This window comes from Acrocarpospora sp. B8E8 (assembly GCF_039871605.1).
Taxonomy (GTDB): Bacteria; Actinomycetota; Actinomycetes; order Streptosporangiales; family Streptosporangiaceae; genus Acrocarpospora; species Acrocarpospora macrocephala.
Window position 1 is genome coordinate 1 of sequence record NZ_JBDPLV010000016.1, and the last position, 57,096, is coordinate 57,096.

At 67.7% G+C, this 57,096-nt stretch carries 50 protein-coding genes and 1 tRNA gene (1 of these 51 only partly in view); 31 read left to right on the forward strand and 20 right to left on the reverse strand.

Going from position 1 to position 57,096, the window contains the following annotated elements; genetic code table 11:
- Positions 1–986 precede the first annotated feature (986 nt).
- Positions 987–1,691, reverse strand: coding sequence for a GntR family transcriptional regulator (locus tag ABGB08_RS17440; RefSeq protein ID WP_347591486.1), 705 nt, complete (start codon positions 1,689–1,691; stop codon positions 987–989).
- A gap of 94 nt (positions 1,692–1,785) precedes the next feature.
- Entirely contained in the window at positions 1,786–2,259 is a 474-nt protein-coding gene (locus ABGB08_RS17445) for a hypothetical protein (RefSeq protein WP_347591488.1), read from the reverse strand.
- 1,326 nt (positions 2,260–3,585) lie between these two features.
- Here ABGB08_RS17445 and ABGB08_RS17450 point away from each other — a divergent pair.
- Positions 3,586–5,040 (forward strand): transposase, encoded by a 1,455-nt coding sequence (locus ABGB08_RS17450; RefSeq protein WP_347591490.1) that lies wholly within the window; start codon positions 3,586–3,588, stop codon positions 5,038–5,040.
- Between the two features lie 254 nt (positions 5,041–5,294).
- On the opposite strand, the gene ABGB08_RS17455 is transcribed toward ABGB08_RS17450, so the two are convergent.
- Entirely contained in the window at positions 5,295–6,434 is a 1,140-nt protein-coding gene (locus ABGB08_RS17455; protein ID WP_347591492.1) for a VCBS repeat-containing protein, read from the reverse strand.
- A 453-nt stretch (positions 6,435–6,887) separates the two neighbouring features.
- Between ABGB08_RS17455 and ABGB08_RS17460 the strand changes: the two genes are divergently transcribed.
- Positions 6,888–7,208: a hypothetical protein gene (locus ABGB08_RS17460; RefSeq protein ID WP_347591494.1), complete on the forward strand. Its 321-nt coding sequence runs from the start codon at positions 6,888–6,890 to the stop codon at positions 7,206–7,208.
- 151 nt (positions 7,209–7,359) lie between these two features.
- On the forward strand, positions 7,360–7,551 hold the full coding sequence (locus ABGB08_RS17465; protein WP_347591496.1) for a multicopper oxidase domain-containing protein: 192 nt from the start codon (positions 7,360–7,362) through the stop codon (positions 7,549–7,551).
- Positions 7,552–7,562: 11 nt separating this feature from the next.
- On the opposite strand, the gene ABGB08_RS17470 is transcribed toward ABGB08_RS17465, so the two are convergent.
- Positions 7,563–9,128 (reverse strand): hypothetical protein, encoded by a 1,566-nt coding sequence (locus tag ABGB08_RS17470; protein WP_347591498.1) that lies wholly within the window; start codon positions 9,126–9,128, stop codon positions 7,563–7,565.
- Positions 9,129–9,459: 331 nt separating this feature from the next.
- Between ABGB08_RS17470 and ABGB08_RS17475 the strand changes: the two genes are divergently transcribed.
- The 4 genes from ABGB08_RS17475 to ABGB08_RS17490 all read left to right on the forward strand — a co-directional run bounded on the left by ABGB08_RS17475 (position 9,460) and on the right by ABGB08_RS17490 (position 11,257).
- Entirely contained in the window at positions 9,460–9,855 is a 396-nt protein-coding gene (locus tag ABGB08_RS17475; protein ID WP_347591500.1) for a metalloregulator ArsR/SmtB family transcription factor, read from the forward strand.
- Positions 9,788–10,270, forward strand: a complete 483-nt coding sequence (locus ABGB08_RS17480) for an SRPBCC family protein (RefSeq protein ID WP_347591502.1) — start codon at positions 9,788–9,790, stop codon at positions 10,268–10,270. Before ABGB08_RS17475 ends, ABGB08_RS17480 begins: the two co-directional genes overlap by 68 nt.
- Entirely contained in the window at positions 10,257–10,838 is a 582-nt protein-coding gene (locus ABGB08_RS17485) for a TIGR03086 family metal-binding protein (protein WP_347591504.1), read from the forward strand. Before ABGB08_RS17480 ends, ABGB08_RS17485 begins: the two co-directional genes overlap by 14 nt.
- 86 nt (positions 10,839–10,924) lie before the next feature.
- Positions 10,925–11,257, forward strand: a complete 333-nt coding sequence (locus tag ABGB08_RS17490) for a hypothetical protein (protein ID WP_347591506.1) — start codon at positions 10,925–10,927, stop codon at positions 11,255–11,257.
- 66 nt (positions 11,258–11,323) lie between these two features.
- On the opposite strand, the gene ABGB08_RS17495 is transcribed toward ABGB08_RS17490, so the two are convergent.
- The 4 genes from ABGB08_RS17495 to ABGB08_RS17510 form a co-directional block, all read right to left on the reverse strand.
- The gene (locus tag ABGB08_RS17495; protein WP_347591507.1) at positions 11,324–11,689 is read right to left on the reverse strand and encodes a hypothetical protein; all 366 of its coding nucleotides are present in this window, start codon (positions 11,687–11,689) and stop codon (positions 11,324–11,326) included.
- A 166-nt stretch (positions 11,690–11,855) separates the two neighbouring features.
- Entirely contained in the window at positions 11,856–13,802 is a 1,947-nt protein-coding gene (locus ABGB08_RS17500; RefSeq protein WP_347591509.1) for an ABC transporter permease, read from the reverse strand.
- On the reverse strand, positions 13,799–14,473 hold the full coding sequence (locus ABGB08_RS17505; RefSeq protein ID WP_347591511.1) for an ABC transporter ATP-binding protein: 675 nt from the start codon (positions 14,471–14,473) through the stop codon (positions 13,799–13,801). The genes ABGB08_RS17500 and ABGB08_RS17505 overlap by 4 nt, the downstream gene beginning before the upstream one ends.
- A gap of 84 nt (positions 14,474–14,557) precedes the next feature.
- Positions 14,558–15,403, reverse strand: coding sequence for a helix-turn-helix transcriptional regulator (locus ABGB08_RS17510; protein WP_347591513.1), 846 nt, complete (start codon positions 15,401–15,403; stop codon positions 14,558–14,560).
- 111 nt (positions 15,404–15,514) lie between these two features.
- On the opposite strand from ABGB08_RS17510, the gene ABGB08_RS17515 reads away from it, so the two are divergent.
- Positions 15,515–16,282: an SDR family NAD(P)-dependent oxidoreductase gene (locus ABGB08_RS17515; RefSeq protein ID WP_347591515.1), complete on the forward strand. Its 768-nt coding sequence runs from the start codon at positions 15,515–15,517 to the stop codon at positions 16,280–16,282.
- Between the two features lies 1 nt (position 16,283).
- On the opposite strand, the gene ABGB08_RS17520 is transcribed toward ABGB08_RS17515, so the two are convergent.
- The 4 genes from ABGB08_RS17520 to ABGB08_RS17535 all read right to left on the reverse strand — a co-directional run bounded on the left by ABGB08_RS17520 (position 16,284) and on the right by ABGB08_RS17535 (position 24,086).
- Positions 16,284–17,630 (reverse strand): FAD-binding oxidoreductase, encoded by a 1,347-nt coding sequence (locus tag ABGB08_RS17520; protein WP_347591517.1) that lies wholly within the window; start codon positions 17,628–17,630, stop codon positions 16,284–16,286.
- 117 nt (positions 17,631–17,747) lie between these two features.
- A complete protein-coding gene (locus tag ABGB08_RS17525; RefSeq protein WP_347591519.1) occupies positions 17,748–20,546 on the reverse strand; it encodes an AAA family ATPase in 2,799 nt (932 codons plus the stop codon).
- Positions 20,547–20,574: 28 nt separating this feature from the next.
- Positions 20,575–21,849 carry a glycosyltransferase gene (locus ABGB08_RS17530; protein WP_347591521.1) on the reverse strand — a complete coding sequence of 425 codons (1,275 nt, stop codon included), beginning with the start codon at positions 21,847–21,849 and terminating at the stop codon, positions 20,575–20,577.
- Positions 21,846–24,086 (reverse strand): glycoside hydrolase domain-containing protein, encoded by a 2,241-nt coding sequence (locus ABGB08_RS17535; RefSeq protein WP_347591751.1) that lies wholly within the window; start codon positions 24,084–24,086, stop codon positions 21,846–21,848. Before ABGB08_RS17535 ends, ABGB08_RS17530 begins: the two co-directional genes overlap by 4 nt.
- Before the next feature lie 257 nt (positions 24,087–24,343).
- Between ABGB08_RS17535 and ABGB08_RS17540 the strand changes: the two genes are divergently transcribed.
- Positions 24,344–25,582: an endonuclease/exonuclease/phosphatase family protein gene (locus ABGB08_RS17540; protein ID WP_347591523.1), complete on the forward strand. Its 1,239-nt coding sequence runs from the start codon at positions 24,344–24,346 to the stop codon at positions 25,580–25,582.
- A gap of 37 nt (positions 25,583–25,619) precedes the next feature.
- Here ABGB08_RS17540 and ABGB08_RS17545 read toward each other — a convergent pair whose 3' ends face one another.
- Entirely contained in the window at positions 25,620–26,255 is a 636-nt protein-coding gene (locus ABGB08_RS17545) for a DUF2238 domain-containing protein (protein WP_347591525.1), read from the reverse strand.
- A gap of 394 nt (positions 26,256–26,649) precedes the next feature.
- Between ABGB08_RS17545 and ABGB08_RS17550 the strand changes: the two genes are divergently transcribed.
- The 4 genes from ABGB08_RS17550 to ABGB08_RS17565 all read left to right on the forward strand — a co-directional run bounded on the left by ABGB08_RS17550 (position 26,650) and on the right by ABGB08_RS17565 (position 30,655).
- On the forward strand, positions 26,650–27,297 hold the full coding sequence (locus tag ABGB08_RS17550) for an SIMPL domain-containing protein (protein ID WP_347591527.1): 648 nt from the start codon (positions 26,650–26,652) through the stop codon (positions 27,295–27,297).
- Between the two features lie 416 nt (positions 27,298–27,713).
- Positions 27,714–27,782 (forward strand) — tRNA-Ser (locus tag ABGB08_RS17555).
- Positions 27,783–27,897: 115 nt separating this feature from the next.
- Positions 27,898–29,478 (forward strand): TROVE domain-containing protein, encoded by a 1,581-nt coding sequence (locus ABGB08_RS17560; protein ID WP_347591529.1) that lies wholly within the window; start codon positions 27,898–27,900, stop codon positions 29,476–29,478.
- 580 nt (positions 29,479–30,058) lie between these two features.
- The gene (locus ABGB08_RS17565) at positions 30,059–30,655 is read left to right on the forward strand and encodes a hypothetical protein (RefSeq protein ID WP_347591531.1); all 597 of its coding nucleotides are present in this window, start codon (positions 30,059–30,061) and stop codon (positions 30,653–30,655) included.
- Between the two features lie 156 nt (positions 30,656–30,811).
- Here ABGB08_RS17565 and ABGB08_RS17570 read toward each other — a convergent pair whose 3' ends face one another.
- On the reverse strand, positions 30,812–31,174 hold the full coding sequence (locus tag ABGB08_RS17570) for a YciI family protein (protein ID WP_155343374.1): 363 nt from the start codon (positions 31,172–31,174) through the stop codon (positions 30,812–30,814).
- A gap of 139 nt (positions 31,175–31,313) precedes the next feature.
- Here ABGB08_RS17570 and ABGB08_RS17575 point away from each other — a divergent pair, with 139 nt between their 5' ends.
- The 10 genes from ABGB08_RS17575 (at position 31,314) to ABGB08_RS17620 (ending at position 39,530) form a co-directional block, all read left to right on the forward strand.
- Positions 31,314–31,814 (forward strand): DinB family protein, encoded by a 501-nt coding sequence (locus ABGB08_RS17575; protein ID WP_347591533.1) that lies wholly within the window; start codon positions 31,314–31,316, stop codon positions 31,812–31,814.
- A gap of 94 nt (positions 31,815–31,908) precedes the next feature.
- Positions 31,909–33,708: a glycosyltransferase gene (locus ABGB08_RS17580; protein WP_347591535.1), complete on the forward strand. Its 1,800-nt coding sequence runs from the start codon at positions 31,909–31,911 to the stop codon at positions 33,706–33,708.
- Positions 33,709–33,795: 87 nt separating this feature from the next.
- Entirely contained in the window at positions 33,796–34,803 is a 1,008-nt protein-coding gene (locus tag ABGB08_RS17585; protein ID WP_347591537.1) for an energy-coupling factor ABC transporter permease, read from the forward strand.
- Positions 34,804–35,556, forward strand: a complete 753-nt coding sequence (gene cbiQ, locus ABGB08_RS17590) for a cobalt ECF transporter T component CbiQ (protein WP_347591539.1) — start codon at positions 34,804–34,806, stop codon at positions 35,554–35,556.
- Entirely contained in the window at positions 35,553–36,290 is a 738-nt protein-coding gene (locus ABGB08_RS17595) for an ATP-binding cassette domain-containing protein (RefSeq protein ID WP_347591541.1), read from the forward strand. Before cbiQ ends, ABGB08_RS17595 begins: the two co-directional genes overlap by 4 nt.
- 46 nt (positions 36,291–36,336) lie before the next feature.
- The gene (locus ABGB08_RS17600) at positions 36,337–36,681 is read left to right on the forward strand and encodes an STAS domain-containing protein (protein ID WP_155343378.1); all 345 of its coding nucleotides are present in this window, start codon (positions 36,337–36,339) and stop codon (positions 36,679–36,681) included.
- Positions 36,682–36,714: 33 nt separating this feature from the next.
- Positions 36,715–37,488: an SDR family NAD(P)-dependent oxidoreductase gene (locus ABGB08_RS17605; RefSeq protein WP_347591543.1), complete on the forward strand. Its 774-nt coding sequence runs from the start codon at positions 36,715–36,717 to the stop codon at positions 37,486–37,488.
- A gap of 21 nt (positions 37,489–37,509) precedes the next feature.
- Positions 37,510–38,274 (forward strand): crotonase/enoyl-CoA hydratase family protein, encoded by a 765-nt coding sequence (locus tag ABGB08_RS17610; RefSeq protein WP_347591545.1) that lies wholly within the window; start codon positions 37,510–37,512, stop codon positions 38,272–38,274.
- A 220-nt stretch (positions 38,275–38,494) separates the two neighbouring features.
- Positions 38,495–39,103, forward strand: a complete 609-nt coding sequence (locus tag ABGB08_RS17615) for a rhomboid family intramembrane serine protease (RefSeq protein WP_347591547.1) — start codon at positions 38,495–38,497, stop codon at positions 39,101–39,103.
- A gap of 13 nt (positions 39,104–39,116) precedes the next feature.
- A complete protein-coding gene (locus tag ABGB08_RS17620) occupies positions 39,117–39,530 on the forward strand; it encodes a BlaI/MecI/CopY family transcriptional regulator (protein WP_155359833.1) in 414 nt (137 codons plus the stop codon).
- Here ABGB08_RS17620 and serC read toward each other — a convergent pair.
- A complete protein-coding gene (serC, locus tag ABGB08_RS17625) occupies positions 39,527–40,639 on the reverse strand; it encodes a phosphoserine transaminase (RefSeq protein ID WP_347591549.1) in 1,113 nt (370 codons plus the stop codon). The genes ABGB08_RS17620 and serC overlap by 4 nt on opposite strands.
- Positions 40,640–40,789: 150 nt before the next feature.
- Here serC and ABGB08_RS17630 point away from each other — a divergent pair, with 150 nt between their 5' ends.
- Positions 40,790–41,593 carry a LuxR C-terminal-related transcriptional regulator gene (locus ABGB08_RS17630; RefSeq protein ID WP_347591551.1) on the forward strand — a complete coding sequence of 268 codons (804 nt, stop codon included), beginning with the start codon at positions 40,790–40,792 and terminating at the stop codon, positions 41,591–41,593.
- A 1-nt stretch (position 41,594) separates the two neighbouring features.
- Here the strand turns inward: ABGB08_RS17630 and ABGB08_RS17635 are convergent, their stop codons facing one another.
- Positions 41,595–43,154, reverse strand: coding sequence for a heme peroxidase family protein (locus ABGB08_RS17635; RefSeq protein ID WP_347591553.1), 1,560 nt, complete (start codon positions 43,152–43,154; stop codon positions 41,595–41,597).
- 167 nt (positions 43,155–43,321) lie between these two features.
- Between ABGB08_RS17635 and ABGB08_RS17640 the strand changes: the two genes are divergently transcribed.
- Positions 43,322–45,907, forward strand: coding sequence for an ABC transporter substrate-binding protein (locus ABGB08_RS17640; RefSeq protein WP_347591555.1), 2,586 nt, complete (start codon positions 43,322–43,324; stop codon positions 45,905–45,907).
- An 18-nt stretch (positions 45,908–45,925) separates the two neighbouring features.
- Here ABGB08_RS17640 and ABGB08_RS17645 read toward each other — a convergent pair whose 3' ends face one another.
- Positions 45,926–47,008, reverse strand: a complete 1,083-nt coding sequence (locus ABGB08_RS17645) for a citrate synthase 2 (protein WP_155359838.1) — start codon at positions 47,006–47,008, stop codon at positions 45,926–45,928.
- Between the two features lie 190 nt (positions 47,009–47,198).
- Here ABGB08_RS17645 and pdxH point away from each other — a divergent pair, with 190 nt between their 5' ends.
- The 4 genes from pdxH (at position 47,199) to ABGB08_RS17665 (ending at position 52,262) form a co-directional block, all read left to right on the forward strand.
- Entirely contained in the window at positions 47,199–47,819 is a 621-nt protein-coding gene (gene pdxH / locus ABGB08_RS17650) for a pyridoxamine 5'-phosphate oxidase (protein ID WP_347591753.1), read from the forward strand.
- A 53-nt stretch (positions 47,820–47,872) separates the two neighbouring features.
- Positions 47,873–49,111: an MFS transporter gene (locus tag ABGB08_RS17655; protein ID WP_347591557.1), complete on the forward strand. Its 1,239-nt coding sequence runs from the start codon at positions 47,873–47,875 to the stop codon at positions 49,109–49,111.
- Between the two features lie 127 nt (positions 49,112–49,238).
- Positions 49,239–49,937, forward strand: coding sequence for a metal-dependent transcriptional regulator (locus ABGB08_RS17660; protein WP_155359840.1), 699 nt, complete (start codon positions 49,239–49,241; stop codon positions 49,935–49,937).
- Between the two features lie 102 nt (positions 49,938–50,039).
- The gene (locus ABGB08_RS17665) at positions 50,040–52,262 is read left to right on the forward strand and encodes a SpoIIE family protein phosphatase (protein WP_155359841.1); all 2,223 of its coding nucleotides are present in this window, start codon (positions 50,040–50,042) and stop codon (positions 52,260–52,262) included.
- 171 nt (positions 52,263–52,433) lie between these two features.
- Here the strand turns inward: ABGB08_RS17665 and ABGB08_RS17670 are convergent, their stop codons facing one another.
- Entirely contained in the window at positions 52,434–53,129 is a 696-nt protein-coding gene (locus tag ABGB08_RS17670; protein WP_347591560.1) for an aldo/keto reductase, read from the reverse strand.
- Between the two features lie 6 nt (positions 53,130–53,135).
- Entirely contained in the window at positions 53,136–54,185 is a 1,050-nt protein-coding gene (locus ABGB08_RS17675; RefSeq protein WP_347591562.1) for a virulence RhuM family protein, read from the reverse strand.
- A gap of 188 nt (positions 54,186–54,373) precedes the next feature.
- Here ABGB08_RS17675 and ABGB08_RS17680 point away from each other — a divergent pair, with 188 nt between their 5' ends.
- Together ABGB08_RS17680 and ABGB08_RS17685 are read left to right on the forward strand one after the other, a co-directional pair.
- Positions 54,374–55,540, forward strand: coding sequence for a Fic family protein (locus tag ABGB08_RS17680; RefSeq protein WP_347591564.1), 1,167 nt, complete (start codon positions 54,374–54,376; stop codon positions 55,538–55,540).
- 306 nt (positions 55,541–55,846) lie between these two features.
- Complete coding sequence (locus tag ABGB08_RS17685; RefSeq protein ID WP_347591566.1) at positions 55,847–56,629, forward strand: alpha/beta hydrolase; 783 nt, start codon at positions 55,847–55,849, stop codon at positions 56,627–56,629.
- Between the two features lie 39 nt (positions 56,630–56,668).
- Here the strand turns inward: ABGB08_RS17685 and ABGB08_RS17690 are convergent, their stop codons facing one another.
- Positions 56,669–57,096: the 3' portion of a hypothetical protein gene (locus tag ABGB08_RS17690; protein WP_347591568.1), read on the reverse strand. 409 nt of this gene lie beyond the right edge of the window; only the last 428 of its 837 coding nucleotides appear in the window; the start codon falls outside the window, past its right edge; its stop codon occupies positions 56,669–56,671.

Below are 57,096 nucleotides of genomic sequence, written 5' to 3' on the forward strand. Positions count from 1 at the left end.
AGCGAGCTGTCGACCGACTTCAGGCAACACCCGAGCTTGTTCGCAGCTTCTTCCGGGATCGCGACCTGCTGTACATCACGATGCCTGTAACTGAGCTACGGTCCAGTAGCCCAGTTTCTGCTTAGTAGCTTTCGCATGCCGCCGGTGCGGGTCCGCGCTGCATCGGCTTGACCTGATGGTTCCGCGCTCCAAGCCTGGGCGCGACTGGGGTGACTATGATGCCGATCCAATGCGCGTTGGGTATTCAGGAGATGATCACTCCTACCTGGCGCTTGTTTCGGGTTTCTTGCGGGTCAGAACTTATGCTGCGACGAAGTTCGGAGCGGTCTTAATCGCTATGCAGGAGGCGGGTGGCCAGGGCCGTCACGATCGCCCGCTTTGGTACTCTTCATACGAGGTTAAGGCGATGGGAGCGTTGGGCTTCGCTCCTCCGCCGTTGACACAGCACAACGGATTCCCCGAGTTAGGCACTCGGATTCTCGGGCCTATCTCCCCAGTCCGGCCAGCCGACTGGCATTAGCCGGGATGCTCTTCTGCGTAGAGGTGCGGGGAGCGCAAGAGCCGGAAGCGTGCACCATCACGCCTATCCTCGGGCAGGACCTATATTCCGCGCGGGATTTCGCTATCACCTGCGTCGAACAGCTTCATAGACTGGGAGACGAAAGGTGCAGGGGAACCACTGGGCATACCCAGAAGCAGACGCGTCACGGGTTAGTGGTGCGTCCCCGCCGCTGCCGGCCTCAGGACGTGCTGCTGTCCGCGTTGGATTACAACCGAAGAACTTGGTTACGTCTGATCCTCCTCCGAGCCAAGTGTCCGGCCAGAGCAGCGGACATCAAGGCCAAACCGCTTCGCGGTCGGCAAGCCGAGCCTTGGACCCCCACCACTCTGACCTTGGATTTGGCAGCTACGAGGAGGACGGGGGAAGAACGAGTAGGCGCGGAATATGCGCGAAATGATCAGGTTGGATAACCCCAAGAGTAAGACTAACTGCGCAGGTCAAGGGCATAGTTCAACCCGGCTGACACACGGTTTCCTAAAACCTGGTGTCGTGGGTTGGTTCCTACCGAGGCGCCTCTTGAGAAATCCGGTGCATCCGGTGGCTGCTGCCTGGTCGCATCTTCAGCCCAGCCAGCCCCACACGCGACCACGATCACTTTGCGCCATACCTCCGGATCAGGCCACTGATCAGGTGATGCCACGAAAGTCCCGCGCGCTCCACGGGAGAACGCCCAGCCCGCTTCCCGTACCACCTTCACCGCACGCTGGGCCGTATCCACACAGACTTCGTACTGCTTGCTCAGTGCGCGGTGCGTGGGGATCGCGCGGTCGGACGGGTACACCCCGGCCTGGATCAGCCTGGCCAGGTCACGAGCGATCACCACATACGCCGGCATCACATACGGCGAGGGCGTGACGCCCCGCCGCCCGACGAACGTTCCCGCACTCGGCACCGTGTACGCCAGACCGCGCTCCCGCAACTCCCGATGCACCCGCCGCGCGGTCATCCGCGCAATCCCATAAGCTCCCGAAAGCTCGGCCTCGGTGGGAACCAACTCTCCCACCGCCAGCTCCCCCCGCTCGATCATGTCCTTCACGAACCCGGCAATCTGCACGTACACCGGAACCGGACCCTCCCGGTCCACCACATCCGGCTTTCCCGGCCGCCAGTCCGTATCGTTCACGTCCACGCCTCCGCATCCATCTCTCTGCCCGTGCCCGCACTGCCACCGGCCCTCAGCAGCCACCAGCCGGGAATGCGGGCCTGATCACAAGCCCCGTTCCCTACCCCACACAGCAGCTTCCCGGGCTCACTCCGAACCAGAGCGCCTCATCCACCGCCAGCTCCCGCGCTCGCATCGCCGCGACGGTACGAACCACACCCCCGGCTCCGATTCCCAACCCAGGTCCCGACCCGAGGCCGGTGTCGTCGGGATCCTGGGTGGCATGGTGCAGGAAGCGACCCGCCAACCCCTCACAGAACGTCGTGTACTCACGGGTGTGGAGAATGAAGACGTGCCACCCGACGCCGACACGAGGTGAGAGTGCATAACCCTCGCCGGGCTTTGTGGCAAGCAGCCGCAGAAAGCCCAGCGCCTCGTTCATGACACGTTCGGCCGCGGGCAGGTAAAGACCCGGATGCTCGTGAACGATCCGCCGCGTCAGCCTGCCCCACAACACGTCACCGACCAACTCCCGGACATGATCCCGATGCGGCAACTCGGCTCTGAGCGGGGATTCGGGGAACAGCTCAGTCATTCCTCAGCCAGCCTTGCTATCCGCGTCGCCGCTCTCGTGTCGAACACCTCGATACGCTGATCTCGGCTGCGGCCCCAGGTGAAAACCCAAGCCCCATCCGTAAACCACGCCATCACCCGTACTGGGCCGCGCGCCCGCGAGATCCGCACCGCGGGCACCCGATCAGGCCCAAGCTCAACAGCCGGACTCACCCCCAGCGTGTGCAGATCCCACGCCAGCCGCACCAAGTGCACGTACTGCTGCTGTCCCATCTCCAATGTCGAGCCTTGCTCAGCTGATGCTGAGCTCATCTGGGTTTCCGGGATCTGTGCTATCGCCGCAGGGAGCTCCATCACGCACCCTCGTTTCCCGTCGCCATGTCAACGGCCGGCGCCGCCGCCGCGTTTGCGACCAGTCCCGTGTTGACCAGTTGCGGACACGTGATCGGAGGGTTACACAGGGGTTGCATATCGACTCCCGACGTCTTTGGCGATACGTCGTTGAGCCTCGTACACCTCTATAGCCCCTCTACACCGCGACTAGGGACGTCTTAGGACATCTTGAAGAAGGTGCTATCCGTCCCTTCTTTTCCGGTCTCAGGGGTAACCGCCAGCCAGCTGACTTCCGCTCGAAGGTATCGGGTGGCCAGGGCCGCAACGATCGCTCACTTCGGTGCTCGTTCTATGGGGTCGGGGCGATCGACGCCGCGTCCCTCCTTCGTCGGGCCACGGCACCGTGTTGCCTGGTTGGCGTGGCGATCTTGCTAACGGATTTGCTAACGGTGGCCGTAGATGAGCGTGGACGATGGTGGACTCGGATGGCAGCGGTGGTCCGTGTAATGCCTGGATATGGGCAATGGCGGACGGTCCTGGACGTGTCTGAGTCGGCTTGTAAACAGAAGGTCTGGGGTTCGATTCCCCAAGGCGGCTCCCAGTTCAGAGCCCCTTCCCATGATCGCGAAGGGGCCTTTCGGTGTCCGTACAGCAGCGAAGTACAGCAACGCCCTCAGTCACCACCGTCGAGGCTCTGACTCAGCCGGTCGAGGGCCTCGGCTCGAAGGCAGGCCGCCGGGCGTCCATGCCCGCCCGATAGGTGTGCGACCCGATGCCTACGCTTCACCTGCTGCAGGCCTCTACGGAATTTCTATCGCTGCCCTAAACTTGCGATTTAAGCAGGTCCGGGCGTCGGTGTAGATGAGGGCGGGTTTCGCCCAATGCTGGCATTTCACCGTTTTGCGGATGTATCGGACTGTGACGGTTGCGGTACGGCGTGTCGCTGCCAAGTCGAGCGGCCACCACCTTCATCTTCGGAGTTGAGAGACGCCGGAGACCAAAGGGGTGACCGCAGATGTTCACTATCGCAGCTGTGCGCGGGGTTGCCGAGGACATTGGGACGTCCGGGCCGTCACACCTTCGTCCCCTGATCGACTTCCGCGCCGGGCTCCACCGGCTGTTGTGGCGACGGGCGGATGCGTTGTTCGGACTGGCCGATGCGATGCTGTGCGCGCAGGGGCCGGTGCGTTGGCCGGCGGAGTTGTCGATGGAGCCGGAGTTTCGCCGTGGACACGGCTCGGTGTATGACGCCCTGGACGCGGGCCGGGTCGATGAGGCCGGGCTGCGGCGGCTGCTGCTGGGGGTCTCGGCGCCGGCCCGTCCGGGCGAGCCGTTGATGTTCGCCCTGGATGTCACCCCCGATGCCCGGCCCGACGCCGAGTACGCCGACGGGCGGGTGATGGTCCAGGTGCGCGGCAAGGGCGGGGACTGCTTCCTGCCCGGCTGGCCCTACAGCCTGCTGGTGGGCGTGCAGTGGGGATCATCGTCCTGGGTGGATCCGCTCCAGGCCCGGCGGATCGGCCCGGGCGAGGAACACACCGATGTCACCATCGAGCAGATCACCGCCTTGCTGGCCGACCTGCGCGCGGCGGGGAAGTTGGCCGAGGGTGATGCCGCGCCGCTGGTGATGCTGGATGCCGGGAACTACGCCACCGACCTGTCCCACGCGCTGGCCGATCAGCACGTGCAGGTCCTGGTCCGGCTGCGGGCCACCCGTGTCTTCTACGCCGTCCCCGAACCCCGCCGGCCCGGCGTCCGGGGACGGGGACGGCGCCATGGTCGCGAGTTCTCCTGCTCCGACCCGGCCAAGCGGCACGCCCCCGACATCGAACTGAGCGCCGGTTCGGCCCGGTATGGCACTGTGCACGTCCGCGCTTGGACGGGCCTGCACCAAAAGCTCACCCGTATCGGCCGCTGGGCCGGTTACCCCGACGGTGAGCAGTTGCCCATCGTTGCCGGTACTGTCATCCAGATCGTCGTGGACCGGTTGCCCGACGGCCGCAAACCGGCCAAAGATCTCTGGCTGTGGCACGCCGGACCAGTCCAGGCCGACGCGGCACTGGTGGATCTGCTGTGGAAGGCCTGCCTGCGGCGCTTCGACCAAGAACATTTCCACCGGTTCGCCAAGGTCTACCTGGGCATGGCGTGCGCCCACCTGTCCTCGGCGCAGGCCACCGACCGCTGGATGCACCTGATCATGGCCGCCTACGCCCAGTTACGGCTGGCCAGCCCGCATGTTGACGACCTTCGCCGCCCCTGGCATCGGCGACCCGAACCCGGCATACCGCTCACCCCTTACCGCGTCCGCCTCGGGTTTCGTCGACTCCATGCGAAACTTGGCACTCCCGCCGCCTCGCCGAAACCCACCCGCCCCGGACCTGGACGCCCCAAAGGATCAAGGAATCGGCCGAAAGCCAAGCGTCCGCCCTACCGCAAGACGGCGACAAGCAACAGCGAACACCGAGAGTGACCGTTCAGAGGTTAAATCGCAAGCTAAAAGCTCCTAACAAAATGAGCTGAGCCGGCTCCATCGCCAGCCCGCCTTCGGTCGGGCTCTGGAATCGCAGCCTTTCCGTCCGGACAACGTGCATGCCCTGGTGGCAGGCGTCCGACTCCCGCCGCTGAGTATGTCGCCGCATGACATGCGATCATGCCTGACGCACGCGAACAGTCCCATCCTCAGGAGGAGGATGGGACTGCTCGTGCTGACCTCAGAGCCGTGTATCAGTTGTTACGGAAGGTCGCCCCGAACGATGTGCCCAGGGACACCCGGCAGGCGATCGCGGCATCGGTGATGAACTGGCAGAAGTCGGCTTTGCCATCGGCGTTGAAGTCGGCCCACCTGGTCTGGCTGCCTGGGCCGGTCCCGGAGAAGGTGGTGCCGAAGCTGGAGCCGTTCGACAGGGTGCAGGTGCCCTGGTTGCCGCCGGTGTCGCGGCAGTAGTCGTCCTTGCCATCGCCGTTGACGTCGGCCCACGCACCCGTTCCGCCGTATCCGGTGTCCATCGCGGCCGAGGTGAAGCTGTTGCCGAACCCGTTCCCCGTGGACAGGGTGCAGCGCACGCTCAGGGAGAAGTTGCCGACGATGCGGCAGTAGTCGGCCTTGCCGTCGCCGTTGACGTCGCCCCAGCGCCGGCTGTCGTCGTAGCCCGGATCCAGGGCGGCGGATGTCACGGTGCGCCCGAACCCGGTGCCGGTGGAGAAGGTGCACTGCACGTTCTTGTCCCAGAGCCCGACGATCCTGCAGAAGTCGGCTTTGCCGTCGCCGTTGGCGTCGACCCAGGAGCGGCCGGCGTCGTAGCCGGGGTCCAGCGAGGCGGACTGGAATGTGTCGTCCCAGCCGTCGCCCCCCGAGACGGTGCACTGCGCTGACTTGCTGCTGAACCCCACGACCCGGCAGTAGTCGGCTTTGCCGTCGCCGTTGAAGTCCACCCAGGCCCGGCCAGCGTCGTAGCCCGGATCGACCGCGCCCGATGTGAAGGTCTGCCCGAAGTTGTTGAACACCGAGACCGTGCACTGCAGGTTCTGGTACCCGGCGCCGACGACCCGGCAGTAGTCCGCCGCGCGATCGCCGTTGAAGTCGGCCCAGGCACGTCCGGCGCCGTATCCGAGGTCTCCGGTCGCCGCGAACGTGTTCCCGAAGCCGGTACCGGTGGAGAGCGTGCACATGATGACCGTGCTGGCGAAGACCCGGCAGCCGTCGGCGCGGTTGTCGCCGTTGACGTCGATCCAGGCGTTTCCGTTTTGCACGTTCTGGAACCCGGGGACGGTGGCGTTGGCGGGTGCGGTGACGCCGGTTAACAGCATCAGCACCGCGGCGAGGACGATCGCCGCCGCCCGCCCGGCACCTGCGCGTATCCGCACTCGGTGACGCGTGCCCCTGGATTCGGTGAGTTTCGCGGTCGGGTCCCCGCGATGTAGCCGTCCGGCGTGTACACGCATGATGGTCCCCCTTCTGTCGAGGTGAATTTGTCGATGGTGGAACGCGGCCCCCCAGACGCGTATTGCGAATCCGGCAACAGATGCACCATCGGCGAATGGCCTTGTAACGATCTTGTGACAATCTTGCGGTGGGCTGCAGAATTGCTTGGATTCCGCCGGACGTGTGCTTGGAATTCGGTGCCATGCGAGTTGGAGTCGAATAATCGATGCTATACTGGGACATCCCAATTGGTTGGCGATAGGTGCACATATATTGCGTAACATATCGCTATTCGAAGTGACGTCCGGGTCGTATGGTTCGGAACGCGCGCCACCCGGCAGTACGCGGACCAATTCTGCGAGCTCTTCCGCCGGCTCATACCCGGGAATCAGCAGATGCCGCCGACGATCATCCTCGGCCACGCCGCCGAGCGGCGGCTTGGACGATTCCCGCGGGCGCCCACGATCGGCTTCTCTCTCTATCTCGCGGTGCGTGACGACCATGTGGTCGGCTTCTTGAACCTGCTCATCAGCGTCGAACACAACTACGCTCTCATCGCCTGCCTGGGCGCGCTGCCGTCCGCCGGAAGCGTCACCTGGAAGATGTTGGAAACCGCCGTCCTCAACCGTCAACTGGTACGACGCGATCATCACCAAGGCACTGCCGTCGCACGACGAACCTGTAATCTTGCCCCGACAGGCGGCCAATCTAGATAACCCGGTCCATGACCCGGATACAAAGCAGTCCTGTCTTTTCAAGATAAGCCTTGAAAAGACAGGACTCCCGACGCTGAGATAATGCCGCTTTAAAGCCAGGGAAACGGGCCCGGGTACGGATCGTCCACACCGCTAACGGTCCGATGTCGGCATGGGTCGGCGGCGCCTCGTACCGGACGGGGAGTCGTACGAGATCGCCTTCGTCGCCGACAATCCCGGCATCTGGATGGACCACTGCCACAACCTGCCGCATGCGGCTGAAGGGCTGGTCGCTCACCTGATGTACGAGGGAGTGACCACGCCGTTCATGATCGGTGGGACGGCGGGAAACGAGCCGGAGTGAAAGGGAACGTACTAATCATCTCGGCACGCCGGGGGAGTCCGACGGCGGCGTGCCAGAGTCGGGAAGAGTCGAAGGTCGAGAGCCGGGACGCGCGCCGCCGGGGCCTTTTCGAAGACCCAGACCGTCGCGGCGAGGAGGGCGATGGCCAGCGCCCACCCGACGGTGAGCATTGCCTCGTTCGTGGGGATCGGATTGTCCTTGGCCAGGCTCAGGCCCGGTAGGTACTCCGCTATCGGAATGTCGAGCAGTCGGCCCAGGTTCGACATCGCCTGGCTCGGTGGTGAAGGCGAGCTGTGAAATCGGTCTCCGGGAAATATGTCGGTGGAGAAGGCGAAGGCGAAGGCGACGAGCCCGGTGAGCACCGCGAGGAGGACTGCCAGCCAATGGTGGATTCGTTGCAGTGTCACTGCGACGTAGAACGCAAGGAGCGGCACCACCACCGCGAGGTACCGGCCGGGCGGGGAGTAGCCGGCCCACCACTCCGAGTATGTCGCGCTCGCCAGTACGTAGGGGATTACGACGACGCCCAGTGCGACATCGAGCTGCCAGCGGACCCAGGGGACCCCCAGCCCGATACCGATCACGACGAAGACCAGTATCGGAAAATTCGGGAACAGGCCGAACTCGCGGTCGAACCATAATCCTGCGAGTCCGCGGATCGCCGATATCTCCAGTGGGCCGACACCTTTCACGCCGTTTCCTGGCGATGGGTGAAGGGTGTCGAAAACGAAGTAATTGACTGCTTCGAGCGCACCGAGCAGTAGCAACATCGGTCCGAATGCCCACAGGTAGGCCCAGCTCCTGTTGTCCGAACGGCGGACGCGTAAGAGCAGGAGCAAGGCGGCGGGAAGTGACAGTGCGAGAAAGCGGCCGTTTATCCAGGGCAGGTAACCCAACGAGAGCGATGCCAGGCAGAGGCTCGCCGATGAATTTACCCGTCGGCATATCACTCGCATCGCATAGAGCAGGAGCAGAGCGCCCAATGATTCGGTGAACAGCGAATTGGAGTAGACGTAGATCGTCGTGCCGAAGGCGAACAACCCGGCGGTGAGCGTGGCGTACGGGCGGACGATGCCCAGTTCCCTGAGGAACCAGAACACATTGAGAACCGTCAACACCGCGACTACCACCATGAATCCGGTGGCACCGGCTCGCCCCCACAGCAAGAAGAACGGCACCCAGAGCAGCGGCGCTCCGAAGTTGTGCCAGGGCAGCATCTGGCCGTTCTCGTCCGGGGAGAGATGCCGGTCGATGTCCATCGGAAAGAAAGACAAGTAGTCGCGGTTGTCGTAGACCACGCTGATATCGAAAGTATGATACTGCGCAAGGGCGATAGTAGAGATGAGATAGTGGGGTTCATCGCCCTGTGGGATGCCGTTCACCAGCCGAAGCCGGGCGGCTAACGTGTAGACCATCAGCGATACCAGAGCCAGCAGCGCGGCAATCGAACGATCCGAAAGTCGAAGGTGGTCCAGGCTCGTAGGGTCTGACTTATTCGGCACTGCTGAAATCACTGTCTCCGGTGCCGGGTCGCTGACCCGCCTGCCGGAATTTTCGGATAAAGACTGACGCGTCACGGGCTCGGATGTTATAGCGCCCAATGCTGAACAATCGATACTCATTGGCTGAACAATCACTGCTTCAGGCACCCCGGCCACCGCCAGTGTTCGGCGGGAACGGCGCGGTCCCCCGACCTTCCGGGTTCCTGGGCGTTCCGGACGGTCATAGGGGTGCCGAGCCGATGGAGGAGCAAACTGATCGGCCGTGCTGGTCTCCGCCCCACCGCCGACGACCTGCCAGAGCTCGGCTGACGCACAGCAGGAAGCAGCACTTTCAACCACTAGGTTGACGGATGGGTGACCGGCGGTCTACGGTCCTTTCAACCATTGAGTTGAAACTGGGGGACGGATGACCACGGACACGCTGTCCCGAGTCTTCGCCGCCCTCGCGGATCCAACCCGGCGCGACATGGTGGCCCGGCTCTCGGAGGGCGACGCGACCGTGAGCCAGCTGGCCGAGCCGTACCGGATGACGCTGCAGGCCGTCTACAAGCACTTGCGGGTGCTCGAGGACGCCGGGCTCGTCAGCCGCCCCCGAGGGCCGCAGCCCCGGTCCGTGCATCTGGAGGTCCAGGCCTTCGACCTGATGGACACCTGGATCGAGCGCTACCGGGCCCGCGCCGAGCTGCGTTACCGCCGCCTTGACGCCGTTCTGGCGGCGATGAAGGGAGATGAGCATGAACAGGATCACAGAGACGGCCATCGAAGCCGACCCGAGGGTGCCGGTCATCCGGATGAGTCGTGACTTCGCGGCAACGCCCGAGCAGCTCTTCCGCGCCCACACCGATCCCGTGTTGTTCGCCCGGTGGGTGGGCCCCAACGCCACGTCCACCCGGATCGAGCACTGGGACCCGTCTACCGGCGGCAGCTGGCGTTACGTCTCGGTGCACGACGGCACGGAGTACGGCTTCCGCGGCTGCTTCCACGAGGTACGGCAGGACCGTATCGTGCAGACCTTCACGTTCGAGGGCGATCCCGACGGAGTCGCGCTGGAGACGTTGTGGATTGAGGACCTGGGCGACGGCCGTACCCGGCTGCGGACCCAGTCGCTGGTCGACAGCTTCGAAGGCCGGGACGCATGGCTGCGCAGCGGTATGGAAGTCGGCGTCAACGAGGGTTACGCGAAGCTGGAAGGGATGATCATCGATGGCGCTGTCTGACCGCCCTGCCGAGCGGCACCAGCAGGTCGCCGGGCTGTTCACGGACCGGGTCCGCGGTACCCGATCCTGGGACGTGCCGTCCCCGGTCGCCGACTGGGCCGCCCGCGACGTCGTACGGCACCTGACCGAATGGTTCCCCGGGTTCCTCGCCTCCGGCGCCGGCATCGAACTGCCCCGCGGACCGTCAGTGGACGAGAACCCGGTCGTGGCGTGGCAGGTTCACTGCGACGGTGTGCAGGCGGTGCTGGACGATCCGGAGACGGCGCACCGGGAGCTCACCAACCCCCACATCGGCCGCCTGCCGCTGGCGACCGCGATCGACCGGTTCTACACCGCCGACGTGTTCATGCACACCTGGGACCTTTCCCGGGCCACCGGCCAGGACGACCGGCTGGACCCCGACCTCTGCGCTCAACTCCTCAGTGAGATGGAGCAGATGGAGCAGATTATCCGCTCTTCCGGCCAGTACGGCGCCCGAGTCGAAGTGCCCGACGGTGCGGATACTCAGACCAAACTGCTGGGTTTCATCGGCCGGGACCCGTTCTGGTCGGAGCGGTCGAATCGATAGATGTTTCCGCACTACAGGCGACTCTTGCATAGGAAAGTTTCCTAATAAATACTCTCGGGTGACGACGTAGAACCCGGGAGGTTCCCATGCTCCGCCGTGTGTTCAGCTTCATCGCCACTGCCGCCCTCGCCTCGGCCGGCTTCCTCTCCGCCGCCACCCCGGCCCAGGCCGCCATCGTCGACATCCCGTTCGGGCCCCTGTCGATCGGCGAGTACTGCGCCGCCAAGATCCACCCCGACGCCTGGATCGGCTTCTACGAGGCCTCCGGGCTCAAGTGCTACACCCCGTCGGGCTCCTCCGGCCTGATCTTCCGGGGCACCGGAGACCCCTATCTGGCCTGCAAGCACCTCACCGCCGACGTCATCATGGCCGCCCTCCGCGGTCCCTCCGACGGCATCGTCTGCCGAGCTGTTCGCTAGATGTAACCCAAGACGCCCGCCCTCCGAGATCGCGGGGCGGGCGTCCGTGCCTTGTCGGCCGAGCGCTTAGGGGACCTGGACGAAGAAGGGCTGATTAGAGGCCACGCCCTTATTGCCGGTGTAAACCAGGATCGTGTTCGAGCCAACGCCGCAATAGGCGCTGTCGATGCTGGCGTAGATCTCGCTGCCCCGGTCCGCGCCTGCTTGCAGGGTGGCGACCGGAATCGACCGGGAGGCGGAGATGCGCCGGTCCAGGTAGATGCAGTACTTGCCGACGCCGGCTCTGGTGACCTTGATCACGCCTTTGGAGCTCACGACCGTGCCGGCCTTGGTGACCAGGGCCACCGCCTGAGCGTACGGGGCGACGGGGTCAGCGAGGGCGGTGCCGGTAAGCGCGAGCACGGGCGCCACGGCCGCGGCCGCAATGATCATTGTTCTCATCATGATCTCTATGCCGTCCTTAGAGGAGCCTTGTTCACGGAATGCATCCAGAATTATCATTCTGTGCTCCTATGGTCACGCTTCGTGGTTTCCGTGGCGTGGCGGGGGAGGCCCTCCCCGGCTGGCACCTGCGGAGCCGGAGCTGATCCCGGCGGGGTCAGTCCGGGCGGGGAGCCGTGTCGGCGGTGACCGCTCGCAGGAGCGGGCGGCTGAGCGCGCCCGCCCCGATCACGCCCGCGAACCCCACGACGACGCATCCGCCCAGGGTGGCCGCGCCCACCGTGCTGGCGCCGCCGGACGTGACGCCGGACATGAACGGCAGCGCGCAGAGCACACCCACGAGGATCGACCCGCCGCCCATCACCGTCAGCGGGATCAGCGTCTCGGCCCTGCGAGCCCGGTCGAGCACCTCCAGCGGCGTGCCGGCCAGGCGCAGCAGCCCGTACGTCTGCCGCCGGTCCAGCACCGACGACATGGCGGTGATGCCCGAACTGGCGATGGCCACCAGGAACGACACCGCCAGCACGACGTTCGTGCCCACCCGGATGTCGGCGAGGAACCGCATGGCCGTCTGATCGTCGGCCCGCGTCGCGGGCGTGCGCCCGGGGACGAGCCCGGCCAGCGCGGTGCGGGCCCGGTCCACCGTGGCCGTGTCGGCGGAGCTGTCGAGGGCCGCGACCACGGCGTCCTGCGCGGGGTTCACGGTCGCCGTCACGCCGGCTTCGCGCAGGCGTTCGCGGGCCTGCTCGCTCACCTGCTGGACCTGCCCGGCGGGCGCGGTGACGCGGAGTTCCGGCGGCCCGGCGGTCCCGTCGTCGAGCACGGCAGGACTGAGCAATCCGAGGAACCCGGCCACGAAACCGGTCAGCGCCACCCCGCTCACCGTCCGCCAGGCGGAGCGGGGGTCGTCCACGAGCCTGCGGCCGGCGAGCAGCCGTACCGGGCCGCGGGCGAGCCCGGCCGTGATCCGGCCGATCAGGCCGACCACCCAGGGCCCCACCAGGTTCACGCCCAGGAACGCCAGCGTCAGCGCCACCCCGATGATCGCGATGCTGGTGTTCGCCGACAGCAGCGGGAAGACGGCCAGCACCGCCAGCAGGGCGAGCACCCGGACGAACCGCATGGCGGGCGGTGTCTCGCGTTTGGCCACGCCCAGCGGGCTGACCACCACCCGCCGCAGCCCGACCACCGCCGACAGGCCCACCAGCAGCGGCACGGCGACCAGCACCGCCGCCATGACCAGCGGGTTCGGGAACACGTCGGCGACGAACCAGGGGCCGCCCTGCATCTGGATCCCGGCCAGCAGCGGCACGGCCAGGACGAAGACGACGGTCCCGGCCAGCGCGCCGGCCAGCGCCACGATCACCGCCTCGGCCACGGTCATCCCCACCACCTGGCCGGGCGTCGCCCCGACCAGGCGGAGCGCGGCCAGCCGCTGATCGCGCCTGGCCACCGTGAGCCGGGCCGCCGCGCCCCCGAAGACAAGCAGCGGCACGACCATGAGCACGCTGGCGATGACCGCGAGCATCTGATACTGCTTGGCGTCCTGGCTCGCCTGCCCGTCGAGGGTGGCGACCTTGACCGGCGCCGTGTCGACGATCGAGTCGCCGCCGCGGGGCGCGGTCAGTTCCGGGGCGTCCGGCTTGTGGCCGACGACCGCGACCAGCTCGCCCGGATACACGAGCGCCTCGTCACCGAGCACACCCACCTGGCGGCGGAACCGCGCGGCGAGCTCGTCATCGGGAAGCTGCCGGGCCAGCTCGGCCAGGGCGGGCGAGAGCCACGCCTCGCCGGGGTGGGGGAAGCGGGGCAGGCCGGGCGGCGGATCGGGCGCCTTGCCGAGCGCGGCCAGGTCGACGACGGTGATCGCCTGGTCGCGGACGACGTCCTTGTGCGACGCTTCGATTGCCACGGCGTCCGAGGCGGCCGGGACGGGGTTGCGCCAGGCGCCGCGATCGGCCCTGGCCTGGAAGGCGAAGTTGGCGGCCACGGCGAACAGCAGCAGCGCCGTGGACACGGCGACCGCCCCGAGCGTGAGCCAGGTGCCGAGCATCCCGCGGCGTCCGCCGCCCTTGAGCAGGCGCCAGGTCAGTGCGAGGTTCACGCGCGCGCTCCGCTCACCAGCTGCCCGTCGCGGACCTCGGCGGTGCGGTCGCACCAGCCGGCCACGTTCGGGTCGTGGGTGACCACGATCAGGCTGGCGCCGTTGTTCTTGGTCGCCTCCACCAGCAGTCGCATCGTGTCGTGGCCGGTGCGCTGGTCGAGGGCGCCCGTGGGCTCGTCGGCGAACACCACGGCGGGACCGCTCACCAGCGCCCTGGCGATCGCCACCCGCTGCGCCTGCCCGCCGGACAACTCCCCTGGCCGCCGGGCCTCCAGGTGCTGCAGGCCGAGAGGCGCGAACCACTCACGGGCCCGCCGTACCGCCTCGGCCCTGGACACGCCGCCCAGCATGAGCGGGAGCGCCACGTTCTCCTCGGCGGGCAGTTCGGGCAGGAGCTGCCCGAACTGGAAGAGGAAACCGAATCGGGTACGGCGCAGCTCGCTGCGCTTGCGCTCGCCCATCGTGTCGATGCGCTGCCCGAGCAGGTTCACCTCCCCCGAGTCCGGCTTCATGATCCCGGCCAGGCAGTGCAAGAGCGTCGATTTGCCCGACCCGCTCGGGCCCATGATCGCCACGGCTTCACCACCCCGTACCGCGATGTCCACGCCGCCGAGGGCGACCGTCTGCCCGAACCTCTTCACCAGGGCCCGTCCAGCAAGCACGTCATTCATGTCGGCCAGCCTCGCGCCCGGGACGGGTACGGGAGATCGGCCGTGCGTCCATTTCTCTCTCGATCGCCTCGGCCGAACGGCTGACTAGCTGCTCTTGACGAAGTGCTCTTGGCCCAGTACGGCGAGCAGCTGCAGCTTCTCGTAGCCCTCGGTGCGTGGGGGAGCGGTGAGCACGAGCAGGGCCTGCGACTGGTCCTCGGTGAACAGCACCTGGCAGTCAAGCTCGATCGGGCCGACTTCGGAATGGATGAGCGTCTTGTGGTCCTCGAAGCGCTTCGCGACCTCGTGCCGGTCCCATAGCTCGGCGAACTCCGCGCTCGCCTTCTGCAGCGCCCGGACGAGTTCGCCGGCCCGGGACTGGGGGCCCATGGATCCGTAGGCGGCGCGCAGGTTCGCGACCTGGGCGCGGCTTTGCCTGTCGCGGTCGTCCTCGGGGTAGCGCAGCCGCTCGGAGGGATCGGTGAACCACCGGTAGATCTCGCTGCTGGCCAGGCCCGTGTGGTGCGACTTGTCGCCGAACAGCGCGTCGGCCATCCGGTTCTGCACCAGAGTTTCGCCCAGGTTGGACAGGATGAGCGCCGGGGTGTCGTGGAGACGGTCAAGGACCCGAAGCAGCGCGGGGGCGACGTGCGTCGCGGTCGTCACTGACGTGGGGGCGTTGTGCCCCGCTATCTGGAACAGGTAGTCGCGCTCGTCGCCCGTCAGCCGTAGCGCGCGGGCGAGCGAGGCGAGCATCTGCTCGCTCGGCTGCGGACTGCGGAGCTGCTCAAGCCGCGTGTAGTAGTCGGCTGACATCGCGGCGAGGGCCGCCACCTCCTCGCGCCGCAGTCCCGGGGTACGGCGGCGCGCGCCCACGGGGAGCCCGACATCCTCCGGCCGCAGCGCCTCACGGCGGCGGCGCAGGAAGTCGGCGAGCGCTCTGCGGTCCATGTGTTCAGTATCCGCCCCGCGCCCGAAGGCTCACGACCGCGAGCCAGGGATCGCCGATCCCCCGATAAGCGCTCTCTGCACCGGCGGCGGCCCGCCGCGCAGACTGCAAGCATGAAAATCTCAGGGAACACGATCTTCATCCCGGGCTCCACGAGCGGCATCGGCCTGGCCCTCGCGCTCGCCCTGCGGGCCGAGGGCAACACCGTCATCATCGGAGGTCGGCGCGCCGAACTGCTGGAGCAGATCGCCGCGGAGCACCCCGGCATCGACACTGTACGGATTGACACTGCCGATGCCGCGAGCATCGGCGCTGCCGCGAAGGAAGTGCTGGCCAACCACCCGGACCTCAACGTCCTGGTCACCATGGCCGGCATCATGCGCATCGAGGACTGGCGCGAGCCCGAGTCATTCCTCGCCTCGGCCGAGTCGGTCATCACCACCAATGTGCTCGGCCCGATCCGCCTCATCGCCGCGTTCATCCGGCACCTGCGGGCGCAGCCGGACGCCACCATCGTCACCGTCTCGTCGGGCCTGGCGTTCGCGCCGCTCAAGATCACACCGAGCTACAACGCGTCGAAGGCCGCGATCCACATGCTCAGCGAGTCGATCCGGCTGCAGCTCGCGGACACGAGCGTGCAGATCGTGGAGCTTGAGCCGCCGTCGGTGCGCACCTCGCTGCTTCCCGGCCAGGAGGACAGCGAGTTCGCGATGCCGCTCGACGAGTTCGTCGCGGAGGTCGTCGCGCTGCTCAAGGAACAGCCCGATGTGAAGGAGCTTCAGGTCGAGCGCGTGAAGTTCCTGCGCTACGGCGAGATGCGCGGCGACTACGACCAGGTCGTCGAGACGCTCAACGCATCTGATCCGCACGGTAAAAGCTAAGCTACGCCGGTGGTACGTGGTGGCTGCCGCGGAACAAGTCGTCCGGGTCGTACAGGGCCTTGACGCGGCGAAGCCGATTCCAGGTGCCGGTGTCGAAGAAGGTGCTCGCGTCTGCCGGTTCCTCGACGAAGTTCGGGTAGTCGCCGACGCGGTGCGGCGCGAAGGCGGCGGACAAGATGTCGAGCTCCGCCAGGACTGCCGGCTCTGCGGCCGCTTCGGGAACGACTCCGAGGCCGAACATCGCGATGTGGCCGGGGAGCGTCGCGCGGGCTCCCGCGCCCGGCTCGTGGCGGGCCAGAGCGCCGCCCATGTGGCGGAACTGCACCATCGTGAGGTGCGACCCGGGGCCGGCGATCCGCGCCACGTTCTCGATCGCGGCGGACGGCATCTCGTCGATCAGAGCGGTCGTGGTCCGGTAGGGCAGCGGGTCGGGCGGATCCATCGCGAGCTCGCTGAGGCCGACCGGCGGCTGGATCGCGAACGTGTCCATCTCTGGGCCGAGCCGGCGTAACGGTCGCAGCAGCTCGCGCCCGTCGGCCTCGGTGCCCAGGAACGCCGCCATGACGATGATGAAGGAGCGTCCACGAACCATCTCGGGGACGGACGGCAGCGGCGGGAAGTGCAGGACGGTGGCCCAGGAGGTGATCTCCTCGGGGAGGGCCGGCAGCAGCTCGGCCCAGGCGTGGAAGATCTCTGAGGTCCGCTCGATCGGGAAGAACATCGCGCCGGAGTAGAGCTCGCGTACGGGGTGAACGGCGAACTCGATCGCGGTGACGATGCCGAAGTTGCCCCCGCCGCCGCGCAGTGCCCAGAACAGCTCGGGCTCGTGTGCCGGGTCGGTGCGGATGAGGTGGCCCTCCGCCGTGACGAGCTCGATCGCGGTCACCGCGTTCGCCTGCATGCCGTACTTGCGGGCGAGCCAGCCGATCCCGCCGCCGAGCGAGTAGCCGACGATCCCCACGTCCGGTGAGGAGCCGTGCAGGCCCGCGAGCCCGAGCTCGGAGAGACGCGCTGTCACCTTCTCCCATTTGGTCGCCGCGCCGGCGCGGACCCGGCGGGCGTCGGCGTCGATCGAGACTCCGGTCAGTGCCGACGTGTTCAGGAGCAGCGTTCCCGCCAGCGAGCCCAACGGGCCGGGGTTGTGGCCCGTGGCCTGAGCGGCGACGCGAAGACCGCGCCGGCGCGCGTGGGCGATCACGGCGGAGACCTCGCGATCGTTGGCGGGAAAGGCGATCGCTTCGGGCCGCTGATCGATCATCAGGTTGAAGGTCCCGCGCGCGGTGTCCCAGTCGGGATCGCCGGGGTGCACCATGCGGCCGAGGTCGCTCGAGGTATCGATGATTGTCATCTGAGGTCCTTTCACTCGATGTCCCGGCCAGCATCCGGCGATGCGGGCCTGGCGGGCATCGAGGCGGTCCCCATACAGCCGCCTGAAGGATTTCGGGTGGAGACCTCTAGGTGACCCCTAGGAATCCCTTAGGGATCCCGACGTCGCGACGGCGAGCACGCGCTCGAGTTCGGAACGTGAGCGGATCCCGAGCTTGCGGTACGCGTTGGAGAGATGGACCTCCACCGTCCCGGGGGTCACGTACAGCTCCTGGGCGATGTCGCGATTGGTGCGCCCGGCCGCCGCGAGGTCCACGACACGGCGCTCTCCGGGGGTGAGCGACTGGACGCCGCTGAGCGCGTCGCGCCGCGGGCGGGCGCCGCAGGCGTGCAGCTCCGAGCGGACGTGCTCGGCGAGGCGTTCCGCGCCGCAGGCACTGGCCACCTCCAGGGCGCGCCGCAGTGGCTCACGCGCCTCGGTCGGCTTCTTGGCCCGTCTGAGCGTGGCGCCGAGCGCGGCGAGCGCCTTCGCGTGCTCCAGGCGGGCGGTTGACCCTTCGAGTACGGACACGGCCTCCCGCAGCCTGTCTTCGTCGCGCTCCAACGTGCCAAGCACCCGTAAGGTCCGCCCGAGCGGCCAGGGCGCGCCGAACGCCCGCGTAACCTCGAGCTCCTGCCGGGTCAGCTCGATCGCCTCCGCGCGGCGGTCCAGCCGGTCGAGCGCCTCGGCCTTCAGCGACCGCCACCAGAGCCTCGCGGCATCGGGAATGGCCGCGCAGTGCGCCGCCAGTTCGTCGGCCGTGGCCACCGCCTCCCCGGCACGGCCGGCGGCGGTGAGCAGCACCACCCGCGTCCCCAGCCACCAGCCCGTCGTGCTATCGCCGGGATCGATCGTTCCAAGGCGTACCAGCAGGCCGGACACATCGGAGCGGCCACGCTCATGCAGGGTCTCGGCCAGGAAGGTGCGGCAGATGGAGACGGAGGAGTCGGCGTGACCCCAGAGTCCGAACTCGCTCTCGGCGGTCCGGAGTGACTCCTCGGCCGCGGCCAGGTCACCGCGCCGCAGGTGGCTGAAGCCGTGCCAGATATGAATCGATGCCGCCGATAACAGCGACCCGCGCCGGTGCGTGTCCGCGATGATCGGCTGCCAGACCTCGACCACCTCGGCACGGTCGGTGACGACGAGGGTGACGATCGCCGCGAACACGATCAGGGCGGGATCGGCCGTCCTGAGGTGGTCGCCCGCGAGCGCCGCGAGGGCCAGCGCGGCGCACTCCGCGGCGTTGCCATCGGTGCAGACCGCCTCCCACGCGGCCATGGCGGCGAGCATCCGCGAACCGGGGCCTCCGCTGGGGAGGCGTCGGTACTCGCGGAGACGAGACAGGTGTCGCGGGTCGCCCGCCCTGAAGATGATGGTCATGAACTCGAACGCCTCGAGTCCCATGCGAAGGTCGTCCGACTCGTCCGGGAGTTCCGTCGCCGCCCGCCGCGCGATCGACGCGGCCTCCTCGGCTGATCCCAGGAACAGCAGCGCCCTGCCCAGCAGCCCGGCCGCCGCGGCGCGGGAGGCGGGTTCGGCCAACTCCTCGTAGGCGAGGGCCAGGTGCTTCGCCGCAGCCCGGCCGCTCGTGAACACCTCCGCCGCGCCCAGTTCCAGCAACAGCCGCCCCCGGTCGGTGTCCGCAGGGGTGTCATCCAGCGCACGCCGCAGGTAGGCGACGGCGCTGTCCACCGCTCCGGCGTGCATCGCGTCGCGCCCCGCCTCCCGCAGCAACTCGGCGGCCCAGCGCTCACCGCGCGGTGCGGTGTGCAGCAGCTGCGCGGCCACCTGCTCGGCGGGTGCACCACTGTCCCGAAGGAGCGCCGCCGCCCGCGCGTGCTGCAGCTCGCGCTCCCCGGGGGACAGCTCATGGTAGATCGCGTCGCGCACCAGCGGGTGAACGAAGGAGAGCGGCAGCTCCGGGCGCAGGATGTCGGCATGGGCGAGGCCGCGCGTCGCCGCGGCCAGGCGCTCTTCCGCGACGCCGGCCAGCTTGGCCACCGTGGGGATTCCAGCCCCGTCGCCCAGCACCGCGACCGCCTGGGCGACCGCCCGGGCCTCAGCCGGCAGGCGGGCAAGCCGCAGCAGGACCGTACGCGACACCGCCTGGGGGCCGATGGCCCTGACGCGCCCGACGTGCCCGGCATCCGGGCGCACACCCTCGCTGCGCAGCGCCGTGACAAGCTGGCTGAGCAGGAGCGGATTGCCTCCCGTGGACTCGTGGCAGGCGGCCAGGAACTCCCCGTCCGGCGCCATTCCCAGGCGCTCCTGGATGAACTCCGCCACGCCCGCCCCGCTCAGCGGCCTGGGACGGACGCTGATCGCGGCCGGGTCATGCGTGATCTCCCCGAGTAACGCGGGGTCGGTGCCGGGCTCGGCGTCTCGCAGGCCCATGAGCAGCAGGATGGGCTGGCTTTCCAGTCGCCGGGCCAGGTACGCGAGGAACAGCAGCGACGGCCGGTCGCACCAGTGCAGGTCGTCGACGGCCAGCAACAGCGGAGCATCCTCCGCCAGGTTGAGAACAAGCCAGTACAGCCCGTGCAGGGAGGCGAAGGTGGCGCCCCCGCCATCCGCGCCGGAGTCCGGCTCGCCGAATACCGCCGCCGCTGAGGTTGCCGCACCGGTGAGCAACGCCTCCCTGCGCTCCGGCTTCGTCAGCTCCGCCTCGAACAGCTGCCGGACCACACCGAACGCGAACTCCCCTTCGAGCCCGCTGCCACGGGCCGAGAGCACGCGCATGGACCCCTCCGCGCGGCGCCGGATCTCGGCGAGCAGCCGGCTCTTGCCGATCCCGGCGGGTCCCTCGACCACCACCAGACGTCCCTCCCCGGCGGTGGCCCGGGCGAAGTGGACGTCGAGCTCGTCGAGCTCTCGTCCGCGTTCGAACAGCCCGTCCATCCCGCCCATGCTAGGCGTGGAGGGCTCGTTAGCGAACCCCGGCGGCGAGTGCCTCCTGGGGGAACAGGTCGTCGAATACCGCGGTCCGGTCGAATGCCATCGCGCGGGTGCGCGCGCGTAGTTCCAGCTCCTGCCGTTCGGCGGCGGACATGTCCAGGATCACCCGGTCCACCGTCGCGGCCAGTTCGCCGATGTTGCCGGGCTCGACGATGATGGCGGTGTCGCCGACCGCCTCGAGGGTCCCACCCGTCGTGGTGGTGATGATCGGTCCGCCGCCGGCCAGCATCTTCTCGGCCAGGGCGATGCCGAACGTCTCGACGAAGTCGGGCTCGGGCTTGGTCGGCAGGGCGTAGGCCGCGCAGCCGCGCATGAGCAGCGGCTTCTCGTGGTCGTCGACATCGGTGAGGACGACCACCCGGTCGTCCTGGTTGGCCAGCGCCTGGACCTGCTCCAGCGACGGCCCGGTGCCGGCGACGACCAGTTTCACGCGTGACCGGCAGCGCATCCGGCCGAAGGCGGTCAGCAGGTCGTAGATCCCCTTGGCCGGAGTCACCCGGGACAGGAACAGGATGTACCCGTCCCGCTCCAGACCACGTTTCGCGAGCGCGGCGTCCACGTGCGCCGGATCCAGGTCGAGAAAGGCGGCGGAGTCGATCGGGGGGTAGCTGACGGTCACGCGGCGCCGGCACTGCTCGGCGAACGTGGTGCCGCAGCGCGCGTCCACCTGCTCGGCCGAGGCCACGATCTCTTCTCGGGTGTACTCGGAGACCGCCACGACCTCGTCGTTGGCCAGGAACGTGGTGAACAGCACGGTCGCCGCGCCGAACCGGCCGTCCCGCAGGCACGACCGGATCACGTTGGTCACGTCGGAGCCGACCGCTTTCACGATGGTGTGGACGTTGGGCGCGAACCCGGCCGCCCGCGCGGACGTGACCGCGTCCATGACCACCGCGGCATGTGGCATGAGATACATGGACAGGCAGGTCGTGGGTACCGGTTCGGCGAGCAGCTCGACGAGGCGGCCGGTGAGGCCCGCCTGGTGGCGGCCGTCCGGCACCCGGTAGTCCCCGACCGCTTCCGGCCGCTCCACGGTGATCCCAGGACTGTACGGCAGCAGCCGATCCAGCGGCTTGAGCGGCAACCCGGCCGCCTGCAGCGTCGAAATCGGCCAGGTCAACAGCCGTACGTCAGCGAACCCGCGGGTCAGCGCCACCTCGGCGAGGTTACGGGCTTCGCCGGAGTGGCCGCAGATGACCGGGTCAGCTCTGACCACGATGACGAGACGGCGACGGGGGGTTGTCATCGTGCTTCCTCCGATGTCGCGGGCGGATCGGAAAGGGACGGGGGGCGGACCCGCCGCCCCCACGCCGAGGGCTCCGGGCCCAGGCGCAGGTGCAACCGGCCGCCACGGTGCACGGTGGTGGCGCTCAGGTGCGTGGCGTGCAGGGGTTTGCCGTTGAGGGTCGCCGACTGGACGTACTGGGCGGGTGGGTCACGATCGATGCCGTCGACACCGATCGGCGTTTCGCGGTGACCGCTGGTCTCGATGACGAACTCGTTGCCACCGGCCCGGAGCACGGCCCGGTCGAACGCGGGGGCGTTGATCAGGAACAGGTTCTGCCCGGCGATCGGGAACAGTCCCAGGGACGCCCAGACATACCACGAGCTCAGGCCGCCTGAGTCGTCGTTGCCGGGGAGACCGCCAGGTCCCGTGCCGAATTGCCAGGTCAATGCCGACTGTACTATCTGGGCCGTGCGGTCGGGCCGGCCCGCGTAGTGGTACGCCCACGGCGCTTCCATGTCGGGTTCGTTGTTCAACCCCTCGAACCGGTTCAGGGCGTATCCGGCCGCCATCTCCGCTGCGGCCGGGCGCTGGCCGGGCTGCTTCACCGGGGCGGCGCCGAAGCCGAAGAACCGGTCCAGCTTGTCGATGAAGGCCTGGTCGCCGCCGGCCAGGGCGATCCTCGCGGCCATGTCATGCAGCAACCGGAACGAGTAGTTCCACTTGCCGCCCTCGTAGAACTCCGAGTCGCGCAACAGTCCCGTGTTCGGGTCGAAGGCGTTGGTCCACTGGCGGCTGCGGTCCTCGAGGTCGTTGGCCAGGCGCCGGTCGTTCAGCGCGCGGGCGACCTGGGCGGTGCAGTGGTGGCCGTAGGCGAGGTCGAGGGTGTGGGTGATCGGGTGCACCACGCCGTGCTCGAAGAAGTCCTCGCCGTACATGCGGCGCAGGTCATCGGCCATGTGCACGAGCGCCCAGTTCCAGTCCAGGCCCGGCAGGCCGAGCGCGTGGGCGTCCGCCAGCGCGGTGTGCGCGAGCGCGCTGCCTTGGCGGAAGAACCGGTCGGCGCCGCGAGCCATCCGATACCCGATGGGGAAGTTGCCCTCCTCCTCGCAGACCCGGATCAGCGACTCCAGCAGGTCCGCGGCCCGGTCCGGGACGATGGCCGCGAGGAGCGGCAGCTGTGTCTTGTAGATGTCCCACATGGTGCACACGTCGAACGCGTACGGTCCAGGGGTCGGCCAGAACGGGCTCTCGTCGTCGGCGAAGCACGGCTTGATCAGCGCATGGTAGAGCGACGTCGCGTACACGGTGCGGCGGGCCGGCGTGCCACCCTCGACCCGGACCCGGTCGAGGTGCTCGCCCCAGCGGACCTGGGTCTGGGACCGCACCGTATTGAACGCCGGGCGCGCGTGCCCGCACTCGCGTTCCAGGTTCTGCCGCGCCTGGTCGCAGCCGCGCAGCGAGAACCCGAGCCGCACCTCGATGGTCTGCCCCGCCACGGTCGGGCCCATGAAGAGCATGCCGAAAGGGCGCAGCGTGGTGTGCCGGATGCTGTCGAAGTCCAGGCGAGTGCCGCCGTCGATGAGCCGCCGGTCGTACCAGAGCATCTGCCGCCAGCCCGGGCTGTCGACGTCCACGTACACCGACAGCGGGACGCCCTCCATCACCACCGTGCCCTGGGCCCGGCCGTGGCCCATGTTCTCCACCTGCGCCCGCAACGGCACCGTACGGCCGAGCTCGATGGCCAGGCCACCGCAGGACAGGTCGATCACGACCCGAGCGCTGCTGTGCTCCGGAAACGTGTACCGATGCACGGCGACCTTGGTGCCCACGGTGAGCTCGCAGCGAACCCCGGTGTCCAGGGTGGCCGCGTAGTAGCCCGCCTCCGCCACCTCGTCGCGCAACGGCCAGGCCTCGCCCAGCACGTCCAGCGGCTGCACCATCGGGGTGACCCGGACGTAGTTGTAGTACTTGCGGATCGCGCCGGTGCCGGACTGCTGGAAATGCGTGAACCCGGACGCCTGCAGCTTCTCGAACATCTCCTCGGGCACGCCCTCGGTGTTCTTCGTGTATCGCCCGTATCCGGTTGGGTACGCACCCGAATAGGCACAGGCCGAAACCATACCCAGGGGCGACGTGGCACCCGGGTGGGTGTTGCCTACCTGAGGCTTCGGCCACCACCAAGTAGCGGCCAGACCGCGCGCCTCAGGCAAGTCAGTGGCCGCGATGCCGATGAATGGATCAACGTTTTCGAGGATGCCGGGACTCTACCCAGAACGATCCCACCTTAGGTTTCGGCAAGATGAAATCCTTCGTCCAGTGCCACAAAAATCTGTCTCCGTGGTTCTTCGCTCGCTCGCTGTAATCATGGCTGCGAGGTCAATTGTGATCGACCGGCAAGGAGCTCGCTGGCTGACAGTTGCCAATCCGTCATGGGGGTTGTTGAGGATTCGGACCATAGGTGCCTATGGCCATAAATGCCATGATCCGCCTAAATCCAATCGTAGGAGTAATCATGATCTTTCGGCGTGTCCTGGCCGTCGCCGCGGCAGTGGCCCTCGCCCCCCTATGGGCAGGTACGGCTACCGCGGACAACGACCACCGCTCCAAAGGTTCGGAGAAGGTGCGCTTCGCCACCTTCAACGCGTCTCTCAACCGGAACGCGGAAGGCGACCTGGTCCGCGACCTGTCCACGCCGGCGAACACCCAGGCGAAGGTGATCGCCGAGATCATCCAGCGCGCGCGGCCCGACGTGGTCCTCATCAACGAGTTCGACTACGACGAGAACGGCACGGCCGCGCGGCTCTTCGAGCAGAACTACCTGTCGGTCGGCCAGGGCGGCGCGAAACCGATCTCGTACCGGTACCGCTTCACCGCGCCGAGCAACACCGGCATCGCCTCCGGCTTCGACCTCAACAACAACGGCGCGACCGTCACCACGCCCGGCGCTCCCGGCTACGGCGACGACGCCCTCGGCTTCGGCAACTTCCCCGGCCAGTACGGCCTGGTGGTCTACTCGAAGTACCCGATCGATGTCCGGAACGCTCGGACCTTCCAGAAGTTCCTCTGGAAGGACATGCCCGGCGCGCTCCTCCCGGACGACGCCGCGACCGCCGCACCCGCCGACTGGTATTCGGCGGAGGAACTCGCGGTGTTCCGCCTGTCCTCCAAGACCCACTGGGACCTGCCCATCCGGATCGGCAAGGAGTCGGTGCACTTCCTGGTCAGCCACCCGACGCCGCCCACCTTCGACGGGGCGGAGGACCGCAACGGCCGGCGTAACCACGACGAGATCCGCTTCTGGGCCGACTACGTGCGTTCCGCCGGTTACATCTATGACGACCGTGGCCGGCGCGGCGGGCTCAAGCCCGGCGAGCCCTTCGTGATCGCGGGCGACGAGAACGCCGACCCCAACGACGGCGACAGCTACGGCCAGGCGATCCAGCAGCTGCTCGACCACCCGAAGATCAATAGTCGCTTCACGCCCTCCAGCGACGGCGCCGCGGAGGCCTCGGCCCTGCAGGGCGGAGCGAACACGACCCACACCGGCGATCCGAAGTACGACACGGCAGACTTCGCGGACACGGCCCCAGGCAACCTCCGCGCCGACTACGTCCTGCCCGCCAAGTGGCTGAAGACAACAGGCGGAGGCGTCTTCTGGCCGCTCTCAAGCGACCCGCTGTCGCGCCTTTCCGGCGTCTTCCCCTTCCCCAGCTCCGACCACCGCCTCGTCTGGCTCGACCTGAAGCTGTAGAGCTACCCGCGGAAACGCTGCCCTGTAGAGGAGCCCTCTACGGGGCCACGGTAGCGGCCAGATGGGCGATCTGCCGGTCATGCAGGCGGCTGAACAGCGTGATCGAGACGGTCGCACCGATGAGGGCGCAGAACATGTCCCACGGCGTGTCCCACTGGTCACCTTGTACGGCGAGGAAAGCATCAGCCGCCTCACCCACAGCGAGCGCCGTCCACCATTCCAGCATCTCGAAGAAGGCGCTGAAAGCCAGGCAGGCGCTGACGGTCAGCACATTCAGCCACGCACCCCGGCGTAGCGGGGATGTCCGCACCAATAGTTCCCGGACCAGGATGGCGGGGACGAAGCCCTGCATCAGGTGGCCGAGGCGGTCGTAGGGATTGCGGGACAAATCCAGCGTGTCCTGCAGCCAAAACCCGAACGGAACCTCGGCGTAGGTGTAGTGGCCGCCCACGATCAGCACCAGCGCGTGTACGGCGAGTAGGCAGCACAGCAGCGAAGTGAGAGGGAAGCGCCCCCACAACACCGCCACCAGCGGCACCCCGATGATCACCCAGACGGTCTCCAGGATCCAGGTGAACCGGTCGTGGGGCGATATCCCGGAGACGGCCAGCGCCAGAACCACGACGACGGCCAACACCAGGGGCAGCCGCCGGGCGGCGGGATCAGCGGGCATACAGGACACTCCACGACGTTCGACGGCAGGACGGGACGACTCGAAGGACTATGTTCGACTCCCGTTTGCCATGCCGTGTGATCTGGTGGTATCACGAGTTTCCGGATCTTCCGCGCCATGTTTTCGCAGGTCAGCTAATTCTGGAAACCCGGAATTCCTTTGATCGTTCGACCGCTGCGGGGAGACGTTATCCGCCCGGCCGCGATGGCCGCGGAAGATGAGACGCTGCCGCGTCGCGAACAGGTCCATGGCCTGCGGGTAGGCCTGGACGAAGGCGACTCCTCGAGCCGGGCGGATCTGCGATCGGGTCCGCTGATGATCGGCGGAATTGAGACATTCTGCTGGCTTCCTAGGACAGGATCGGAATCAATACCCCTCACCGGTGGAGACTTCGATGCGGCAAGACCTGCAGATCAATGCCCCCTGGGGCGTAAGCGCATACGGAGCGGCAAGCGTTAAGGCAGCGCCTGACCTGGTGCGAGTCTTGCTTGGCGTCGAACGGATCGAGCCTTCCCCGGCAGCGGCCTTCGAGGCCGGCCAGGCCAACGTGGCCGGACTGCGCAGGGTCCTACGCAGTCACGAGATCCCCGACGCGGCAGTATCGGCTTCGCGGCTGCGGCTGACCAGCGCCTGGGAGGGCTACGACGCGAGTCGCAAGTTCCTCGGATACAAATGCGTGGCCTCGTTCACGATCGAAACCGCCAACCTTGATGGGCTCCAGCAGTTGCTGATCGACGTGGTGGGCGCGGGAGTCAACCGGGTCGACGAAGTCGATTTCGACGTTCGCGCCAAGGCAGAGCTACGAGCGCAGGCCCGGCGCGCGGCTGTTCAAGCCGCCCGGGCCAAGGCACAGTTGTACGCCGAGGCAGCCGGTGTCCAGCTCGGTCAGATCGTGCACATCCAAGATGTCGACCCGGAATCACTGGGTAACCAGCGCTACCGCGGACATGGCTCAGGCGGCAGCAGCGCTGAAGAAGATTTCGCCCCTGGCCACGTAGTCGTCTCTGCCGCTGTGGTACTCGGTTTCTCGCTGGCGTCTTAACTAGCAGAGTGAGCAGGTCGTCGGTATCCGACGCGGTTCACGCCGGGCCGCACCGGTGCCAGGAGTGGCAGAAGGCGGTATGACCGAGCCGGTGGTTTCGGTGAGGAGTCGCAGCCCCTCGCAATATTCAGATGTGATGTCACAGGGAACCGGATAACGTAGGAAGTGCTTCAGGCGCGAAAGTTCCGGTTGCTTCTTTCTGTCAAGAGAAACCCGGAGCACTCGATCATGCAACAATCGCGCCGATATTGGTGTGGTGAACAAACTTCATATGCACCTCTCCGGTGCGGCGTTAACGGTTACTTCTTCACGCCCCCTCGGGTAGATCCGAATTTCGGGGTCTGGTCGAGGGGCGTGCAGAACCCAGCCAGCCGTTGGCACTCCGATCTCGGAGAGGCACAATCTCAGAAGCGTGCCCGGTGCGTAGGCAACGGTTCCTTCGATTCGAATTCGAGTGGTCGTAGGTTCAAATCCTACCGCCCGGCCCTCCCGCCGGACGTAGCTCAGTTTGGTAGAGCGCTTTGTGTCCGTCGCCGCCTTGATCTCGGGCACGACTTCTGAACATTGGGCCTCTCCCCGTTTTAAGGAAGGGGCCCTTTCATGTCAAAGTTCAATTCCGGGAAGACGCAGGCGGCCGTGTTCAGTCCGGTCACCACGGAAGTCAATCCGAGCGGCCGCACCCATGAGGGTGCGCCCGGATACGTACGTGACGCCAAGGGCGAGCTCTTCCTTCTCGCGATTTCGAACATGGTCGGCGAGGACACCTTCTACGAGAAGGCGGGCGCCCGTGACGAGCGGTTCCGCGCGCTGGTCCACCAGGTTGCCGTGGAGGACGTGGACTGGATGTCGCGGTTCCTGCCGTGGCTGCGTGGTACGGCGAACATGCGGTCCGCGCCGGTGGTCGCCGCGCTGGAGTCGGTGCGGGCGCGCCTGGCGGCCGGTCTGCACGGGGGTAACCGGGAGCTGGTCGAGGGCGTGCTCCAGCGGGCGGACGAGCCGGGTGAGGCGCTCGCTTACTGGACGTCCCGCTATGGCCGTACCATCCCGAAGCCGGTCAAGCGCGGCGTCGCCGACGCGGTGCGGCGGCTTTACACGGAGCGGAACCTGGCCAAGTACGACAGCGACTCCAAGGGTTTCCGGTTCGGTGACGTCATCGATCTGGTGCACCCGGCTCCGCACGCCGACAAGGTGAGCTGGCAGGGTGACCTGTTCGCGCACGCGCTCGACCGCCGGCACGGCCGTGACAAGCCGATTCCGGAGGCGCTGCGCATGCTCCGCGCCCGTGCCGAGCTGCTCGCGCTGCCGGTGGGAGAGCGGCGGGCAATGCTCGCGGAGCCGGAGCGGCTCGCGGCGGCGGGCATCACCTGGGAGGCGCTGGCGGGCTGGCTCCAGGGCCCGATGGACGCTGAGGCGTGGGCCGCGATCATTCCGTCCATGGGGTATACGGCCAGCTTGCGTAACCTCCGTAACTTCGACGAGGCGGGTATCAGCGACGAGGTCGCCGACGCGGTGATCGCGAAGCTGGCCGACCCGGATGAGGTGGCGCGGTCGCGGCAGCTGCCGTTCCGGTTCTACTCGGCCTACCAGGCGGCTCCGTCGCTGCGCTGGGGTCACGCGCTGGACAAGGCGCTGTCGCTGGCCACCCAGAACGTGCCGACGTTCGGCGGGCGGACGCTCGTGCTGGTGGACACGTCCGGGTCGATGAGCAGTGGCACGATTTCGGCCAGGTCGACGGTGACTCCGGTCCAGGCGGCGGCGCTGTTCGGTGTCACGCTGGCGGCGAGGGGCGAGCGGGTGGACCTGTGCGGGTTCGCCGACGGCGTGTTTCTGCACAAGATCAACGCGGGCGCGTCCGTGCTCAAGGAAGTCGGCAGGTTCTGCGGTCGTATCGGTGAGGTGGGGCACGGCACCCAGATCGCCGAGTCGATCCGCCGCACCTACCAGGGCCACGACCGCGTCGTGATCCTGTCCGACATGCAGACCATGAGCGGGTACGGCGGCAATGTCACCGAAGCCGTTCCGAAGCACATCCCGATGTACGGTTTCAACCTGCAGGGTTACCGCCACGCGGCGATGCCCACGGGCATGGGCAACAGGCACGAGTTCGGTGGAATGTCGGACGCGACCTTCAAGCTCATCCCCCTGCTGGAGCGGGGAAATTCGGCCGGCTGGCCGTTCTAGGTTAATGGGAACGCCGTCGTGGGCGTTCCCGGTCCACCCGCAGAGGCATACGCCATGGGTACCCAGAACAGAAGCACCATCCCGCACCAACCGCCGAAGATATCCTCCACCCGCCCATTATTCCCCCAAGCAAATGACTGTTTACGTTTGTGGTTCATCAGCGGAGAATTCGTTTTCCAGGTAGATTTGCCCAGTTAGTGATAGATGCCACAGTCGGCGCGGGGACCACCACGCCCGATCCACGGCCTTAGGGCGAAAAGTTCCCCGCCCCCATACCCTTTCGAGGGACACCAAAGGGAATCCACGACCGCACCCAAGCAAGCCTCCAGGTCAGGGTGGCCGAGGAGTCCCCGGCGGTGATGGTCGGCTGACCGTCACGCTCAACTACGTCACGAACACTCTTTAAGCCGAAGGCATTCTTCCGGGCCGGTGGATTCTCATCCACCGGCCTATTATTGGTCCGTCCTATTCGCGCACGGCGGCGCCGGTGTGCGAGAGTATTTCTATTCAAAGGTATTGAATAATGGTCTTTCGGGTCAGTTGTGTCCGGAGAGCCGGCACACGGGAATCGCGCAGGCGCGTGTCCCGTGCCCACGTCGCGGCGGCGCTCGCGTTGATCGCCGCCCAGGCCGGGATGGGCGCGGCCCACGCGTCCGCAGCGCGTGAGCCCGAGGCCACGCTCCCGCTGAACATCTCCATCGACAACGGGCGCACCAGCGTGCGCCAGGGCGACCGGCTCACCTACACGATCAAGATCAGCAACACCGGAGACGCCGAAACCCCGGTCCTGCGGGTCTTCCAGGCCACGGTGCCGGGGCTCGAAGTGCTCGCCACGACGCCCGAGGCCACGGCCTCGGCGAAGCGGATCGAGTGGAGCAAGTCGCTGGCGGCGCGGGAGGAGGCCGAGTTCAGCGTGACCGCCCAGGTGGGACCGCAGGCCCCGCAAATGCAACGGCTGACGGTCGTGGCCTGCGCCTCGAACAAGAGCACCGACCGGCCGGTCGTCTGCGCGGCCCACTCCGACCGCCTGGAGACTTTGGGATTGCCGATCGAGAGCGAGACGTCCAACTTGGGGCTCTGGTTCACGCTCGCGGGCGTCGCGGCGCTGCTCGCGGCTTCGGGGGTGATCGTGGGCCGGCGGCTGCTCCGGCGGAAGACGACGTCCGAGGTCTCCTGAGGCGGCGTGTCCGGAAAACGCGGCCCCTGACCAGCCTGGGGGCGTGTCCGGAACGACACGCTTGACCAGCCAGAGGCGGCATGTTCGGAAATATGCGCAGGCGGGATGTCCGCGACGATGCGGCCCCTGACCAAGGTGTCAGGGGCTCGCGGCCGGTCACATCTCGGTGCCGCCGGTGTTCATGACCGGGCGGACTTCGATCGCGGTCAGCCGGGCGTCGGGGATCATGGCGGCCAGTTCTGTCGCGCGCTCGGGCTTGTCGCAGTCGATCACGTAGTAACCCGCCAGGAACTCCTTGGCCTCCACGTACGGGCCGTCGGTCACGGCGGGGACGCCGTCCCGTACCCGGACCGTGGTGGTGCTGGACGGGTCGGCGAGAGCGGTGAAACCGACCAGTTCGCCGGACTCCTTGGTGAGGGCGGTGAAGGCGTCGTGTTCGGCGAAGATGGCGGTTCTCTCCTCCTCGGAGAGCGCGTCCAGGGCGGCGGGGTTGACGTGGATCAGCAGGAGATACTTCATGGTTGCTCCTCGTTTGCGGGGCCCCCGGTGGGCCTCTCATAGAGGGGGTCGGAACGGGAGACACGTTCTCGACATCCCCCGCCGGCGTGGCCAGAAAATACCGCGAGTTCTGTCGTACCGCGCTGCTACGGTCTGCCGCATGGTCCTACGCGTGCCGTTCACCGGCGATGAGAAGGAAAGCCTGCGCGCCAGCCTTGACCGGCATCGCACCGCCATCGACTGGAAGATCTCCGGGCTCGACGACGAGGGCCTGCGCCGCAGGATGACCCCGTCGGGAACGAGCCTGCTGGGCCTGGTCAAACACCTGGGGGCAGTGGAATACGGCTGGTTCTGCCAGACCTTCGGCCGGGAGACCGAGCCGCTTCCGTTCGTGGACGACGATCCGGATGCCGACCTGCGGGTGGAGCCCGGGGAGAGCACGGCGGAGATCCTCGCGTTCTACGCCCGCGCGCGGGCCGCCTCCGACCGGGTGATCGACGAACTCGACGTCGAGGATCTCGGCAAGGCGTGGTCCGGGCAGACCGTGTCCCTGCGCTGGGTGCTCATTCACATGATCGAGGAGACGGCCCGGCATGCCGGGCACATCGACATCGTCCGCGAACTGATCGACGGTGTGACGGGGGACCACCAGGAGGACTGAGCGGGACAGCACGGTCTGGCGGCGCGCTCGCCTCGCGTGTGGAAATCGTCAAGACGGCCCTGCTGAGCTGCGATGGGTTACATAATGAAACGCAATGGATGCGCTAAGTGACTACCCCGTTGATGTCAGCGTGCTCGTCCCTGCGTACAACTGCCGGGCTTTTCTTGATCGTTGTTTGACTTCGTTGCTGGTTCAGCGGGTCAGCAAAGAGATCATCGTGGTGGATGACGGTTCCACGGACGACACCCGGTCGCTGCTGGAGCTGTACGCGCGGCATCATTCCGCGATCACTGTCGTCCATCAGGACCACACGGGCACGCCGGGCAGTGCCCGCAATCGCGCGCTGGCCCGGGCCCGTGGGCGCTATGTGTTCTTTTGCGATGCCGATGACTATCTGGGGCCGCTCGCCCTGGAGAAGATGCTCGCCACCGCGGACCGCAACGGGTCGGACATCGTGCTCGGGAAGGTCGTCGGCCATGGGCGGAAGGCTCCGGTGTCGATGTTCCGGGCCAACGCCGAGCGGGTGACCCTGCAGGGCAGCACGGTCTACAACAGCCTGAACGTCTTCAAGCTCTTCCGGAAGACGATGCTGGACCGGCATCGCATCCGCTTCGACGAGTCGTTGCGGGTCGGGGAGGACATGGAGTTCGCGGTGCACGCGTACTGCCATGCCGACGTGATCTCGATTGTCGCCGACTACGACTGCTACCACCTGATGGATCGGGAGGACGGCTCCAGCCTCATGCAGGAGCCGGGCAGCCGGGAGCCGCTCGCCTGGTTGCGGATGGCCAGGATCCCGATCGCGCGCATGATCCAGCATGTGCCGCCCGGGCCGCTCCGGGATCACCTGCTGGTGCGACATTTCACCTTTGATGTGCTCGCCCAGCTGGGGGAGCCGTTCCTGGCTGCCGACGAATCCGCGCGCGAGAAGATCGCCGTCGAGGTGGCCGACCTCTGCCAGGAGTGGCTGACCGACGGCGTCCGCGCCCGGCTGAGCGCCGCCGACAACACCCGCCTCGCCTCGCTGACCGACCCCGACCGGCTGGTACGGCTCGCGCGCGTGCAAGCCGCCCCCCTCCGCCGCCGCCTGACCGCCCTGGAGTGGACCGGCGACCGCCTGCAGATCTCCGGCAGCGTGAAACTGTCCGGTTTCGAGGGATCCGTCGGGCTGTTGCTGAAAGAACGCTCCCAGCGGGCCGAATGCCGGATCCCCGTCACCCGGGTCGCCGATCTGTTCAGCGCCTCCATCGACGTGGCCGACCTGGCGACCGGCATCTGGGACGTCTTCGTCGCCGTCGAATGCGAGGGCATCCGCCGCCTCGGCCGGCTCGGCGCCGATCGGGACCGGCGGTCGACCCGGCCGGTGCCGCGGTTCACCGGTGGGGTGGTGGCGCTGCCGTACCTGACCCGGCCGTACGGCAACCTGAGCCTGGACGTGGGGGGACATGTCGTTCGGGTGCCCGCTTCGGTGCGGTTGACCCGGACCGAGTGGGTGGAGCGGAGGTTTCGGATCGAAGGGCAGGTCATGGTGGGCGGGCGGCCGGGGGCGGCAGCCGTACGGCGCCTGGTCTGGCGGGAACGCCGGACCGGCCGGGAACGCCACGTGGAAGCCGTCGCGACCGGTTCGCGGGGCTTCGCCGCCGAGACCAACCCGCTCGGACGGGGGATCTGGGACGCCTACCTCGAACTCGACATGGGCGGACCGACGGCGAGATTTCCCGTCAAAGTCGGCGAACCGAAAAGCTTGGAGCGCGCCCGCACCTGGTGGCAGGGCACCACCCGCTGGACAACCCGCCCCTACGCGACCGCGGTCAGCCACCGCCTGAGCACTTCGGTCCGTCGCGCCACCTTCTTCACCCTCGCCCGCCGCGCCTTCCGCAGAATCCGCCTGTGAGCCGAACGCATGATCGAATAATTCGTTAATGCGAATTATTTGCAACTGCTCTAGGGTTGTGGGCAAGGTTTAGTAATACGCGGAGGTATGGCCGTGCATGTGCCCGATGGGTTCTTTACCGCATCCGTGTCGATAGGGGCGGCCGTGGTGGCCGCCGCCGGGGTGAGTGTCGCGCTGCGCAACGCCAAGCAGGAGCTTGACGATCGCACCGCGCCGATGGCGGGCCTGGTGGCCGCGTTCATTTTCGCTGTTCAGATGCTCAACTTCCCGGTCGCGGCCGGGACTAGCGGGCACCTCCTCGGGGGTGCGCTGGCCGCGATATTGGTCGGGCCGTATACCGCGGTCCTCTGTGTGGCGGTTGTCCTGCTCGTGCAGGGGTTCTTCTTCGCCGATGGCGGGTTGACCGCGCTCGGCATCAACATCACCCTGATGGGGATCGTGACGGCCGCCGTCGCGTGGGCGGTCTTCCGGCTGATCGTGCGGGTGGCGCCCAACCGGGCGGCGATCGTGGCCGGCTCGTTCGTGGCGGCGCTGGTGTCGGTGCCGGTCGCGGCGCTGGCTTTCGCGGCGCTGTTCGCGATCGGCGGGACCGTGCCGATCGACGCGGGCGCCGTGGCCGCCGCCATGGGTGGCACGCACGTGCTCATCGGCATTGGCGAGGGGCTGATCACCGCCGTGACGGTCAGCAGCGTGCTGGCCGTCCGCCCCGATCTCGTGTACGGCGCGCGCGGCCTGACCAAGCCTCTCGTCCTCAGAACGGCGGACGGCGAGCGAGTCGTGGCAGCGCCCGATAGAACAGAGGCCAAGCCGATCCGGCCGTTCCTGGTGGGCGCGGGGATCGTGTCGCTGCTGCTGGCCGGGGTCGTCAGCTTCTTCGCGTCGAGTTCCCCCGACGGTCTGGAGAAGGTCGCCGAGGACAAGGGCTTCCTCGGCCAGGCCGGTGACCACCTGTTCGGCGGATCCGCGCTGGCCGACTACGGCGACGTCGGCGGCATCCCGGTCGGGGTCGCGGGCGTGCTCGGCGTGCTGATCACGCTCGCCGTCGGCCTGGGCATCGCCCACCTCGTCCGGCGAAAGCGGAAGGTCACCACGTAAGTGGGCGCCGGACACCACCACCAGCTCTACCGCCCGGGGGCCACCCTCGTGCACCGGCTTCCGCCGCAGTGCAAACTGCTGGCGGTGGCCGCGTTCGCGATCGTCGTGGTGGCCACGCCAAGGGAACGATTCCTGGCCTTCGGTGGATATCTCCTGCTATTGGCCGCGGTCGCCGCGGTCGCCAGGGTTTCGCCCGGGTTCGTGCTCCGGCGCATGGTGGTCGAGCTGCCGTTCGTACTGTTCGCGTTCGCGATCCCGGTCATCGGTCTGGGCGAGCGCATCTCGATCTGGGGCGTCTCGCTCAGCGTGGACGGACTGTGGGCGAGCTGGAACATCCTCGCCAAAGCCACCCTCGGCGTGATCGCCTCCATCCTGCTCGCGGCCACCACCGAGCCCCGCAGCATGCTGCTGGGCGCCCAGCGGCTGCGCATGCCCCAGCTGCTCGTGCAGATCGCCACGTTCATGCTCCGCTACCTGGACGTGGTGCTCGACGCCATGCGCCGGATGAAGGTCGCCCGCGAGTCCCGTGGTTTCCAGGCCAGGGACCTCCGGCAGGCCCCGATCCTGGCCAAATCGGCGGGCGCGCTCTTCATCCGGTCGTACGAGCGGGGCGAACGGGTGCACCTGGCCATGCTGAGCAGGGGCTACACCGGCACAATGCCCATTTATCGCGATATTTCCGCTGACGTTCGCCAGTGGTTGCTCGCGGGCGCGCTCCCCGTCGCGGCGGCGGCCTTACTGTTCATTTCATGACGCTCGAAGTACGGGATCTCGCCTACGCCTACCCCGACGGGACCCAGGCCCTGTTCGGGGTCGACCTGCGGATCACCCGGGGCGAGCGGGTGGCCCTGCTCGGCCCGAACGGCGCGGGCAAGACCACCCTGGTCATGCACCTGAACGGCATCCTCACGGCCGGGCACGGAACCGTCCGGGTGGCGGGCCTCCAGGTCGGCAAGGAGAACCTCCAGGAGATCAGGCGCCGGGTCGGCCTGGTCTTCCAGGACCCCGACGACCAGCTCTTCATGCCGACCGTCCGCGAGGATGTGGCCTTCGGCCCGGCCAACATGGGCGTCCGCGGCGCCGAACTCGACCACAAGGTCACCGACGCACTCACCCGCGTCGGCATGCTCGACGCCATCGACCGCCCTCCGCACCACCTCTCCTTCGGCCAGCGCAGGCGCGTCGCCGTGGCCACCGTCCTCGCCATGGACCCCGAAATCCTGGTCCTGGACGAACCGTCCTCCAACCTCGACCCCGCCTCCCGCCGCGAGCTAGCCCAGATCCTGAAAAATCTGGACGTGACCGTGCTGATGGTCACCCACGATCTCCCCTACGCCCTCGAACTGTGCGAACGCGCCCTCATCCTGAGCGACGGTGTCATCGCCGCCGACGGCCCCACCCGCGACATCCTCGCGAACGAGTCCCTCCTGACCGCGCACCGCCTCGAGCTCCCCTACGGATTCGCGATCCCTTCCACGGGGACATGACTGAGGGTGATGCGGAAGTAAAGTGGGGCTCGCGGAGGAGGTTCCTATGAAGCTGCGGCTCGCGCGGAGGTCGCTCTCCGGCGCCGTCGTGGTGGCTGTCGAGGGCGAACTCGATCTGTTCACCGCACCCTTCCTGCGCGATGAGGTCCGCGACGCCATCAAGCAGGATGGCGCCATCCTGGTGCTCGACCTCACCTCGCTGTCGTTCATGGATTCGAGCGGGTTGAGCGTGCTGATCGAGGCGTGGCGGCTGGCCACGAGCGAGGGCGGCGGGGTGACCCTCGCCGCGCCCCAGGCGCCGGTGGCCCGGATCCTGCGGACCACGGGGCTGGATCGGCGGATCAAGGTCTACCCGGATGTCGACACGGCCATTTTGGGGCACCCCGAGTAGAACTTCATTCGGTTGGCGGGTTAGGGTCCGGCTATGGACCTGAAGGATGCAGCAGCAATCATCTCGGGCGGTGCGAGCGGTCTCGGCGAGGCCACAGCCAGGGAACTGGCGGGCATCGGCGCGACCGTGGTCATCGCCGACCTGAACGAGGAGCGCGGCAAGGCGCTGGCCGACGAACTCGGGGGCGTCTTCGTCCGCACCGACGTTTCGGACGAGGCCTCCGTACAGGCCGCGGTGGACGCCGCAGTGGCGACCGGCAAGCCGTTGCGCGCGGTGATCAACAGTGCCGGGATCGGCTGGGCCTCCCGGACGGTGAACCGGGACGGCTCGCCGCACGACCTCGCCTCATATCGCAAAGTGATCGACGTCAACCTGATCGGGACCTTCAACCTGATGCGGATCGGCGCGGCCGCCATCGCCAAGACCGAGCCGGTGGGGGAGGACAAGGCGCGCGGCGTGGTCATCAACACGGCGTCGGTGGCCGGGATCGAGGGCCAGACGGGGCAGGTGGCCTACTCGGCGTCCAAGGGCGGCATCATCGGCATGACGCTGCCCGCCGCCCGTGACCTGGCCGCCATCGGGGTGCGGGTGCTGACGATCTGCCCGGGCATCATCGACACCCCGATCTACGGCTCCGGGCCCGAGTCGGACGCGTTCAAGGCGCAGCTGTCCGCGCCGGTGCCGTTCCCCAAGCGCATGGGCCGCGCGTCGGAGTTCGGCCACCTGGTCCGGGCCCTGGTAGAGAACGACTACATGAACGGTGAAATCATCCGCTTCGATGGCGGCATCCGATTCCAGCCGAAGTAACCCAAGCCTTGGAGAGGTCTCGTGTCTGACGAGGTTCTGGTAGAAACCGACGGCGGCGTGGCCGTCATCACGATCAACCGGCCGAAGGCGAGGAACGCGGTCAACGGCGCGGTGGCGCGCGGCATCGCCGCGGCCGTGGACGAGCTGGACGCCCGGGTGGACGTCTCCGCCCTGGTCCTCACCGGCGCGGGCGGCACGTTCTGCTCGGGGATGGACCTGAAGGGCTTCCTGGCCGGGGACTTCCCGGCGCTGGAGGGCCGCGGGTTCGGCGGTCTGGTCGAATCGCCGCCCAAGAAGCCGCTGATCGCGGCCGTCGAGGGGTACGCGCTCGCGGGCGGCTTCGAGCTGGCCCTGGCCTGCGACCTGATCGTGGCGTCGGAGGAGGCCAAGTTCGGGCTGCCGGAGCCCAAGCGGGGTCTGGTGGCCGCCGCCGGCGGGATCATGCGGTTGCCGCGGCGCATTCCGTACCACGCGGCGATGGAGATCGCGCTCACCGGCGATCACTATCCGGCGGCGCGCCTGTACGAGCTGGGCCTGGTGAATCGGGTCACGCCGGCTGGGGGAGCGCTGGCGGGCGCGCTGGAGCTGGCCAAGAAGGTCGCGGAGAACGCGCCGCTGGCGTTGACGGCGACCAAGAGGATCGTCCTGGAGTCCCAGGATTGGTCGCAGGAGGAGATGTTCGCCAAGCAGAGCGAGATCGTCAATCCGGTCTTCGGCTCGAAGGACGCGATGGAGGGCGCGGCGGCTTTCGCCGAGAAACGCGCTCCCAACTGGCGGGGCGAGTAACTCCGGGCCGTGAGGATGCGCCGGTGTCTGGACTGAGGAGCGAAGCGACGAGGGAAGACACCGGGGTTGAGCATCCGAACCGCGATGCGAAGCATCGCCATGAATCCGCCGGTGTCTGGACTGAGGAGCGAAGACACCGGGGCCGAACCGCGATGCGAAGCATCGCAATCAATGGGTGGGGTAGTCCGCGCTCATGGCACGAACTGCGTACGGTAAAGGCATGAGCGACGGACTCCCCCTCAACCCGACCCCCCGGGAGCGCACGGCCAGCCTGCTGTCCGGGGCCCTCGGCAGCGTCATCGTCATGCTGTTCCTGGTCGGCGGCATGTGGGCGCTGGAAATCGTCGACTACCTCCAGGACGGCGCCCTGGACCGGTATGGCATCGTGGCCCGGGACCCGGACGGCCTGGTCGGCATCTTCGCCGCGCCGTTCCTGCACGCGGGCTTCCCGCACCTGATCGCGAACTCGCTGCCGCTGCTGATCCTGGGGTTCCTGGCCGCGATCCGGGGCGTGGGCCGGTTCCTGGGCGTGAGCCTGATCATCATCGTGGTGAGCGGCCTGGGCGTCTGGCTGGTCGCCCCGCCGAACACGGTGACGATCGGCGCCAGCGGGCTGGTATTCGGCTATTTCGGTTATGTCGTGGGGCGTGGGCTATTCGACCGCCGGATTCTCGACATCGTGCTGGCCGTAGTCGTCGCGGTCATGTACTACTCGATTATTTTCGGGATTCTGCCCGGCGAGGAGGGAATCTCCTGGCAGGGGCACCTGTTCGGCCTGATCGGCGGAGTCCTGGCGGCCTGGCTGCTGCGCCGCAGGCGGGAGTACTGACACAATTGTTCTTGTGAATTTGGGCCCCCTGGAGCGTGCGATCATGGACGTGATCTGGGACGCCAAGAAATCCCTGCTCATCCGTGAGATCCAGGAGCAGCTCAACGACGGCGCCGAGAAGCCGCTGGCGTACACCACGATCCAGACGGTGGCCGAGCGGCTGGTCCGCAAGGGCCTGCTGAGCAGGGCCCCGGAGCGTAAGGCGTTCCGCTACGGCGCGGCCCGATCGCGCGCCGAGCACCTCACTGAGCTGATGCTGGACGCGCTGGCCGAGAGCCCGGACCGGTCGCCGGTGCTGAGCAGGTTCGCGCAGAGCGTCGATCTGGACGACGCGCTGCGCCTGCTGGACGAGCTGGCCCGCCGCGCCGGGCGAGGCCCGGCCGAGCAACCGCCTGGCTGGGTGCCCCCGCCCGGTCAGGGCGACTAGAGCCGCTCGACGACGTAGTCCACGCAGACCGTGAGCGCTTCGACGTCGGCCGGGTCGATGGCCGGGAACATGGCCACCCGCAGCTGGTTGCGGCCCAGCTTGCGGTAGGGCTCGGTGTCCACGATGCCGTTGGCGCGCAGCACCTTGGCCACCGCGTCGGCGTTCACCGAGTCGTCGAAGTCGATCGTGCCGACCACGTTCGAGCGCTGCGCCGGGTCGGCCACGAACGGCGAGGTGTAGGCGGTCTTGTCGGCCCAGGTGTAGAGCCGGGACGCCGAGTCGGCGGTCCTGGCGGTGGTCCAGGCCAGGCCGCCGTTGCCGTTCATCCACTCGATCTGGTCGGCCAGCAGGAACAGCGTCGCCACGGCGGGCGTGTTGTAGGTCTGGTCCTTGGCCGAGTTGTCGATCGCGGTCGGCAGGCTGAAGAACTCGGGGATGTATCGCCCGGACGCGGCGATCTCCTCGACCCGGGCCAGCGCGGCCGGGGAGAACAGGCCCAGCCAGAGGCCGCCGTCGGAGGCGAAGCTCTTCTGCGGCGCGAAGTAGTAGACGTCGAAGTCCCCGGCGGCGACCGGCAGGCCGCCCGCGCCGCTGGTGGCGTCCACCAGGACCAGCGCGTCGCCGGAGCCGACCCGGGAGATCGGCATGGCCACGCCGGTGGAGGTCTCGTTGTGGGTCAGCGCGTAGACGTCCACGCCGGGCTCCTCGATCGGCAGCGGGTGGCTGCCGACCTCGGCGGAGATGACCGACGGATCGGCCAGCCAGGGGGCCTTCTTGACGACCGCGCCGAACTTGGACGAGAACTCGCCGAAGTGCAGGTGCTGGGACTTCTCCCGGATCAGACCGTGCGCCGCGATGTCCCAGAACGCGGTGGTGCCGCCGTTGCCGAGCACGACCTGGTAGCCCTCGGGCAGCGAGAACAGGTCGGCGAGGCCGGAGCGGATCCGGGCCACGAGGTTCTTGACCGGCTGCTGGCGGTGCGAGGTGCCCATCAGGCTCGCGCCCGGCCCGGCGAGGGCCGCCAGCTGCTCGGGACGCACCTTGGATGGCCCGCAGCCGAAGCGGCCGTCGGCGGGCTTGAGGTCAGCGGGAATCACGATGTCAGCCACTCAACCAAGCCTACTGAGGGGGTGCGATGGTCCGGACCCGGGTCCGCATCCTGAGATGGAGCTCCCCCTTGACGTAACGGACCGCAGCTCCCATTGTTCGGCATGAGGAGTCGCTCCCACTCCGCCCTAGCGAAGTGTGAGATCACGCATATGGCCGATTCCGGTGGCACCCTCTCCGAGCGCGAACTCACCGTGCTCTCGTTGATCGGCGCGGGCAGCAGCGCGAAACACATCGCGGCGCAACTCGGGATCAGCGCGTCCACGGTGGAAAGCCACAAACGCCGCATCTACGCCAAGCTCGGCGTCACCCACCAGAGCCAGGCGGTCTCGCAGGCCATCGCGCTGGGCCTGTTCGACACCCCGCCCAAGGATCGGGACGAGGCCGAGATGGTGGTCGTGCACGCCCGGCCGGGCGCGCCGGTGGACCAGGTCACCCAGGCCCTGCTCGGCCACGGCCGCCCGTTCGTGCTGACGCCCGAGCTGGACCCCGCGCTGTGGCGCTGGCGGGGCCGGTTCATCACCGTGCTGATGGATCCGGCCCCGCCCGACTGGCAGGCCACCACCCGGTTCCGCGCCCCGGTGGTGGTGATCCCGTCGGTACGGCCAGGCGACGGTCTCGTCCGGGAGGCCATGCGGTACGGCGCCCGCGCCCTGGTCTGGCTGGAGGACGTGCCCGACCTGCTGTGCACGACCCTGGCCATGGTCGCCCACGGCTACGTGATCATGGCGGGCACCCACCTCCCCGCCGGTCCCTCGCCGGAGCTGAGCGCCAGGGAACGCGACATCCTCGACTCGATCGCCACCGGCCACACCCTCCAGCAGACCGCCCGCTCCCTCGGCATCTCGGTCAAGACCGTGGAGAACACCCAGGGCCGCCTGTTCCGCAAGCTGGGCGCCCGCAACCGGCCGGAGGCCCTGACGAACGCCTACCGCCAGGGCCTGGTGCCGGGCTGAGCTACTGGCCGCGGCTGGTGGGATCGACCCGGGCGAAGGTGAGCAGGTCGACCATGCGGAAGTCGCCGGCGCCGCCCGAGCGCCGGGGCAGGGTCGGCACCCAGGACGGGTTGGTGCGCAGGTAGGAGGCGTTGTCGAGCTGGAGCAGGCCGATGAAGACCTCGCCGACGATGCGGGCGCCCACGCCGGCCAGTTTCAGGCCGCCCGCGACCTTGGCCTCCTTGAGGATGTAGTACCAGAGCGGGGTGCTGGCGGGCAGGCCGTGCCCGATCGCCTGCAGCTCCGGGAAATGCTGGGACTCCAGAGCCGGGATGCCGATCGCCCGCGCGATGTTCTGCCCGGACGGGATCGACCAGGTCACGTGGCGCAGCAGGTTGCGCTGCACCAGCGAGGTGGGCGGGTCGCCGGACGCGATCGCGGCCAGCGGCAGGTTGAACAGCGGGGTCGAGATCTTGGTGTCGATGCGCTTGTTGGGCCGGACCTGGCCGTCGCCGAAGTCGAAGAAGGTCTGCCAGCCGATGAAGCGCCGCGGCGCCCTGGCCCCGCCGCGCAGGTCGACCGGGTCGGCCTGGCCCAGCCCGGCCGGGTCGAAGATGAAGCCGAAGAACGCCGAGCCGTCGCTGTTGCCGGCCAGGTTGGCGCGGTAGGACGGGCGCACCATGCTGTGCCCGAACCGGTAGCAGGCGCCCTGGAACTCCACCGGGATGAACTGCTGGCCCGGCGCGGGCCGGTAGAACCGGCGCCCGCCGGTGAGGATCGAGTTGACCACGTCCTGGCCGATGACCAGGGGCAGGAACTCGTGCAGGATGATCCACTGGTAGTGCCAGCGGACCAGCTGCTGGGCGGCGGCGAAGACGTTCGCGCCTTGGCCCTGGGCGCGGAGGTGGTCGACCACCCGGTTGTGGAACAGCAGGAACGCGCAGTGCAGGCCGGAGATGATCAGGTTCTCGTCGTTGCGGGGGTCGCCGATGATGGCCTGGCCGTTGGCCATCCGGGGCAGGTCCTCGAACAGGCCGCCGCTCTCGACCTTGAGCTTGGCGGTGTCGGCGGGGTTGTAGAGCTGCGGGTCGGCGACCGGGCCGCGGCCGTAGACCGAGTCCAGGTCGAGGCCGGGCGTGCGGGTGTTGGGGGTCGCCTCCGGCGCGGTCACCGTGCCGAGCGGGGAGGACCGGTCGAACGTCATGTCGTGGTCGAGGAACTGACCGAGGAAGGTGACACCCGCCGTGTGGGTGGCATTGTCGAGATTGTTAGGGCTGAGTTCGGGGTTCGTGATCAGCCGGATCGGGCCTTCCGCCAGCGGGTCCTTGGCGTCCACGATGCCGCCCGGGCGGCCCATTTCCACCAGGGCGTTTCGCAGGCTGGGCGGGTTGAAATCGGCGAACGGCGGCAGGGTGAAGATACGTCCGAAACGGTCGGGCGGGACCGCCGTTCCGCCTGCCTGCGTGGTAACTGTCCTGGCTATCGCTTCGGCTGGGGCCAGGGTCAGCGCCCCAGCTCCCGCGCCCAGGCCGGCGAGAAATCCCCGCCGGCTCACTCCCCGGTCCGGTCCGTGCTCGGCCATCGAGGCTCCTGTGGCTTAGCGGCATTTGTCCGGGAATTATGTAATCCGTAACTTTCGCGACTCAAGGGACATCGGTTGACAATAAACCCTTAAGGGGAGTTATCTGGCAATTTACCCCTAATCGGAATTGGGGGTAAATTGAATAAGGGTTGAGCGGAAGGATGCGGATGATCGCGGCGGATCAGCGGCGACTGCACGGGGTGCTGGAGGGGCTCCTGCGGCGGCCCTCGTTCTGGCGGCGGGATCCCGCGTTGCCGGTGCTCCTGCTGGTCGGCGAGCAATCCCCGGCCACCGCGCTCGCGCTGGCGGAGCCGTTCAAGGGGAGCCTGCCGTACGCGGCACCGGCCGGGGAGGAGCTGAAGGACGTCGCGGCGCTGGTCAACGCGCTGGCGGGGGAGAACGGGGATCTGGGGGCGTCGGTCGGCGGGTCGTTCCTGCCGGCGCCGCGGTTTCCGCTGGCGCAGTTCGTGCTCTGGGCGCGGGAGCAGCGTGCTCTGCGGCCGGAGGAGTGGACCGGGGTCTGGCCGCCCGCGCCCGAGTCGCGCAAGGGTCAGGACGAGTTCCGCGCCCGTTACCGGAAATGGCGCTGGGAACGTTACGGCGAGCGTCGGGTCAGGCGGACCGCCGCGGACTTCGTAGTTCGGGCCGCCACCACCTGGGTGCCGCTCGGCATGGCCGTGGCGCTGCTGGCCGGGTGGGACGTCGTCGATCTGCTGTCGCTCATCCCCTGGGTGGTCGGTCTGATCGTGGCCGCCGCGGGCACCGCCGTGCAGGCCGCCTTATCGATCAGGGGCACCTTCTTCTCCGGATGGTTTCGCCGCCACCGCTACGAGAATCTTCGCCGTAAACGCTTCGAGAGCCGCCACAAGTACGCGCTCCGCCTGGCCGCCGTCCCCGACCTGGACAAACTGCTGGTGTACGCGATGTTCCAGGATCTGCGGCAGGCGTACCAGAAGTGGTTCATCCCCTGGCCGAGCTGGGGCCGCGGCTGGTACTGCCTGCTGGTCCTGGCGGAACCGGGCGCCGGGGGAACACGCTTCTTGAGCGTGATGCGCGATGTCATCGCTGATACCGGCGTATATCCGCCGATGATCGTGCTCGCCGCCGGAGATGCGCCGCTCCCGGCCACCCCGCCGGTACGGCCGCTGGAACGCCTCCCCGAGGCGATCGACGACTGGCGGGCCCAGGTGCCCGACCTCTTCATCCCGGTCACCGTGAATGAGTCTGAGCTCTCCGACATAGGGGCATTTCGCCCGACGCCGCTGCGGGCCTTCGGCTACTGGGCGGTGGTCGCGCTGCTGGCCTTCGGGCCGCTCGCGGTGGTGGGCAGGACCTGGATCGGCTGCGGCGGCGGGCTGCGCGAGGTCGCCGGGCAGTGCGTCGGCCTCAGCGACGACCTGAACGAGATCGACCCCGACCCGCTGCTGGCCCCCGTCCTGGAGCGGATCCAGCGGCAGAACCGCGACGTCGAGGACGGCCAGCGGGTGATCACGGTCTTCTACCTGGGCCCGCTGACCACCAACCGGAGCGGCGGCGACCAGATCAGCGGCTCGATGGGGGAGCTGGCCGGGATCGCCGCCCGGCAGCTGGCCTACAACCGGCTGCACAGCTGGCAGATCAGGGTCGAGTTCGCCAACGCGGGCCAGGACTTCGTCAGCGCCGCGTACGCCGCCCAAATGATCAAGGATCGGGCGGCCGGGGATCCCGACATCGCGGGGGCGATCGGGTTCGCCTGGAGCCGTACCGAGACGCAGGACGCGATCCGGCTGCTCAGCGACGCGCACATGCCGATGCTGAGCACCACCAACACCGCCGACACCACGCCCCTGGTGTACGGCAGCAAGCCCTCCCCGTCCTTCTTCCGGATGGCCGCCCCCAACTCGGCCCAGGCCAAAGCCGCCGAATACTGGCTGCAACAGGGCCTGCCCGGCGGCACTAAGGTGCCCACCGACAAGGTCGCCATCCTGCTGGAAGTCGACGAGCTCAAGCGCGAGCTCTACAGCCAGGACCTCGCCGACGGGCTCACCAAGCGGCCCGAGGCCCTCTACGCCAAAGCCAGGCAGTACGTCTTCCGGGACGGCGACCAGCTGGCCGCCCAGGTCGACCAGGCCTGCCAGGACGGCGCGGCGGTGCTCTTCTACACCGGGCGCTCCAGCTATCTGGGCACCCTGATGGACACCAAGGAACACCAGTGCGACGGCGCGGTGCGGGTGCTCGCCGGGGACGAGGTGACCGGGCGGCTGTCGCAGATCCTGGCCGACGGATCATCGGTCAACAACCCCGAGATCTCCTTCATCGCGCTGAACGACGCGCGCGCGGAGCAGGACGGCTCCGGCGCGATCAACGACACCCAGCGGGAGATCGAGGCGTGGATCCGGGACGTGCTGCCCGCACGCGGCCGGTCGGTGTCGCGGGTGCACGCCCGGATGGGCTACGACGCGCTCCTGGCGATCACCAGCGCCATCGACCAGATCAAGGCCACCAACGTGGATCCGGCGGTGAACATCGCGCAGAGCGTCGCGTACAACCTGCGCGGGCTTGGGGTGGACGGGCACATCCAGGGCGCGACCGGGAGCTTCTACTTCTCCACCGATGCCGACTTCCACACCGCGCTGCCCAGAGAGCTGTGGCTGTTCTCCAGCGAGCGGGGCCAGGCCGTCCCGGTGCTGCGCGGCAAGTGCACCGTGGATTCGAACAAGTCCGACCCCGCCGAACTCGACGTCAGCTGCACGACAGAGCCCGCGACTCCATGAGCCGCGGGCTGATCACAATTAGCGCTTGACGTCGGCTAGCGAGCGCAGCGGCGGGCCCACATAGGTCGCGCTGGGGCGGACGAGCCTGCCCGTGCGCTTCTGCTCCAGGATGTGGGCGGCCCAGCCGGCCGTGCGGGCGCAGGTGAACATCGAAGTGAACATGTGCGAGGGGACGTCGGCGAAGTCCAGGATGACCGCGGCCCAGTACTCCACGTTGGTGGCGAGCACCCGGTCCGGCTTGCGTGCGTGCAACTCTTCCAGCGCGGCCGTCTCCAGCGCCGCCGCCACCTCGTAGCGAGGCGCGTCCAGCTCCTTCGCGGTCCGCCGCAGCACCCGGGCTCGCGGGTCCTCGGCCCGGTACACCCGGTGCCCGAAGCCCATCAGCCGCTGGCCCTTGTCCAGCTCGCTCTGCACCCACTTCCTGGCGTCGCCCATCTGCTCGACGCCCTCGATCATGTGCAGCACCCGGGCCGGGGCGCCGCCGTGCAGCGGGCCCGACATGGCCCCCACCGCGCCGGACAGGGCCGCGGCCACGTCCGCGCCGGTCGAGGCGATCACCCGCGCGGTGAACGTGGAGGCGTTCATGCCGTGCTCGGCGGCCGAGGTCCAGTACGCGTCGATGGCCTTGACATGCCGCGGATCGGGATCGCCCCGCCAGCGGATCATGAAACGCTCGACGATGGTCTCCGCCTCGTCCACCCGCCGCTGCGGCACCATCGGCAGGCCGAGGCCACGGGCGGACTGGGCGACGAACGACAGCGCCGTCACCGAGGCGCGGGCGAGATCGTCGCGGGCCTGGGCGTCGTCGATGTCGAGCAGGGGCCGGAAGCCGTACGCGGGCGCCAGCATGGCCAGAGCGCTCTGCACGTCGACCCGGATGTCACCGGAATGGACAGGAACGGGGTACGGTTCCGCCGGGGGGAGGCCCGGTTCGAACTCGTTGTCGACCAGCAGACCCCAGACGTTCCCGTAGGAGACCCGGCCGACCAGCTCCTCGATGTCGACGCCCCGGTATCGCAGGGCGCCCCCTTCCTTGTCCGGTTCCGCGATCTCGGTCTCGAAAGCCACCACGCCTTCGAGCCCGGGTTTAAAGTCGGACACTCTCGGCCGCCTCCCTCTCTTGTGAAGTCAAAAAGCCTTGATGTCGAGATACCGGCGGGTCAATTTAACCTCCCGCGTTCCTGCGGGTCGCCCCCGGTCCCTCCCGAACGCCGTCGTCCCAGGTAGGGGGTCGTGCGTCAGACATCTACCAAGCGCGCAAGAATACCTTTTCGTGGACAGCGAGACGCACATGGCGGGGCTCCGCCGCAGCTACAACGGCGAGCCCCTGCTCGACGTGGCCGACGACCCGGTGACGCAGTTCACCAGGTGGTTCGCCGACGCGGTCGACGCCGGGCTCCCGGAACCCAATGCCATGATTCTGGCAACCAGCTCGGCCGGGGGAAGACCCTCGGCGCGGACAGTTCTGCTGAAAGGCTTCGACGAGCAAGGTTTCACGTTCTTCACCAACTACGAGTCGCGGAAGGGGCGCGATCTGGCCGAGAACCCGCGCGCGTCGCTGGTCTTCCCGTGGCATGCGATGCGCCGCCAGGTCCGGGTGGAGGGTTCGGCCGTGCGGGTCGCGCGCGAGGAGACCGAGGCCTACTTCCGGTCCCGGCCGTACGGCTCGCGCATCGGGGCGTGGGCCTCCCGGCAGTCGGCCGTGGTGCGGTCGCGGGAGGAACTCGACCAGCGGTATGCCGAGCTGGCCGCGCGGTGGCCGGAGGATCCGCCGGTGCCGGACTTCTGGGGTGGCATCCGGATAGTCCCGAGCGAGATCGAGTTCTGGCAGGGCCAAGCCGACCGCATGCACGACCGCCTCCGCTTCCGCCGCTCCGCCGGCCGCTGGATCCTGGAACGCCTGGCTCCCTAGGTTGCGCCCCCTGATCGTGGGGGACATTTCGTGACGTGGGAGGCTTGGTGATCGTGAGCTTTGCTAAAGGTCTTCTGCGGCGGCACTTCGTCGACACCAGGCCGATCCAGATCCCCGACTACCGCCGTCTCCTGACCGGGCAGGCGGTGGCATTCGTCGGATTCCAGCTCACCGCTGTCGCCGTCAGCGCCGAGGTGTACGCGCTGACCCGCTCCTCGTTCTGGGTCGGCATGCTCGGTCCGGTCGCCCTGGTGCCCCTGATCGTCTTCGGCCTGTGGGGCGGCGCCATCGCCGACGCCATGGACCGCCGCAAGCTCCTGCTGGCCGCCTCCCTGATCAGCTGGTCGGCCACGCTCGTCCTGCTGGTCAACGCCTTCACCCTGAAAAGCGTTTGGGTGATCATGGCGGCGGTGGCCGTACAGTCCACGGGGTTCGCCGTCGCCTCGCCGACCCGAAACGCGATCATTCCCCGGCTGGTGCCCACCCCGCTGGTGCCCGCGGCCAACACGCTCAACTTCCTGTTCAGCAGCATCGCCTCGGTGCTCGGCCCGCTGCTCGGCGGCGTCATCCTCGCGGGCGGCGGGTACGGCTTCGCGTACCTCATCGACGCGGTGCTGTTCACCGCCAGCCTGTACGCGGCGTTGCGGCTGCCGGCGCTGGAGCCGCTCGGCGAGGTGACCGCGCCGGGTTTCCGCGCGGTGGTCGGCGGGCTGCGCTACATCATGGCCACGCCGATCGTGCTCATGTCGTTCGTGGTGGACGTCATCGCGATGGCGTTCGCGATGCCCCGGGCCATGTATCCGGAGATGACCGCGATCAGGTTCGGCGACTCCGGCATCGCCTACGGCTGGCTGTCGGCGGCGATCGCGCTGGGGGCGGTGGCCGGCGGGCTGTTCTCCGGCTGGGTGGGCCGGGTGCGGCGGCAGGGGCTCGCGCTGACGTTCGTGATCGTGGTGTGGGGGCTCACCGTGGCCGCCGCCGGGTTAGCCCAGGCGCTCTGGCTGATGGTGCTGCTGCTGGCCTTCGGCGGCTTCGCGGACCTCGTCTCGGCGGTGTGGCGGCAGACCATCCTCCAGACGTACGCACCCGACGAGATGCGCGGCCGGTTGCAGGGGGTCTTCTTCGTGGTCGTGGCGGGCGGGCCGCGCCTGGGCGATCTCCGGGCGGGCACCACGGCCTCGGCGTTCGGGCTCGTCCCGGCCTGGGTCGGCGGCGGGCTGTTGTGCGCGGTGACGGTGGTGATCGTGGGGCTGTCGGTGTCCTCGTTCCGCCGATATCAGGTTCGGTCCTGAGCTGGCCTCCGGACGTGGAAGGATTCAGATCCCTCGCACGTTGCCAATCGTGCACCGGTTCACCGCTGAGTTCGGCTGAACCCGCTGGTAGGTCGTAGCATCGAGGGCAGACCGGGAGGAAGACGTTGTGACCGCACACGGCCTGATCGACACGACGGAGATGTATCTCCGGACGATCTACGAGCTGGAAGAGGAAGGCATCGTCGCGTTGCGCGCGCGCATCGCCGAACGACTGCAGCAGAGCGGCCCCACGGTCAGCCAGACGGTGGCGCGGATGGAGCGCGACGGCCTGGTCAAAGTGGAGGGCGACCGGCATCTCACCATGACCGACCTCGGGCGCACGCTCGCGATCCGGGTGATGCGCAAGCACCGCCTGGCCGAGTGCCTGCTGATCCAGGTGATCGGCATGCCGTGGGAGGAAGTGCACATCGAGGCGTGCCGGTGGGAGCACGTCATGTCCGACTCGGTGGAAGCCCGGCTGGTGAAGCTGCTGGACAACCCCACCGAATGCCCGCACGGGAACCCCATCCCCGGCCTGGACGAGCTCGGAGCGTCCGGTTTGGAGGAATATGAGGCGGTCTCCGCTATGGCGGATCTGGCCGGACCCCGAGATATACCCGTTGTGGTTCGCCGAATTAGCGAACAAGTGCAAAGCGATCCCGCTGTGATGCTTAAACTCAAGCAAGTTGGGATACAACCCGGACGCGAGGTGACGCTCGCGGCGAGCGACGATGGTGTGCGGGTGACAGGTGACGACGAAGCGGACAACACTCTCGCGGAGCTACCGCGTGATGTCGCCACGCACGTTTTCGTCACCAGACGTTAATCCCAGTGATCCTTTTCGGGAGCCCCTCCTCTCCCACGACAGCGCAGGCTCTGTTCAGGCAGGAGCATCCGTGGTCCGCAAGCCCCGAGGGGTGGTCGTTGGATGAAACGTTGGGGGGATCTGTCGCAGGACACCGCCGACCATCTTTCCGCCGCGTCAGTCCTTGACCACGCGGAGATGGCGGTCGTCGTCACCGACCGTTTCAGTAACGTCCTCTACTGGAACCCGTTCGCGGAGCGCCTGTTCGGGCGGCCCGGCCAGCACGGCATGGACGACGTGCTCTCGCTCGGGATGATGGAGAAGGACCATCCGCTCGCCGTGGATCTGGCCAAACATGTCCTGAAGGGCAATGTTTGGGAAGGCACGTTCGATGTCGTACGCGTCGACGGCACGATGATCTACGTGCGGGCGCAGGCGGTGCCGATGCGGCATCCGTCCGGTTCGGTGACCGGGATCGTGATCACCGCCCGGGAGGCGATGCGCAGCAACGAGCGCGAGAAGGACCGGTTCGGGCTGCTGGAACGCATCGGTGAGCGCCTGGCCGGCTCGTTGTATGTGGAGGAGACCCTCAACCGGGTCGCCGAGATGCTGGTCCCGCAGTTCGCCGACCACTGCTTCATCGAACTGATGGAAGGGGACCGGCTGATCCGCAAGGTGTCCACGCACGTGGGCACCTGGACGCCGCCGCCGGACACCTGGATGCCGGTCGGCTCCGAGATCCGCTACCCGCAGGGCCACTACGGCGACGCCGCCCTGCGCCGCCAGGAGACCATCCTGGTCGAGGACTTCTCCCAGGTCAGCTACCCCTCGCCGAGCGAGGGCGCGGCCCGTCTCTGCGGCGAGATCGGCATGACCTCCGCCATCGTCGCGCCGCTGTGCGCCCGGGGCGAGACCCTCGGCCTGATGTACCTGGCGATGTCCAACCTCACCGACCGCCGCTCCCCGCACTACGACGCCTTTGACCGCGACTTCGTCGGCGCCATCGCGACCCGGGTCGCGCTCGCCGTCGACAACGCGCTGCTGTTCGAGGAGGAACGGCACACCGCCGAGTCCTTCCAGAAGCACCTGCTGCCCCGCGAACTGCCCATGCTGGACGGCCTGGAGATCGCCGTCCGCTATTACCCCGCCGCCCCCCTGGCCAGCCACGGCCAGGGCATCCAGACCCAGGTCGGCGGCGACTGGTATGACGTGATCCCGCTCTCCGCCGGGCGCGTCGGCATCGTCATCGGCGACGTCGAAGGCCGCGGCGCCAAAGCCGCCGCCGTCATGGGCCAGCTCCGCGCCGCACTCCGCGCCTTCGCCCAGGACGACAAACCCCCCGCCGACATCCTGGCCCGCCTCGACGAGTGGACCAGGGTCGTCGCCGCCCCCGAACACGACGACTTCGGCGCCGACGTCACCAGCCCGCCGATCGTCACCTGCCAGTACCTGGTGTACGACGCCTGGTCCCGCCAACTGTCTTTCGCCAACGCCGGCCATTCCCCGCCCCTGCTGATCGTGGACGGCAGCGTCACGGAGCTGGACATCACCGAGGTCGGCCAGCCGCTGGGGGTCCGGGCCTCTGGCATGCACGCCGACCTGGTCTACAAGGAGGAAACCCGGGTCCTGCCACCCGGCGCCACCCTGCTCCTCTACACCGACGGCCTGGTCGACCGCCGTCCCGCGCGCGGCACCGACGAACCTTCCCTGTCGGATGACGAAACCCTGCAGATCCTCTGCGACAAGGTCGCGAAGATCGCCAGCGAGTCGGTCGAACGAATAGCCGACACCGCCACCGTCGCCGTCCCCGGCGAGATCGACGACGACATGGCCATCCTCGTCGTACGGTCGGTCGGCACCGAACTCGAATTCGAGGAACGCACGTTCCCCGCCCAGCCCATCATGGTCGGCGAGGCCCGCCGCATGGCCTCCGAAGCCTTCGCCAGCTGGAACGTCCCCGAAGAACGCGGCGACCTAGCCTGCCTGCTGGTATCCGAGGTGGTCACGAACGTGGTCCTGCACGCGGCGGCGGCCAGCGTGCCCCGCCGCGAACTCGCCCTCGACGGCCCGCCACTCCCATTCGACGAATCCTGGGACGTGCCCGGCCTCGACGAGGATGTCGCCAACGACAAGGAGTTCACCCTGCGCCTGCGGCGCGGCGACGAGTCGATCTGGGTCGAGGTCTTCGACCAGGACCTGCGCCTCCCACGCATCCGCAGCGCCGGCGAGAACGACGAGGGCGGCCGGGGCCTCTACCTGGTCGACCAACTGGCCCGCCGCTGGGGTTCCCGCCCCACCAAAGAGGGCAAGGCCGTCTGGTTCGAGATCCCCCTCGGCGGCCGCTGACTCCACCTCTTGACGTGGTCCCACCCACCCGGGCAGTCGGCACGAGATTTCCACGGTCCGTGGCGGGCGGGCGTCGGTGCTGATCTCCTGGCCAGGTCGATCCCTCTCGGCGGTCGCTAACTTCACCTCTTGATGCGGAGCCAACCCGCGAGATCCCCGGTGCGGGATATCTCATGTTGCGGAGCTTGGCCGCCCGGCGAACTCTGCGCCCATGCGTGACGCGTCGGTGGCGGATTGGGAGATTTCGTCGAGGTGGCTGATGGCTTGGGGTGGCAGTTCGGTGGCAAGTCCGGTGAGGTTGCCGTGGAGTTGGTCGAGGGTGCGGGGGCCGATGATGACGGAGGTGACGCCCGGCCTCTGCCGTACCCAGGCCAGGGCCACGGCCACGGGGGTGGTGTCGAGTTCGGCGGCCGTCTTGACGACCTGGTCGGCGATGTCGAGGTTCGGTTCGTTGAGCAGGCCGTCGGCCCAGGCGCGGGCCATGGGCAGCGGAGACGCTTTCAGCCGGCCCATTCGGGTGTCGGTGTCGGGGGCAGCGCCTCGACGGTAACGGCCGGTCAGCACTCCGCCACCAAGCGGAGACCAGACCAGCGTGCCCAGGCCGTGCCGCCGGCAGGTCGGCAGGATTTCCGCCTCGATACTGCGGGCCAGCAACGAGTATTGCGGCTGGAGGCTGATGAATGGTGTGGCGTTGGCGCGCTGGGCTGCCCACTGGGACTCCACGATCTGGGCTGCGGTGAAGTTCGAGCAGCCGAGGTAGCGGACCTTGCCGGAGCGCATGAAGCCGTCCAGGGTCGCCATGGTCTCGTCGATGGGCGTGGAGTCGTCCCATTGGTGGCACAGGGCTTGCTCGTGTTCCTGGCCCACCAGTGTTTAGTCGGGGGTTCCCCGCCCGGTGATCTCGCCCTCGACGCGCTCCAGTTCGGCGAGTACCTCCCGCTCGTCGGCGGCCAGAATCTCCGCGTCCTCCTTGTCGGCCTCGATCGCTTCCTGCGAGCGCCTGCGGGCGCCGAACTCTCCGTAACGCTCGCACACGATGGCCTCCATGTCCTTGTGGGAGACCTTGCCTGCGTTCTTCAGCAGGGGCAGCTCGTTGAACTCGATGAACCGGTCGGTCTGGACGACCCACTCGGACATGGTGGTGGTCTGCCGACGCTTGGCCCTGCCCTCGGCGAAGTCGAGGAACTGGGTGGTGAGGCGGTTGAAGTCCTCGATCTCATCAGCCGTCAGGTAGTTCTTGGCCACGATGATGTCGCCCTTGCGGACCCGGGTGGCCTTCCAGGACGTGAGGCCCATGTTGGGCTTGTCCGGGTCAGCTCGAGCGAGAACGAGTTCGGCGGAGGTCTGCTCCGTGATGGCGTAGGTCAGCTTGTTCTGGATCTTCGCGTACGCGTCGCGGGACGTGGCGGACGCCGGGTCGTAGTCGAGGCTGGTGGCGAAGACATCCCGGACCTTCTGGTAGAACCGCTTTTCCGACGCCCGGATGTCACGGATCCGCTGGAGGAGCTCGTCGAAGTAGTCGGCCCGCGGGTCCTTCAGGCGCTCGTCGTTCATGGCGAAGCCTTTGACCAGATACTCGCTGAGCACGGTCGTGGCCCACTGACGGAACTGGACGCCACGCGGGGATCGCACACGGTAGCCGACCGCGAGAATCATTTCGAGGTTGTAGATCGTGATCTCGCGTCGGACCTCTCGGTCGCCCTCGAATCGAACTATTTCCATTTTGGAAATAGTTGCCTCTCCGAGCTCGCCCTCCTGGAGGATGTTCGAGATGTGCTTGTTGATGCCGGGGACGCCGGTGTCGAACAGGGCGGCCATCTGTGCCTGCGACAGCCACACCGTTCCGTCGACCGGTCGGAACTGCATCTGTGTGCGCCCATCCTCGGTGGTGTAGAGGATGAGCTCCCCCGGAGCTTCCGTCATCGACCTTTCCTTTCCTCAACCGTCACTTCTCGCCCGTTTCGCCTGCCGCACCCCACCTCCAAGTATGACAGCATGTGGGACAGAGCTATGGACATAAATAGTGCCAAAAATTACCGTCTCAGCCCTTGAAATGCTGGCTGACCTGCGGATATATGTCCGCTAAGGTTGGACATGTGAGAAGACAATACTTGGAGACTCACCCATGGCTCATCTTCGATTTCGACTCGCGCGAACGGCTCGACTTCCGGACCTGGATGCTGCTTGGCGAGGCGATCTCCAAGTTCGAGCACCTCGCCGGCGCGCCGATCCAGCCCGTCCTCGCCGACCGGCTGAACGAGATCTACCTGAGCAAGAGCGTGCACGCGACCACACGGATCGAGGGCAACACCCTCACCGCCGACGAAGTCCTGCAACGCGTACGACATGAACTTGAGTTGCCCCCCTCCCAGGAGTACCTCGGGCAGGAGGTAGACAACATCGTGGCCGCCTACAACCTCATCGAGTTTGACCTCGCCGAAGGCCATTCGCTAGCGCTGACCCGCGAACGTGTCGACGAGCTGAACCGCCTGGTCCTGGACAAAGTCCCAGCGGAGGATGATGTCCATCCCGGCAAGGTACGCACCAAAAACGTCCTGGTCGGCAACTATCGAGGAGCGCCTCCCCAGGACTGCGATCACCTCCTCGACCGCCTCTGCGACTGGCTTGAAATGATGCGGGCGGAAGCGGGAGAGGAGTTACGCCAGCCAGTGGCGATCATCTCGGCGCTGCTGGCTCACCTGTACTTGGCATGGATCCACCCGTTCGGTGACGGTAACGGCCGGACGGCCAGGCTGGTGGAATACCAGCTGCTGCTCAATGCGCGGGCCCCGATGTTGGCCGCCCATCTGCCAGCCAACTTCTACATGCGGACCCGCACCAGGTACTACCAGGTGCTCCAGAAGACCAGCCAGCCACCGTACGATCCGGCGGTCTTCCTGCGTTACGCCATCCAGGGTTTCGTGGAGGAACTCCGCGAGCAAGTGCGGACGATTCAAGGCCACCAACTTGGGGTGGCGTGGGTGAACTACGTCCACGAAACCGTTCAGGACGGTCATACAGCTGCATGCGTCCGGCAGCGGCATCTCGTGCTCGATCTGCCGATGCATGAGTTCACACCCATCAGCAAGATCCCCGAGTTGACCCCGCGCCTCGCCGCCGAGTACGCCAGCAAAACCCGCCGCACCGTGAGCCGGGACGTCAACGCGCTCACCGACGCAGGCCTTCTCCTTCGCACCCGGGCCGGAGTAAGGCCACACATCGAGCAGATGCAGGCGTTCCTTCCCTTACGGGCCGATCTGGAACACACCGACGCCTGAGCCATCGAGGTACAGAACGCCCGCCCCTCCTTCGGTGAATTCAAGGGTTCGTCGCAACACCAGTGATCAACCGGTTGTCGCCAGAAGCTTGGCGAGGCGCTCGGCTGGGGTTTCCCAGCCGAGCGTTTTGCGTGGCCGGCCGTCGCAGAAGCCGAGCGTGCAAGGAGCACGGCGGCGCACACATGTCTCCCAGACGCTCCTGGACGACACGGACTCAATAGCCTTACCTGGACGTGGTAGCGGCTCTAACCTGCACTTCCTAGACTGGGCCGCATCCATTGGACGCGCGTGAGGTCACTCGGAGTTATGGAGCTTGTGTATGAGCGCAGGGGGTCTGGGCCGCCGTTGGTGTTGATGCATGGGATTGGGCATCACTGGCAGGTGTGGGCGCCGGTTCTTGATCTGCTGGCTGAGCGGTTTGATGTGATCGCCGTGGATCTGCCTGGGTTTGGGGCTTCGCCGCCGTTGCCGCCTGGGTTGCCGTACAACGCGGAGACGCTGGCGTATGCGGTGGAGGCGTTCTGGGGGCGGTTGGGGGTTTCTGAGCCACACGTCGCCGGGAGTTCGCTGGGCGGGTATCTGGCGTTGGACATGGCTTCGCGGGGGGTTGTGCTGTCGGCTACCGCGTTTTCGCCGGTGGGGTTCTGGTCGCGGTCTGAGCTGTTCTACGGGCGGTCGGTGTTGCGGCTGCTGCGTGCGGCGGCGATGGGGTCGCCGCCGGAGCTGGTGGGATCGCCGGTGGGGCGGGCTTTCACGGGCGGGTTCCTGGTTTCGAAGCCGTCGCGGGTGTCCCAGAAGGAACTGGTGTCTGCGGTTGGCGCCTTGCGGAAGTCGGTCGGGTTCGATGACACGCTCGACTCGTTCCTGTGGATGGCGCCGCCTCCGCCGCCGAAAGTGCCGATCATGGTGGCCTGGGGGGAGCATGACCGGTTGTTGCCCCGTCGGCAGGCCGTCAGGGCGGGCCGGTGGGCCCAGCAGCGGGTCATGTTGCTCAAAGGGTGCGGTCACCTGCCGATGAGCGACGATCCGGAACTGGTAGCCCGGGTGATCATGGACGGAGCGCGCGAATCGATCCGATCAGTCGGGTAGTCAGAGACAGGCGCGCGACTCGATCCATCAGTCGGGTGATCATGGGCGGAGCGGGCGAACTGAGCCGACCAGGCGGTTGATGTCCGGCCAGAGCCGTTTGTGGGTGTCCGGGACGGTGATCCAGAGGATGCCGGGGCGGCTCCCGCCCGTGTCCACGACGATCACCGCCGACAGTTCGATCCGCGCCTTGCGGCCGGCGTCGCTTTCGGGCATCCGCATCTGCCGGACGATCACCCAGCCGTTCTTGATCGGCTGGGAGGCCACGTCCACTCCGGCCGTGTTGTCGGGAAAGCTCCGGCTCTGCTTGGAGTCGAGGGTCGCGGCGGCGATGTCGTACAGGCTCTCCCCGGGAGCCGGTTCGGCGGTGTGGCGCTGGCTGTCGATGTCGGCCCACCACTGGCGGTCCAGGTCAGGGCCGTACTCCTCGGTGACGAACGTCTGGCGCCTGCTGTAGGTGCCATCGACGA

Bases quoted from the DNA above. Each gene is read 5' to 3' on its own strand.
- ABGB08_RS17505 (WP_347591511.1), bottom strand. From the start codon at position 14,473: ATGAATGACGTGCTTGCTGGACGGGCCCTGGTGAAGAGGTTCGGGCAG.
- ABGB08_RS17520 (WP_347591517.1), bottom strand. From the start codon at position 17,630: ATGACAATCATCGATACCTCGAGCGACCTCGGCCGCATGGTGCACCCC.
- ABGB08_RS17575 (WP_347591533.1), top strand. From the start codon at position 31,314: ATGGTCCTACGCGTGCCGTTCACCGGCGATGAGAAGGAAAGCCTGCGC.
- ABGB08_RS17480 (WP_347591502.1), top strand. From the start codon at position 9,788: ATGAACAGGATCACAGAGACGGCCATCGAAGCCGACCCGAGGGTGCCG.
- ABGB08_RS17685 (WP_347591566.1), top strand. From the start codon at position 55,847: ATGGAGCTTGTGTATGAGCGCAGGGGGTCTGGGCCGCCGTTGGTGTTG.
- ABGB08_RS17665 (WP_155359841.1), top strand. From the start codon at position 50,040: ATGAAACGTTGGGGGGATCTGTCGCAGGACACCGCCGACCATCTTTCC.
- ABGB08_RS17540 (WP_347591523.1), top strand. From the start codon at position 24,344: ATGATCTTTCGGCGTGTCCTGGCCGTCGCCGCGGCAGTGGCCCTCGCC.
- ABGB08_RS17560 (WP_347591529.1), top strand. From the start codon at position 27,898: ATGTCAAAGTTCAATTCCGGGAAGACGCAGGCGGCCGTGTTCAGTCCG.
- ABGB08_RS17515 (WP_347591515.1), top strand. From the start codon at position 15,515: ATGAAAATCTCAGGGAACACGATCTTCATCCCGGGCTCCACGAGCGGC.
- ABGB08_RS17605 (WP_347591543.1), top strand. From the start codon at position 36,715: ATGGACCTGAAGGATGCAGCAGCAATCATCTCGGGCGGTGCGAGCGGT.
- ABGB08_RS17675 (WP_347591562.1), bottom strand. From the start codon at position 54,185: ATGACGGAAGCTCCGGGGGAGCTCATCCTCTACACCACCGAGGATGGG.
- ABGB08_RS17640 (WP_347591555.1), top strand. From the start codon at position 43,322: ATGATCGCGGCGGATCAGCGGCGACTGCACGGGGTGCTGGAGGGGCTC.
- ABGB08_RS17570 (WP_155343374.1), bottom strand. From the start codon at position 31,174: ATGAAGTATCTCCTGCTGATCCACGTCAACCCCGCCGCCCTGGACGCG.
- ABGB08_RS17600 (WP_155343378.1), top strand. From the start codon at position 36,337: ATGAAGCTGCGGCTCGCGCGGAGGTCGCTCTCCGGCGCCGTCGTGGTG.
- ABGB08_RS17630 (WP_347591551.1), top strand. From the start codon at position 40,790: ATGGCCGATTCCGGTGGCACCCTCTCCGAGCGCGAACTCACCGTGCTC.
- ABGB08_RS17495 (WP_347591507.1), bottom strand. From the start codon at position 11,689: ATGATCATTGCGGCCGCGGCCGTGGCGCCCGTGCTCGCGCTTACCGGC.
- ABGB08_RS17510 (WP_347591513.1), bottom strand. From the start codon at position 15,403: ATGGACCGCAGAGCGCTCGCCGACTTCCTGCGCCGCCGCCGTGAGGCG.
- ABGB08_RS17530 (WP_347591521.1), bottom strand. From the start codon at position 21,849: ATGACAACCCCCCGTCGCCGTCTCGTCATCGTGGTCAGAGCTGACCCG.
- ABGB08_RS17450 (WP_347591490.1), top strand. From the start codon at position 3,586: ATGTTCACTATCGCAGCTGTGCGCGGGGTTGCCGAGGACATTGGGACG.
- ABGB08_RS17545 (WP_347591525.1), bottom strand. From the start codon at position 26,255: ATGCCCGCTGATCCCGCCGCCCGGCGGCTGCCCCTGGTGTTGGCCGTC.
- ABGB08_RS17595 (WP_347591541.1), top strand. From the start codon at position 35,553: ATGACGCTCGAAGTACGGGATCTCGCCTACGCCTACCCCGACGGGACC.
- ABGB08_RS17475 (WP_347591500.1), top strand. From the start codon at position 9,460: ATGACCACGGACACGCTGTCCCGAGTCTTCGCCGCCCTCGCGGATCCA.
- ABGB08_RS17525 (WP_347591519.1), bottom strand. From the start codon at position 20,546: ATGGACGGGCTGTTCGAACGCGGACGAGAGCTCGACGAGCTCGACGTC.
- ABGB08_RS17445 (WP_347591488.1), bottom strand. From the start codon at position 2,259: ATGACTGAGCTGTTCCCCGAATCCCCGCTCAGAGCCGAGTTGCCGCAT.
- ABGB08_RS17615 (WP_347591547.1), top strand. From the start codon at position 38,495: ATGAGCGACGGACTCCCCCTCAACCCGACCCCCCGGGAGCGCACGGCC.
- ABGB08_RS17635 (WP_347591553.1), bottom strand. From the start codon at position 43,154: ATGGCCGAGCACGGACCGGACCGGGGAGTGAGCCGGCGGGGATTTCTC.
- ABGB08_RS17585 (WP_347591537.1), top strand. From the start codon at position 33,796: ATGGCCGTGCATGTGCCCGATGGGTTCTTTACCGCATCCGTGTCGATA.
- ABGB08_RS17485 (WP_347591504.1), top strand. From the start codon at position 10,257: ATGGCGCTGTCTGACCGCCCTGCCGAGCGGCACCAGCAGGTCGCCGGG.
- ABGB08_RS17460 (WP_347591494.1), top strand. From the start codon at position 6,888: ATGCCGCCGACGATCATCCTCGGCCACGCCGCCGAGCGGCGGCTTGGA.
- ABGB08_RS17550 (WP_347591527.1), top strand. From the start codon at position 26,650: ATGCGGCAAGACCTGCAGATCAATGCCCCCTGGGGCGTAAGCGCATAC.
- pdxH (WP_347591753.1), top strand. From the start codon at position 47,199: ATGGCGGGGCTCCGCCGCAGCTACAACGGCGAGCCCCTGCTCGACGTG.
- ABGB08_RS17580 (WP_347591535.1), top strand. From the start codon at position 31,909: ATGGATGCGCTAAGTGACTACCCCGTTGATGTCAGCGTGCTCGTCCCT.
- ABGB08_RS17490 (WP_347591506.1), top strand. From the start codon at position 10,925: ATGCTCCGCCGTGTGTTCAGCTTCATCGCCACTGCCGCCCTCGCCTCG.
- ABGB08_RS17465 (WP_347591496.1), top strand. From the start codon at position 7,360: ATGGGTCGGCGGCGCCTCGTACCGGACGGGGAGTCGTACGAGATCGCC.